49 protein-coding genes, 1 rRNA gene and 1 pseudogene are annotated in these 50,736 nt (G+C 70.9%); 35 read left to right on the top strand and 16 right to left on the bottom strand.

Annotated elements, in window-relative coordinates; genetic code table 11:
- Positions 1 to 112, top strand: a 5S ribosomal RNA gene (rrf, locus tag ACTWPW_RS44720); the annotation flags it as partial.
- Between the two features lie 145 nt (positions 113 to 257).
- Here the strand turns inward: rrf and ACTWPW_RS44715 are convergent.
- Together ACTWPW_RS44715 and ACTWPW_RS44710 are read right to left on the bottom strand one after the other, a co-directional pair.
- A complete protein-coding gene (locus tag ACTWPW_RS44715) occupies positions 258 to 470 on the bottom strand; it encodes a hypothetical protein (protein ID WP_443172291.1) in 213 nt (70 codons plus the stop codon).
- Between the two features lie 445 nt (positions 471 to 915).
- Complete coding sequence (locus ACTWPW_RS44710) at positions 916 to 2,544, bottom strand: hypothetical protein (protein WP_443172290.1); 1,629 nt, start codon at positions 2,542 to 2,544, stop codon at positions 916 to 918.
- Between ACTWPW_RS44710 and ACTWPW_RS44705 the strand changes: the two genes are divergently transcribed.
- A complete protein-coding gene (locus ACTWPW_RS44705; RefSeq protein ID WP_443172289.1) occupies positions 2,449 to 3,654 on the top strand; it encodes a hypothetical protein in 1,206 nt (401 codons plus the stop codon). The genes ACTWPW_RS44710 and ACTWPW_RS44705 overlap by 96 nt on opposite strands.
- A gap of 238 nt (positions 3,655 to 3,892) precedes the next feature.
- Here the strand turns inward: ACTWPW_RS44705 and ACTWPW_RS44700 are convergent, their stop codons facing one another.
- Positions 3,893 to 4,819, bottom strand: coding sequence for an MBL fold metallo-hydrolase (locus ACTWPW_RS44700; RefSeq protein ID WP_375114165.1), 927 nt, complete (start codon positions 4,817 to 4,819; stop codon positions 3,893 to 3,895).
- A gap of 110 nt (positions 4,820 to 4,929) precedes the next feature.
- Between ACTWPW_RS44700 and ACTWPW_RS44695 the strand changes: the two genes are divergently transcribed.
- Positions 4,930 to 5,340, top strand: coding sequence for a single-stranded DNA-binding protein (locus tag ACTWPW_RS44695; protein ID WP_443172288.1), 411 nt, complete (start codon positions 4,930 to 4,932; stop codon positions 5,338 to 5,340).
- A 285-nt stretch (positions 5,341 to 5,625) separates the two neighbouring features.
- Here ACTWPW_RS44695 and ACTWPW_RS44690 read toward each other — a convergent pair whose 3' ends face one another.
- On the bottom strand, positions 5,626 to 7,383 hold the full coding sequence (locus ACTWPW_RS44690; protein ID WP_443172287.1) for a DUF1015 family protein: 1,758 nt from the start codon (positions 7,381 to 7,383) through the stop codon (positions 5,626 to 5,628).
- A 120-nt stretch (positions 7,384 to 7,503) separates the two neighbouring features.
- Between ACTWPW_RS44690 and ACTWPW_RS44685 the strand changes: the two genes are divergently transcribed.
- A complete protein-coding gene (locus tag ACTWPW_RS44685; RefSeq protein WP_375114163.1) occupies positions 7,504 to 7,926 on the top strand; it encodes a tetratricopeptide repeat protein in 423 nt (140 codons plus the stop codon).
- 47 nt (positions 7,927 to 7,973) lie between these two features.
- On the opposite strand, the gene ACTWPW_RS44680 is transcribed toward ACTWPW_RS44685, so the two are convergent.
- Positions 7,974 to 8,414, bottom strand: coding sequence for a TipAS antibiotic-recognition domain-containing protein (locus ACTWPW_RS44680; RefSeq protein ID WP_375114162.1), 441 nt, complete (start codon positions 8,412 to 8,414; stop codon positions 7,974 to 7,976).
- A gap of 89 nt (positions 8,415 to 8,503) precedes the next feature.
- Here ACTWPW_RS44680 and ACTWPW_RS44675 point away from each other — a divergent pair, with 89 nt between their 5' ends.
- On the top strand, positions 8,504 to 9,478 hold the full coding sequence (locus tag ACTWPW_RS44675) for an HAD-IIA family hydrolase (protein ID WP_375114161.1): 975 nt from the start codon (positions 8,504 to 8,506) through the stop codon (positions 9,476 to 9,478).
- 235 nt (positions 9,479 to 9,713) lie between these two features.
- Here ACTWPW_RS44675 and ACTWPW_RS44670 read toward each other — a convergent pair whose 3' ends face one another.
- The 3 genes from ACTWPW_RS44670 to ACTWPW_RS44660 form a co-directional block, all read right to left on the bottom strand.
- Positions 9,714 to 10,487 carry an ABC transporter permease gene (locus ACTWPW_RS44670; protein ID WP_443172286.1) on the bottom strand — a complete coding sequence of 258 codons (774 nt, stop codon included), beginning with the start codon at positions 10,485 to 10,487 and terminating at the stop codon, positions 9,714 to 9,716.
- Entirely contained in the window at positions 10,487 to 11,239 is a 753-nt protein-coding gene (locus tag ACTWPW_RS44665; protein ID WP_443172285.1) for an ABC transporter ATP-binding protein, read from the bottom strand. Before ACTWPW_RS44665 ends, ACTWPW_RS44670 begins: the two co-directional genes overlap by 1 nt.
- Positions 11,240 to 11,358: 119 nt before the next feature.
- Positions 11,359 to 11,715 carry an SCP2 sterol-binding domain-containing protein gene (locus tag ACTWPW_RS44660; RefSeq protein WP_364120410.1) on the bottom strand — a complete coding sequence of 119 codons (357 nt, stop codon included), beginning with the start codon at positions 11,713 to 11,715 and terminating at the stop codon, positions 11,359 to 11,361.
- Positions 11,716 to 11,833: 118 nt separating this feature from the next.
- Here ACTWPW_RS44660 and ACTWPW_RS44655 point away from each other — a divergent pair, with 118 nt between their 5' ends.
- From ACTWPW_RS44655 to pssA, 12 genes are all read left to right on the top strand, one after another.
- Positions 11,834 to 12,118, top strand: coding sequence for a hypothetical protein (locus ACTWPW_RS44655; protein ID WP_375114158.1), 285 nt, complete (start codon positions 11,834 to 11,836; stop codon positions 12,116 to 12,118).
- Positions 12,115 to 12,927, top strand: a complete 813-nt coding sequence (locus tag ACTWPW_RS44650) for a TlyA family RNA methyltransferase (protein WP_375114157.1) — start codon at positions 12,115 to 12,117, stop codon at positions 12,925 to 12,927. Before ACTWPW_RS44655 ends, ACTWPW_RS44650 begins: the two co-directional genes overlap by 4 nt.
- Positions 12,924 to 13,823, top strand: a complete 900-nt coding sequence (locus ACTWPW_RS44645) for an NAD kinase (protein ID WP_364120402.1) — start codon at positions 12,924 to 12,926, stop codon at positions 13,821 to 13,823. Before ACTWPW_RS44650 ends, ACTWPW_RS44645 begins: the two co-directional genes overlap by 4 nt.
- A 155-nt stretch (positions 13,824 to 13,978) precedes the next feature.
- Complete coding sequence (recN, locus tag ACTWPW_RS44640; RefSeq protein WP_375114156.1) at positions 13,979 to 15,688, top strand: DNA repair protein RecN; 1,710 nt, start codon at positions 13,979 to 13,981, stop codon at positions 15,686 to 15,688.
- A 73-nt stretch (positions 15,689 to 15,761) separates the two neighbouring features.
- On the top strand, positions 15,762 to 16,958 hold the full coding sequence (steA, locus tag ACTWPW_RS44635) for a putative cytokinetic ring protein SteA (protein WP_443172284.1): 1,197 nt from the start codon (positions 15,762 to 15,764) through the stop codon (positions 16,956 to 16,958).
- Positions 16,955 to 17,932: a copper transporter gene (locus tag ACTWPW_RS44630; protein WP_375114154.1), complete on the top strand. Its 978-nt coding sequence runs from the start codon at positions 16,955 to 16,957 to the stop codon at positions 17,930 to 17,932. The genes steA and ACTWPW_RS44630 overlap by 4 nt, the downstream gene beginning before the upstream one ends.
- Position 17,933: 1 nt before the next feature.
- On the top strand, positions 17,934 to 18,797 hold the full coding sequence (locus ACTWPW_RS44625) for a hypothetical protein (RefSeq protein WP_375114153.1): 864 nt from the start codon (positions 17,934 to 17,936) through the stop codon (positions 18,795 to 18,797).
- Positions 18,798 to 18,873: 76 nt separating this feature from the next.
- A complete protein-coding gene (gene murJ, locus ACTWPW_RS44620; RefSeq protein WP_443172283.1) occupies positions 18,874 to 20,478 on the top strand; it encodes a murein biosynthesis integral membrane protein MurJ in 1,605 nt (534 codons plus the stop codon).
- A 42-nt stretch (positions 20,479 to 20,520) separates the two neighbouring features.
- Complete coding sequence (locus ACTWPW_RS44615; protein WP_443172282.1) at positions 20,521 to 21,573, top strand: glycosyltransferase family 4 protein; 1,053 nt, start codon at positions 20,521 to 20,523, stop codon at positions 21,571 to 21,573.
- A 193-nt stretch (positions 21,574 to 21,766) separates the two neighbouring features.
- A complete protein-coding gene (locus tag ACTWPW_RS44610) occupies positions 21,767 to 22,750 on the top strand; it encodes a TerC family protein (protein WP_364120383.1) in 984 nt (327 codons plus the stop codon).
- A gap of 138 nt (positions 22,751 to 22,888) precedes the next feature.
- On the top strand, positions 22,889 to 23,500 hold the full coding sequence (locus ACTWPW_RS44605; protein WP_364120380.1) for a phosphatidylserine decarboxylase: 612 nt from the start codon (positions 22,889 to 22,891) through the stop codon (positions 23,498 to 23,500).
- Positions 23,487 to 24,311 carry a CDP-diacylglycerol--serine O-phosphatidyltransferase gene (gene pssA / locus ACTWPW_RS44600; protein ID WP_364120377.1) on the top strand — a complete coding sequence of 275 codons (825 nt, stop codon included), beginning with the start codon at positions 23,487 to 23,489 and terminating at the stop codon, positions 24,309 to 24,311. The genes ACTWPW_RS44605 and pssA overlap by 14 nt, the downstream gene beginning before the upstream one ends.
- 139 nt (positions 24,312 to 24,450) lie before the next feature.
- Here the strand turns inward: pssA and ACTWPW_RS44595 are convergent, their stop codons facing one another.
- Together ACTWPW_RS44595 and ACTWPW_RS44590 are read right to left on the bottom strand one after the other, a co-directional pair.
- On the bottom strand, positions 24,451 to 25,110 hold the full coding sequence (locus ACTWPW_RS44595) for an MBL fold metallo-hydrolase (protein WP_443172281.1): 660 nt from the start codon (positions 25,108 to 25,110) through the stop codon (positions 24,451 to 24,453).
- Positions 25,107 to 26,057 carry a maleylpyruvate isomerase N-terminal domain-containing protein gene (locus ACTWPW_RS44590; protein WP_443172280.1) on the bottom strand — a complete coding sequence of 317 codons (951 nt, stop codon included), beginning with the start codon at positions 26,055 to 26,057 and terminating at the stop codon, positions 25,107 to 25,109. The genes ACTWPW_RS44595 and ACTWPW_RS44590 overlap by 4 nt, the downstream gene beginning before the upstream one ends.
- Before the next feature lie 216 nt (positions 26,058 to 26,273).
- On the opposite strand from ACTWPW_RS44590, the gene uvrA reads away from it, so the two are divergent.
- The 8 genes from uvrA to whiA all read left to right on the top strand — a co-directional run bounded on the left by uvrA (position 26,274) and on the right by whiA (position 35,979).
- Complete coding sequence (gene uvrA, locus ACTWPW_RS44585; RefSeq protein WP_375114147.1) at positions 26,274 to 29,114, top strand: excinuclease ABC subunit UvrA; 2,841 nt, start codon at positions 26,274 to 26,276, stop codon at positions 29,112 to 29,114.
- Positions 29,115 to 29,357: 243 nt separating this feature from the next.
- Positions 29,358 to 29,762, top strand: a complete 405-nt coding sequence (locus ACTWPW_RS44580) for a Rieske (2Fe-2S) protein (RefSeq protein ID WP_375114146.1) — start codon at positions 29,358 to 29,360, stop codon at positions 29,760 to 29,762.
- 103 nt (positions 29,763 to 29,865) lie between these two features.
- Complete coding sequence (locus ACTWPW_RS44575; RefSeq protein ID WP_364120362.1) at positions 29,866 to 30,327, top strand: Rieske (2Fe-2S) protein; 462 nt, start codon at positions 29,866 to 29,868, stop codon at positions 30,325 to 30,327.
- A 46-nt stretch (positions 30,328 to 30,373) separates the two neighbouring features.
- Positions 30,374 to 30,835 carry a Rieske (2Fe-2S) protein gene (locus ACTWPW_RS44570; RefSeq protein WP_364120359.1) on the top strand — a complete coding sequence of 154 codons (462 nt, stop codon included), beginning with the start codon at positions 30,374 to 30,376 and terminating at the stop codon, positions 30,833 to 30,835.
- A gap of 108 nt (positions 30,836 to 30,943) precedes the next feature.
- Positions 30,944 to 32,848: an excinuclease ABC subunit UvrC gene (gene uvrC, locus ACTWPW_RS44565; RefSeq protein WP_443172292.1), complete on the top strand. Its 1,905-nt coding sequence runs from the start codon at positions 30,944 to 30,946 to the stop codon at positions 32,846 to 32,848.
- Between the two features lie 208 nt (positions 32,849 to 33,056).
- On the top strand, positions 33,057 to 33,923 hold the full coding sequence (rapZ, locus tag ACTWPW_RS44560; RefSeq protein WP_375114145.1) for an RNase adapter RapZ: 867 nt from the start codon (positions 33,057 to 33,059) through the stop codon (positions 33,921 to 33,923).
- 89 nt (positions 33,924 to 34,012) lie between these two features.
- Positions 34,013 to 34,927: a gluconeogenesis factor YvcK family protein gene (locus tag ACTWPW_RS44555; protein ID WP_375114176.1), complete on the top strand. Its 915-nt coding sequence runs from the start codon at positions 34,013 to 34,015 to the stop codon at positions 34,925 to 34,927.
- A 71-nt stretch (positions 34,928 to 34,998) separates the two neighbouring features.
- Positions 34,999 to 35,979 carry a DNA-binding protein WhiA gene (gene whiA / locus ACTWPW_RS44550; RefSeq protein WP_185103354.1) on the top strand — a complete coding sequence of 327 codons (981 nt, stop codon included), beginning with the start codon at positions 34,999 to 35,001 and terminating at the stop codon, positions 35,977 to 35,979.
- 347 nt (positions 35,980 to 36,326) lie between these two features.
- Here the strand turns inward: whiA and ACTWPW_RS44545 are convergent, their stop codons facing one another.
- Positions 36,327 to 36,968 carry a hypothetical protein gene (locus tag ACTWPW_RS44545; protein ID WP_443172279.1) on the bottom strand — a complete coding sequence of 214 codons (642 nt, stop codon included), beginning with the start codon at positions 36,966 to 36,968 and terminating at the stop codon, positions 36,327 to 36,329.
- 184 nt (positions 36,969 to 37,152) lie between these two features.
- On the opposite strand from ACTWPW_RS44545, the gene gap reads away from it, so the two are divergent.
- The 5 genes from gap to ACTWPW_RS44520 all read left to right on the top strand — a co-directional run bounded on the left by gap (position 37,153) and on the right by ACTWPW_RS44520 (position 40,911).
- Entirely contained in the window at positions 37,153 to 38,157 is a 1,005-nt protein-coding gene (gene gap / locus ACTWPW_RS44540; RefSeq protein ID WP_375114143.1) for a type I glyceraldehyde-3-phosphate dehydrogenase, read from the top strand.
- A 35-nt stretch (positions 38,158 to 38,192) separates the two neighbouring features.
- Positions 38,193 to 39,380: a phosphoglycerate kinase gene (locus tag ACTWPW_RS44535; RefSeq protein WP_443172278.1), complete on the top strand. Its 1,188-nt coding sequence runs from the start codon at positions 38,193 to 38,195 to the stop codon at positions 39,378 to 39,380.
- A 1-nt stretch (position 39,381) separates the two neighbouring features.
- A complete protein-coding gene (tpiA, locus tag ACTWPW_RS44530) occupies positions 39,382 to 40,161 on the top strand; it encodes a triose-phosphate isomerase (protein ID WP_443172277.1) in 780 nt (259 codons plus the stop codon).
- 99 nt (positions 40,162 to 40,260) lie between these two features.
- A complete protein-coding gene (gene secG / locus ACTWPW_RS44525; protein ID WP_090942947.1) occupies positions 40,261 to 40,491 on the top strand; it encodes a preprotein translocase subunit SecG in 231 nt (76 codons plus the stop codon).
- A gap of 75 nt (positions 40,492 to 40,566) precedes the next feature.
- Entirely contained in the window at positions 40,567 to 40,911 is a 345-nt protein-coding gene (locus ACTWPW_RS44520) for an RNA polymerase-binding protein RbpA (protein ID WP_090942943.1), read from the top strand.
- Positions 40,912 to 40,965: 54 nt separating this feature from the next.
- Here the strand turns inward: ACTWPW_RS44520 and ACTWPW_RS44515 are convergent, their stop codons facing one another.
- On the bottom strand, positions 40,966 to 42,567 hold the full coding sequence (locus tag ACTWPW_RS44515) for an amidohydrolase (protein WP_443172276.1): 1,602 nt from the start codon (positions 42,565 to 42,567) through the stop codon (positions 40,966 to 40,968).
- A gap of 43 nt (positions 42,568 to 42,610) precedes the next feature.
- On the bottom strand, positions 42,611 to 43,987 hold the full coding sequence (locus ACTWPW_RS44510) for an NAD(P)/FAD-dependent oxidoreductase (protein WP_443172275.1): 1,377 nt from the start codon (positions 43,985 to 43,987) through the stop codon (positions 42,611 to 42,613).
- Between the two features lie 108 nt (positions 43,988 to 44,095).
- Here ACTWPW_RS44510 and ACTWPW_RS44505 point away from each other — a divergent pair, with 108 nt between their 5' ends.
- Positions 44,096 to 45,118, top strand: coding sequence for a GNAT family N-acetyltransferase (locus ACTWPW_RS44505; RefSeq protein ID WP_443172274.1), 1,023 nt, complete (start codon positions 44,096 to 44,098; stop codon positions 45,116 to 45,118).
- 190 nt (positions 45,119 to 45,308) lie between these two features.
- Here the strand turns inward: ACTWPW_RS44505 and ACTWPW_RS44500 are convergent.
- A pseudogene (locus ACTWPW_RS44500) lies at positions 45,309 to 45,725 on the bottom strand (Clp protease N-terminal domain-containing protein); the annotation flags it as partial.
- A 73-nt stretch (positions 45,726 to 45,798) separates the two neighbouring features.
- Here ACTWPW_RS44500 and ACTWPW_RS44495 point away from each other — a divergent pair.
- The 3 genes from ACTWPW_RS44495 to ACTWPW_RS44485 are packed head-to-tail and all read left to right on the top strand — an operon-like array spanning position 45,799 to position 48,053.
- Positions 45,799 to 46,563, top strand: coding sequence for a hypothetical protein (locus ACTWPW_RS44495; RefSeq protein ID WP_443172273.1), 765 nt, complete (start codon positions 45,799 to 45,801; stop codon positions 46,561 to 46,563).
- A gap of 36 nt (positions 46,564 to 46,599) precedes the next feature.
- Positions 46,600 to 47,469, top strand: coding sequence for an oxidoreductase (locus ACTWPW_RS44490; protein WP_443172272.1), 870 nt, complete (start codon positions 46,600 to 46,602; stop codon positions 47,467 to 47,469).
- 11 nt (positions 47,470 to 47,480) lie between these two features.
- A complete protein-coding gene (locus tag ACTWPW_RS44485) occupies positions 47,481 to 48,053 on the top strand; it encodes a TetR/AcrR family transcriptional regulator (RefSeq protein ID WP_375114135.1) in 573 nt (190 codons plus the stop codon).
- Here ACTWPW_RS44485 and ACTWPW_RS44480 read toward each other — a convergent pair.
- Positions 48,034 to 48,792 (bottom strand): class I SAM-dependent methyltransferase, encoded by a 759-nt coding sequence (locus ACTWPW_RS44480; protein WP_443172271.1) that lies wholly within the window; start codon positions 48,790 to 48,792, stop codon positions 48,034 to 48,036. The two genes, ACTWPW_RS44485 and ACTWPW_RS44480, sit on opposite strands and share 20 nt — an antisense overlap.
- A 99-nt stretch (positions 48,793 to 48,891) precedes the next feature.
- Here ACTWPW_RS44480 and add point away from each other — a divergent pair, with 99 nt between their 5' ends.
- Entirely contained in the window at positions 48,892 to 49,911 is a 1,020-nt protein-coding gene (gene add, locus ACTWPW_RS44475) for an adenosine deaminase (RefSeq protein WP_443172270.1), read from the top strand.
- Between the two features lie 43 nt (positions 49,912 to 49,954).
- On the opposite strand, the gene pgl is transcribed toward add, so the two are convergent.
- The gene (gene pgl / locus ACTWPW_RS44470) at positions 49,955 to 50,728 is read right to left on the bottom strand and encodes a 6-phosphogluconolactonase (RefSeq protein ID WP_375114132.1); all 774 of its coding nucleotides are present in this window, start codon (positions 50,726 to 50,728) and stop codon (positions 49,955 to 49,957) included.
- Between the last annotated feature and the right edge of the window lie 8 nt (positions 50,729 to 50,736).

The raw sequence follows: 50,736 nt of genomic DNA, 5'->3' as shown, positions 1-50,736 counted from the left end.
CGGTTATGGCGGGAAGGAAACACCCGGTTACATTCCGAACCCGGAAGTTAAGCTTCTCAGCGCCGATGGTACTGCACTCGGGAGGGTGTGGGAGAGTAGGTCACCGCCGGACAATCTTTATAGAAAGGGCCCTCGACCAAGCCGGTCGAGGGCCCTTTTTGCATTTCCGGGGTTCGGCGAGCGGGCCGAGCGGTTGATGCGGCCGACGCCATCTTTGTGCGCGGCGTGACGAATCGAGCATCGCTTGCACGCCGGGGTCACAGTTGCTGGTCGGCCGCCATCGGCACGCCGGATATCGGTCCCAGTTGGCCGGCCGAAAGCCATTTCCAGGAGTTCGACGCCGGCCTCTTCGGGGGCGGTCCGTCGTACCGTACGGAGAGCGGAACGGGTTTTGTCGATTTCTGGAGCAGTGCAGCCTTGGCGCTTGCTGTGCCGGCGGCGACATAGACCTTGCTGGTGTTCGCGTTCACATGGCTTCGCTGTTCTTTAATGGGTCGAGCATCCAAAAGGGACTACCCTTTCCGGCTGTTAGGTCCAGCAGGAGTGACGTGGCCGATTTGGGCGGACGGCCGAGCTGGTGGCCCCTCAGCAAATCAGGAGTTTGGTGGCGGGGCTCGGCGCTTTTCAGGGAAGCTACGTGACAAATCGAGCGGTCCTGGCGACTGGCGTTTTTATGGTCGGATCAATATCCGGGTTGCGTCAGGCTCGTGGACGTTCCGCGGCTTGCTAGGCTGGAGGTACCGGGCCACCCCCACGGGTGGCCTTCGTCGCGTAAGGCCCGAGGGGGCGGCGACCAGCCACGGTGGACCGTTGTTGTGAGTCCGCTGGGTGAGCCAACGAAATGGACCAGAAGTGAACAGAGATAACGGATCCGACGACGGACAGCGCGGGCGCGACGACCACGGGGACAGGCGCTCAGGCGATAGCGGCAGGAGCGGCGGTTACGGCTCTCGCGGGCGAGACTCCGGCGGCGGCCGTCCGTTCCGGTCCGATGACAGGCCGCGCTCCTTCAACCGCGAGGACCGCGGGCCGCGGCGGGACGACTCTCGAGACGACCGCGGGGGGCGGCGTGAGGGTGAGGAACGTCGCCCGTACCGCGATCGGGATGACCGCGGCCCCCGCCGTGAGGGTGGCTACGGTGAGCGGCGTGAAGGTGGCCCCTCCGGCCCCCGCCGTGAGGGTGGCTACGGTGAGCGCCGTGAAGGTGGGGCCGCCGGTCCCCGTCGCGAGGGTGGCTATGGTGCGCGGCGTGAAGGTGGCGCCTCTGGCCCCCGCCGTGAGGGTGGCTATGGTGCGCGGCGTGAAGGTGGCCCCTCCGGCCCCCGTCGCGAGGGCGGCTACCGCGACGACCGTGGCCCTCGGCGCGAGGGTGACGATCGCGGACCCCGCGGTGACGACCGCCGTACTTATCGCGACCGGGATGACCGTGGTCCGCGCCGTGAGGGCGGCTACGGCGAGCGGCGCGAAGGTGGCCCCTCCGGCCCCCGTCGCGAGGGCGGTTTCCGCGACGATCGCGGTCCGCGCCGTGAGGGTGGTTTCCGCGAAGATCGTGGTCCGAGGCGTGAAGGCGGCGCTCGTGACGATCGTGGTCCCCGCCGTGAGGGTGGGTTCCGGGATGACCGGGGCCCGCGTCGTGAGGGTGGGTTCCGCGACGACCGTGGACCTCGTCGCGAAGGCGGCTACGGTCCCCGCCGTGAGGGCGGTTACGAGGACCGGGGTCCGCGCCGTGAGGGCGGGTTCCGTGATGACCGTGGGCCGCGCCGCGAGGGTGATGACCGTCGGCCGTTCCGTGACCGGGATGATCGTGGTCCGCGCCGCGAAGGCGGTGGGTACGGCGATCGTCGTGAGGGTGGTTACGGTCCTCGCCGTGACAGCGGTGCCCGCGATGACCGGGGCCCGCGCCGTGAGGGTGGTGCCCGTGACGATCGTGGGCCGCGCCGTGAGGGTGGATTCCGTGACGATCGTGGTCCGCGTCGCGAAGGTGGCGGGTACGGCGATCGTCGTGAGGGTGGTTACGCTCCCCGCCGCGAGGGCGGCTTCCGTGATGACCGGGGCCCGCGCCGTGAGGGCGGGTTCCGTTATGACCGTGGGCCGCGCCGCGAGGGTGATGACCGTCGGCCGTTGCGTGACCGGGATGATCGTGGTCCTCGCCGTGAGGGTGGTGCCCGTGATGATCGTGGGCCGCGCCGTGAGGGCGGGTTCCGTGACGATCGTGGTCCGCGTCGCGAAGGCGGCGGGTACGGCGATCGTCGTGAGGGTGGCTACGCCCCTCGCCGCGAGGGCGGTTACGGCGACAGGCGGGAAGGCGGCGGCCGCGAGGGCCGCGACTCTCGCCCCTTCTCCCGGGACAACCGCGAGGAGCGTCCCGGCGCGGGCGCCCGTGCCAGGTACGGCAGGAGTGACCGCGAGGCCGATGCCGAGGCCCCGCAGCGCGAGAGGCTGCCCGAGGTGGCGCCCGACATCACCGTGGACGAGCTCGACAAGGAAGTCCTGGAGGAGCTGCGGTCCCTCCCCGGCGACCTCGCCGACCTGGTCGGCCGGCACATGGTGGCGGCCGAACGGGCGCTCGAGGAGGACGACCCCGACCGGGCGCACGAGCACACCAAGGTGGCGCGCAGGTTCGCGGCCCGCATCGGGGTCGTGCGCGAGGCCGCGGGCATCGTGGCATACCGCGCCGGCCACTTCTCGGAGGCGCTGAGCGACCTGCGGGCGGCCAAGAGGATGACGGGTTCGGAGGCGTACCTGGCGGTCATGGCCGACTGCGAGCGCGGTCTCGGCCGTCCGGAGCGCGCCATTGACCTCGTACGTTCGCCCGAAGCCGAACGCCTCGACCGGGCCGGGCGGATCGAGCTGACCATCGTCGAGTCCGGCGCCCGCCGCGACCTGGGCCAGCACGACGCCGCCGTGATCACCCTGCAGCGCCTGCCCGAGCTGCGCGACCCGCAGGCCAAGCCGTGGTCGGCGCGGCTGGCGTTCGCGTACGCGGACGCACTGGCCGATGCCGGACACCAGGAGGCGGCCACCGACTGGTTCGGCAGGGCGATGGCGTTCGACGAGGACGGGGAGACGGACGCGGCCGAGCGGTACGCGGAGCTGACCGGGGCAGTCATCGAGGACGTCGAGGAAGATTTCGACGACGAGGACGACTTCGACGACGCCGGCGTGACCGAGACCGGGGACGCGGCCGGGACGGGCGAGGAGGTGGACGACGCCGAGGCTTTTGCCGAAGCGGGTGACCTCCTGGAAGCCGCGCCTGCCGACGATGTGCCGGACGACGAGCTGGCCAGTGTCGATGAGGCAGCGGAGGAGACGCCTGAGCAGGGCGCTGCTGCGGACGTGGTGGCTGAGGAGCCGGACCAGGCCAGTGCCGGTGAGGTGCTGGTCGAAGCGGTCGAGGTCACCGACGTACCGGACGAGGACGAGTCCACGCCCGAGGTCCTGGACGCGGAGCCGGAGAATGCTGTCTCCGCCGACGACGACTCGGAGTCCTCCGAGGCCGAGGGCGATGCCTCCCAGGACGAGGCGGCTCGCGAGACGACGGAGCAGGCTGCTGGGACGCGCGGCATCACCCCGGCGTTCATCGAGCCGAACTTCGGTGACGTACTCGACGAGTCCGCCGAATCGCGCACGGACAAGCCCAAGACCGACGACTGACCCACTTTCGCTGCCCGCCGTACCCATCCTCGCAGGATGTGGTGCGGCGGGCAGCGGCGTGTCGGCCGGGTCTGCGCGAGCCGAAACCTGAACCCCCCGATGGGGCACAGCGCCCGAGCTGAGCCCCACCGGAACCCCTGGGGGGCACGGATGCTCGGCCTGGCTCCCTCCCGTGCGGACCGGGCCGCCGCCTCCACCTCGAATGCCTGCCACCGGGAGCTGGACGCCCGTCAGCCCCTCACGGCGAGACGCGGTTCAGCCAGTGGAGGATCCCCGCCACGTTCGACGGAGCGCCACTCAGCAGCTCGAACTGCTCAGCCGTCGCCTCATCGGACGTCATCGCGCTGTAGCGCTCCTTGGTACGGTCTCTGACCATGGCTACGGCGTGATCCAGATCCATGCCCTCGGACCGGGCCTGCCGCGTGAGGTCAACCCAGACCCGGAGCTCCTCCGCAGACCGCTCGAGCGTCTCCTGAACGGCTTCAACCGGCCCATAGTGGCTGAACAGCAACCGTTGCGGCCCAAGCGCCTCGAACAGCGCGATCGAGTCGAGCGCGGTCTTCAGGTCGAAGTCCGGCGGAGGGGTCGCCGGCCGCAGGTCTCCCGTCTCGGGAAGGTAGACGCCGGCCGCGTCCCCGACGTACAGGTCGCCGGTGGCGGAGTCGACCAGGCCCACGTGGTGCTTCGCGTGGCCGGGGGAGTAATGGCTGTTGAGCGTACGCCCGTTGCCCAGGTCGATGGCGCCGGTGTCGCCGAGGGCTACGATGCGCTCGGCTTCCGTGGGGGACAGCTCGCCGAAAAGCGTGTCGAGCCGGTCGCCCCACACCATCCTCGCGCTGGCCATGAGCCGGGACGGCTCGGCGAGGTGGCGGGCGCCCTTCTCGTGTACGACGACCTGCGCGGACGGGAAGAACCTGGCGATGTCTCCCACACCGCCGGCATGGTCGAGGTGGATGTGGGTCACCACGACCGTGGCCAGGTCTTCGGGGCCGACGCCGAGGGAGGCGATCGCGTCCCGTACCACGGGGGCCGAGGTCGAGGTGCCCGTCTCCACCAGGCATGGCCGGTCGCCCAGGATCAGGTAACCAGCGGTGATGCCCGCATATCCGGCCATCTTGGTGTCGATCTCATAGACGTCGCCGCCCAGTGCGGTGATGTTGTCCACAGGCACTCCCGATCGTCCAGCCGTTATCCCCAGAACGGCGTTCCAGCCGATCCGGCCTCCCCCTCATCGTAGAGAGTGATCTCCACCAGAGCACCGATAGGAGGACGACCGTGGACCGAAACGAAGTCTTGCTGGTGGGGAGACTGTCAGCGCCGGTCGAGGAGCACCCGTTGCCGAGCGGTGACACCGTGACGAAGTGGCGCATCATCGTCCGCCGCCGCCGTCACAGACGTGGCGCGGCCCTGACGGACAGCATCCCGTGCGTCACGTTCAACCCGGATACGGCCGCCGTGGTCCGCGGCCTCAAGCCCCGGGACTACATCGAGGTTACGGGGGCATTCCGCTGCCGCGTCTTCGGCCCGTCGGCCGCCAAGATCTGGCGGTACGAGGTGGAGGTGAGCGACGCGAAACCCTACGAGGCCGAGATCCCGCAACCCGATGATCCGGAGGGTGATGCCGACGGGATGAAACTCGCTGCCCTGATCCCTCGGCAGGTGCACTACCTGGCGCCGACCGGCTGACCGGAGCCGTGCGGCGGGGGCCGCGGCGCCGCACGGCCGCGCACCGACGCGAGGTGCCACCGGAGGGCGTCGGTGCGGGAAAGCATGCCGAGGGGCTCGGGGGGCCTTCGGCATGCCCGGCGGCGAACCACGCGCGTCCCTCGGCGTGGAGTGTCGGCTGGGTGCTGCGTGTGTGAGGCAGAGGGCGCGCTGGGGGTGCGTGGTAAAGGCGCGGTGAGCGCGTGCTGGGTGCGTACAAGAGGGTTGTGGGTGCGCGGCTGCTGGGCCGGTAGTGGGACGGGTGCCTCAGTCGATCGCGAACGTGCGCAGGACCAGGCCGGTCCTTGGTTTCGGGCCGAAGGAGGTGGATTTGCGGGGGACTCGTTCGCCGCCGGCGGCGACGGCCAGCACGTCGTCGATGGCGAGCGGCTTGAGGATCACAGCGGTCCCGCCCGTACGGATGGCCAGCTGTACGGCGGCGTCCGTGTCGTGGTGGACGATGCGTACGTGCTCCTCGTCGTCGCGCAGGCCCCACACGAACGGCAGGACGAACTGGGCGAGGATGGAGGTGTTGAGGGAGTTCCAGCGCTCCGAATGGTCGGGCGGCATGGCGCGGGCCAGCTGCACCGGGTCCGGATCAGTCAGCAGGTGGACGCCGCTTTCGCCGACGAGGAGGAACGAGGGCTCTGCGGCTCGCTCGAGCGCGGCCAGGCCCTGGGCCAGGTCGTTGTGGTCGTGCACCTGCCATGAGCCCTTGGCCTTCGCGGCGGCTTCGGTCGGCGGGAGGCCCGGGATCACGCGGTGGATGGCCTTGAGGTCGGGTGGATACGCGCTGGTGTCCACCAGCAAGGCCAGGCCGAAGTCCCAGGGGCCCACGGACGGTTCGCCGCCGGGCGGCTGCTGGGACGGTGCTTGGGGGTGGTGGGCGGCGCGTACCTGGCGCTGGAGGACGCGGTACGTCGCGTACCGGTGGTGGCCGTCGGCGATCAGGGCCTGGCGGTCGTGGAGGTCGGCGTTGATCGCGGTGATCTCCGCGTCGTCCGTGATCGCCCACAGCCGGTGGGTCAGGCCGTCTTCGGTACGGGCCGAGACGAGGGGCCGCCGGTTCGAGGCCACCTCGTCCACCAGGCGGGTGGTTGTGCCGTTCCCGCCCTCGTACAGGAGGAAGATGGGCTCCAGGTTGGCCTGGGTGGTGCTCATGAGCGCGAGCCGGTCCGCGATGGGGCCCGGGAGGACGTTCTCGTGGGGAAGGACGATGTGCTGCGCCGGGTCCGTCAGGCCCACGTCCCCGATGAGGCCGCGCTGGAGGATGCCCGGGCCGCGCTGCTCGTACACGTAGAGCCCCGGCACGTCGTCGGGCACCAGCACGCCTGAGGCCAGCCAGGCTCTCAGCGTGTCCCTGGCCTCGGTGTAGCGAGTGTGGAGCGGTGCTTCTCCGGTCGGGGAGGCAGAGTCGGGGCGGAATTGGGCCGACGTGCTGGATTCTGGGGCGCTTGGGGCAGTTGGTGCCCTGCCGGGTTCTGGGTCGGCCGGAGCGAGGCCGGGGGCGGGAGCGGGGGCGGGAGCGGGTTCTGGGCTGGCCGATTCGTCTTGAGGGCCGGTGGGGTGGGGTTGGTCGCCCGTTGGTGCGCCGGTGACAGCGGAGGCGGAGTTGAGGTGGTTGTCGGTTGGTCCGGTGGTGGTAATGGAGGGGCTGTCGGGTTGGTCGTCGGTGGGTGGATGGTCGGCGGTAGCGGTGGGGGGTGGGGTGGAGGTGTGGTTCGCGGGTTCCCCGGGGGTGGAGGGGTGGTGGTCCGCGGGGTCGACTGGGGGTTTGGCATCGGGGTCGGGAGTGGAGTTCCGGGTGGCTGGTGTGGCGCTGGAGGAATCGCTGCGGGGAGAGCAGGGAAGGATGAGGCGTACGACGTTGTTCGGGTGAGAGTCCAGAAGGACCTTCACGTCGGCGTCGGAGATCAGGTCGTACGGTGGGGAGGTCACCTTGGCGGGATCTTCGACAGCGAAACGCACGCCACGGAAGGGCCGTAGCACGAGGCCATCCGGCACCGGCAGTTCAGGAGTCCCCATACCGGGCATGCTGCCATAAATGCTTGCGCCTTCCCGACGTCGCCCCATGGTTGTAGTCGTGCCCGTTCCCAGCAGGGCGGGGCAGGGTCCCCCCGTACAGCGATGAAGGAGTCCTCACGCATGGCTCAAGAGGGAAACATTCATGATGAGAGCTCGGGCGCTCCCGGCGGTGGTGTTTACGACTGGTACCAGCGGGGGGTCAAGTTGCTGAAAGAGGGGAGCCCCGCGGCCGCGGCGGCGTTGCTGGAGCGGGCCGCGGCGGCCGAGCCCGAATCGCGCAGCATTTTGGAGGCGCTGGCCCGGGCGCAGTTCAACTCCCGGCAGTACGCCGAGGCGGCGGCCAGTTTCCGGCAGATCGTGGATGCCAATCCGGCTGAGGACTACGCCTATTTCGGGCTCGGGTTGTCGTTGTGGCGGACGGGGGATGTGGAGGCGGCTCAGGAGCCGCTGGCCATCGCGGTGGCCATGCGGCCCGATGAGCGGCACTACGTGTCGGCCTTGAAAAGCGTACGTGCGACCTTGCGTGCTCGACGGGGAATGTGAGCCGGCCCGCACGCACGACCTCGCCAGCCCATTGTGGAGATCTTCGGTCAGGCGTCGTGGCGGTGGGCGTTGGCGGTGATGGCGGCCTGAAAATACGCCGCCAGGCCCGGAGCCGTTCGGTCGATGGAGGCGGTGAAACGGGGGTCCGCGACGTACATGTCCCCGAGACCGCGGTGGATCTCGTAGGTGCAGTCGTAGCACCAGCGGGTGATGTGGGCGCGGTGCTCCTCCGCCAGGTCCATGGCCAGGTCGCCGTCCGCCGGGGCACCCGAGCGCATCGCCTCCGCCATGCGGGTGGCGATCTCGCCCGCCTCCGCCATGAACCGCTTCCAGTCCTCCTTCGTGTACGACGACGAGCGGCGCATCGCGTCCGTCCAGGCATCCGTGCCGCCCCAGCGCCGCTCGGCCTCCGCCGCGTGATCGTCCGGGTCGAAGCCGCCGAACAGCTCGGCGCGGTCGTCGGCGGTGAGGTTGAGTTTCGCGGGCATGGTCATCCTTACGTCATCCTTCCTGCGGGCGGGTACGAAGGCGACGCTAAAGTCTCACGCAGCGTGAGAGTCAAACGGGAAGAGGCGCTGTGCTGATCGACGGCTATGACACCCTGCTGCTCGACCTCGACGGCGTGGTCTACCTGGGCAGGCAGGCGGTGCCGGGAGCTCCGGCGGCGCTGGAGGAGGCCCAGCGGCGCGGGGTGCGGCTGGCGTACGTGACCAACAACGCCTCCCGCACACCCGCCGCCATCGCCGGCCACCTGCGCGAGCTCGGCGCGCCCGCCACGGCCGCCGACGTGGTGACCTCCGCCCAGGCCGCCGCCCGGCTGATCGCCGAGAGGGTGGCGCCGGGCGCGAGCGTGCTCGTGGTGGGCGGGTCCGGCCTGCGGCTGGCGGTACGGGACCAGGGGCTCCGGCCCGTCTCTACCGCCGCCGAGTCGCCTGTCGCCGTGGTGCAGGGGATCGCGCCCGGTCTGTCGTACGGGCTGCTGTCCGAAGGGGCGCTGGCGGTGCGGCAGGGGGCGTTGTTCGTGGCGTCCAACGGGGACAGCACGATGCCGACCGGGCGGGGCGAACTGCCCGGTAACGGGGCGATGGTACGGGTGATCGCCACCGCTACCGGGGTCGAGCCGGTCTACGCGGGCAAGCCCGATCCGCCGTTGCACCGGGAGTCGATGATCCGTACGGGGGCGCGGCGGCCGCTGGTCGTGGGCGATCGGCTCGACACCGACATCGAGGGCGCCTCCAACGCCGGGGTCGAGAGCCTGCTGGTGCTGACCGGGGTGGCCACGGCGGCCGACGTGCTGACGGCGGAGCCGCGGCATCGGCCCACGTACGTCGGTGAGGACCTGCGGGCGTTGCTCCAGCCGTATCCCGAGGTGCGGGACGGGGCCTGCGGGGGGTGGCGGGCCCGGTGGCAGGAGGGGGCGCTGCACCTCGACGGCGACGGCAGCCGGATCGATGGGCTGAGGGCCGCCTGTGACGCCGCGTGGGCGGCGGCCGGCACGGGACGGGCGGAGGAGGACGCGGTGAAGCCGGTCCTCGATCGGCTCGGGGGTTAGGAAGCCGGGCCTCGATCGGCTCGAGGTGAGGGAGGTAGGGCAGTCGGCTGCACCTGGTGCGTGGATTGGGTGGTCGGTCGGTTCAGGTGGGCGGGTCTCGGAGGTTGTTGGTTCAACGTGGGTGGGCGTCGGGGCGCTTGGTCCAGGGTGGGCGGGTCTCGGGGTGCTTGGTCCAGGATGGGTGGGTGTCGGGGGTTGATCGGTCAGGGAGTGCGGGTGGTGCGGGGCTGGTGGGTCACGTGACGCGGTGGGCGGTCTGGCGGGTGAACTGCCAGGCGCCCACCGCCAGGAGCAGGACCGACGCCAGCACCAGCACTCCCAGCGACACCGGTAGAGCCCCGCCCCACCCCTGCAGCACCAGCAGCCGCATCGCCTCGATCGCGTACGTCAGCGGGTTGGCCCGCGCCACCGCCTCCATCCACCCGGGCATCGCCGACAGCGGCACGAACGCGTTGCTCATGAACAGCAGCGGCAGCGAGGCGAAGCCCGTGATGGCGAAGAACGTCCCGTGTGAGGGCACCGCGCACGCCAGAGCCATCGCCGCGGCCGTGAGAGCCAGCGTCAGCAGCGCCGTGGCCACGAGGATGGCGGGCACTCCGAGCAGGCCCGAGGCGGGTCGTACGCCGAGAGCGAGCGCCACGAGGAGGATCACGAGCACCTGGGCCGAGTTCATCCCCACCTGGAACACGAACCGCGACACGATCAGCGAGCTGCGCCTGATCGGCATGCTGAGCAGCTTGTCCAGATAGCCCGTCTCCTTGTCGAACAGCAGCGGCATCGCCGCCGAGATCCCGTTGCCCACCACTGTGAAGGCGATGATGCCGGGCACCGCGAACGCGATGTAGTCGCCCGTCCCCACCAGCCGCGGATCCACCGCCCCGCCCATGGCCCCGGCGAAGAACACCAGCCACACGGCCGGCTGCAGCACGCTGAACAGCAGGTTCAGGCGTTCCCTCAGCATCATGAGCAGCCAGCGCCGGGACAGGGCCAGCACCTCCTGGGACCACATCAGTGCAGCTCCTCTCGCAGCGCGTGACCGGTGTGCCGGAGGAACACCTCGTCGAGGGAGGCCGCCCCTAGCGCGGACTTCAGCTCGGCGGGCGTGCCGGTGACCACCTGCCGCCCGCGGTCGATGATCGTCAGCCGGTCGCAGAGGCGGTCCGCCTCGTCCATGTAGTTGGTCGCCAGCAGCACAGTCATGCCCTCGTCGCAGAGGGAGCGGATGTGGTTCCACATGTGGTGGCGCGACTGCACGTCGAGGCCGAGCGTCGGCTCGTCGAGGATCAGCAGCTCGGGCCGGTGCAGCAGCCCGCACGCCAGGTCGAGGCGCTTCTGCATGCCGCCGGAGTACTCCTGCACGAGCCGGTCGGCGCTCTCCGACAGCCCCACCAGCTCCAGCACCTCGTCGGCCCTGGTCTTCACCCGCCGCCTTGGTACGTGGTAGAGGGCCGCCTCGATCTCGGCCTTCTCCCGGCCGGTCAGCATGTAGTAGCCCATGGAGGAGACCTGCTGCATCACGTAGCCGATCCGCCGGCGCACCTCTTCCGCCGCCCGCACCACGTCGTACCCGCAGACGCGCGCCGTCCCCGCGCTCGGGGGCAGCAGCGTGGAGAGCATCCTGATCGTGGTGGTCTTGCCCGCGCCGTTCGGTCCCAGCAGGCCGAAGATCTGCCCTGGCGCGATGGCCAGGGTGAGGCCGTCGACGGCGGGGTGGTCGCCGAAGGTACGGCTCAGGCGTTCCGTGTCGATGATCAGACCCAATTTTGTTCGCCCATCGCCTAATAGTTAACGAAACCATTAAATAACTGGGCGACGGGACGGGTCAACGCCCCCGGGCCGGTCCCGTCAGATCACCTGGACCGGCTTCTCGGACGGGGGCGTCAGATGAGCCTGCGCAGGCGCAGCAGGTCGCCGAAGCTAGCGTCGATCTTCACCCGCCCTCCGAGCAGCGCCCGCGCCAGGTCCAGCTCCCCGTCGACCAGCGCGATCAGGTCGTCGCTCACGATCGTGAGCTTGACGTCGGCGGGCTTGCCGTCCGCCGGCGGCTCCTCCGCGAACGGGTCGAGCCCCCCGTGGTGCAGCCGGCCGTAGAAGATCACGTCGAGGTCGGATACCCGGCAGCTGACCGTGCGCTCGACCACGTGCTTGGCGCGGTCCTCCTCGTCGATCTCGTCGAACTGGGCGACGAGCTTGGCCAGTGCCGCCCGGCACTCCTCGACGCTTGCCATGATGCGCATCCTTTCTTTCCTTTTGCGGACGGTAGCGTTCCACATCAGTAGCACCCCCGTATGAGCTTCAACGCGTGACACGCCTGCCAAGGTCCCGGGTGCTCGCGGGAGGCGTTACGGTCGAATCATGAGTGAGCTGCCGGAGGAGACCGGCGACGAACGGGTCGACGCCATCGTGGCCGGCCTCGCCGGGCTGGGCGAGCTGCCCGTGAGCGCGCACGTCGCGGTCTTCGACGAGGCGTTCTCCGGGCTCGAGAGCACGCTCGCCGCCGTGGACGAGGCCCCCGCGGGGGAGCAGGGCGGCGGTCAAGGCGTTGGGCACGGCGGTGTGCAGGGCGTCGGCGGGCAGGGCCCCGGCTGGCAGGGTGGCGGCTGGCAGGGTGGCGGCGAGCAGGCCGCAGGACACCGGTGAGCCGCAGGATCCGGCTCGACAGCGAGCTGGTCCGCCGGGGCATGGCCAGGTCGCGCGAGCAGGCCGCCCAGCTCATCGAGGCCGGCCGGGTCAGCGTCGCCGGTCAGCGCGCCCGCAAGCCCGCCACCCAGGTCGACACGGCCTCCGCCATCGTCGTGGCCACCTCCGAGGACGGACCCGACTACGTCTCGCGCGGGGCGCACAAGCTGCTCGGCGCGCTCGACACCTTCGTCAACCTGTCGGTGGAGGGCCGCCGCTGCCTCGACGCGGGCGCCTCCACCGGTGGGTTCACCGATGTGCTGCTGCGCCGCGGCGCCGCCCATGTGCTGGCGGTCGACGTGGGCTACGGGCAGCTGGCCTGGTCGCTGCGCAACGATGAGCGGGTGACCGTCATGGAGCGCGTCAACGTACGCGACCTCACCCCCGACATGGTCGGCGAGCCGCCCACGCTGGTCGTGGGCGATCTGTCGTTCATCTCGCTGCGGCTCGTGCTGCCCGCCCTGGCCGAGGTCGCCGCGCCGCGGGCCGATTTCGTGATGCTGGTGAAACCGCAGTTCGAGGTGGGCAAGGAGCTGGTCGGGGCGGGTGGCGTCGTACGCGACCCCGAGCTGCGGGCGCGCTCGGTGCGCGACGCCGCGGCCAAGGCGGGAGAGCTGGGGCTGAGCGTGCGCGGCGTGACCGCCAGCCCGCTGCCCGGACCGTCGGGAAATGTGGAATATCTGCTCTGGATGGGCAAGGGTGAGGGCGAGCCGCAGGTCGCCGACCTCGAAGCCGAGATCCAGCGGGCCGTCGCGGAGGGGCCGCAATGAATCGCACCGTGCTGGTCGCCGTGCACACCGGGCGCGGCGCCGCCGTCGAGAGCGCCCGGCTGGTCATCAACCGGCTGGTCGACGCCGGCATCACCGTCAGGGTCCTGGACACGGAGGCCGGCGACATCGGCTGCCCCCGCGTCGAGGCGGTGCCCGGCGACCCGAGCGCCGCCAAGGACGCCGAAGTCATGATCGTGCTCGGTGGCGACGGCTCGCTGCTGCGCGCCGCCGAGCTGGCCAGGCCCGCCGGCACGCCGCTGCTCGGCGTCAACCTCGGGCATGTCGGATTCCTGGCCGAGGCCGAGGTGGCCGACCTGGCCGCGGCGGTCGACAGCGTCGTGGCCGGCCGCTACGACGTCGAGGAGCGGATGACCGTCGATGTTCTCGCCCGGCAGAACGGCCGGGTGCTGGCCGACACCTGGGCGCTCAACGAGGCCACTGTGGAGAAGCAGGAGCGCATGCTGGAGGTGGTCGCCGAGATCGACGGGCGGCCGCTGTCCCGGTGGGGGTGCGACGGCGTGATCTGCGCCACCCCGACGGGTTCGACCGCGTACGCGTTCTCCGCCGGTGGCCCGGTGGTCTGGCCCGAGGTCGAGGCGCTGCTCATGGTGCCCATCAGCGCGCACGCGCTGTTCGCCAAGCCGCTGGTGGTCTCGCCGCGCTCCACGCTGGCCGTGGAGATCCTGCCCGACACGCCTGGCGGCGTACTGTGGTGCGACGGGCGCCGCAGGTTCGAGCTGCCGTCGGGGACGCGGGTCGAGGTGCGCAGGGGCGCCGAGCCCGTACGCCTGGCGCGGCTGCACGGCGTGGAGAGCACGGGCGCGCCCTTCACCGACCGGCTGGTCGCCAAGTTCGAGCTTCCTGTCCAGGGGTGGCGCGGAAGGGTGCGACCCTGAGTGAATGGAGGGGAGAGCGCGTAGGATCACGTGGGCACGGTGGACCGCATCGAGCGGGCCGGCGCGGGCGGCAGGCTGCTGCTCCCGCGGCGGGTCGCCTCCGGCGGTCCAGCGCGGGCAGCGGCGTCAGACACGGCAGTGAACGGGAGTGGGCAGTGCGACCAAGGGTCGAGGAGGTCCGCATCCAGGGGCTCGGCGTCATCGACGAGGCCGTGCTCGACCTTTCGCCTGGCTTCAACGTGGTCACCGGCGAGACGGGCGCGGGCAAGACGATGGTCGTCACCGGGCTCGGGCTGCTGTTCGGCGGCCGGGCCGATCCTTCGCGCATCCGGCCGGGAGCCGACCGGGCGACCGTGGAGGGCACGCTGGTCATCGAGCCGGGCGGGCGCGTCTCGCAGCAGGTCGAGGACATCGGCGGCGAGGTCGAGGACGGCGAGCTGATCATCTCTCGCACGGTCTCCGCCGAGGGCAGGTCCAGGGCGTGGCTGGGCGGGCGCACGGTGCCCGTGGGCACCCTGACCTACCTCGCCGACGACCTGGTGGCGGTGCACGGGCAGATGGACCAGCAGCGGCTGCTGCAGCCCGCCAGGCAGCGGGCCGCGCTCGACCGCTACGCCGGTAACGAGCTGGTCAAGCCGCTGCGGGCCTACACGCAGGCGTACAAGCGGCACAAGCAGGTGGGTGCGCTGCTCGACGAGCTCACCACCAGGGCCAGGGAGCGGGCGCAGGAGGCCGACAGGCTGCGCTTCGGGCTGGAGGAGATCGAGAAGGTCGACCCCAAGCCGGGCGAGGACGCCGACCTGCGCGGTGAAGAGGAGCGGCTCTCGCACGCCGACGCGCTGCGCAGCGCCGCGACGACCGCGCACACGGCGCTGCTCGGCGACCCGATGGAGGCCGCGGGCAGCCCGCACGACGTGATCTCCCTGCTGGGGGAGGCGCGCGCGGCCGTGGAGGCCGTACGCGACTTCGACGCCCAGCTCGCCGGGGTGGCCGACCGGCTGGCCGAGGCCGGATACCTGATCTCCGATGTGGCCACCGACCTGGCTTCGTACGCGGAGTCGATCGAGGCCGACCCGGCGCGGCTGGCCGCCGTGCAGGAGCGACGGTCGCTGCTGTCCGGCCTGATCCGGAAATATGCCGAGGACAGCGCCGGCGTTCTGGCCTGGGCGCAACAGTCCGCCGCCCGCCTCGCCGAGCTCGAAGGCGACGACGAGCGGATCGACGAGCTGACCCGCGAGCATGAGGAGCTGACCGCCCGGCTCACCGAGCTGGCCGCCGAGCTCACCAAGGTGCGCGAGGCCGCCGCCGAGCGGTTCGGCCAGGCGGTGACCGAGGAGCTGACGGCGCTGGCCATGCCGCACGCCAGGGTCGTGGTCCAGCTCACCCAGAGCGCGGAGTTCGGGCCGGAGGGCCGCGACGAGGTGGAGCTGCGGATGGCGGCCCATCCCGCGGCGCCGCCGCTGCCGCTCAACAAGGGCGCCTCCGGCGGCGAGCTGAGCCGGGTGATGCTCGCGATCGAGGTGGTCTTCGCCGGTGCGGATCCGGTGCCGACGTTCGTCTTCGACGAGGTCGACGCGGGGGTCGGCGGCAAGGCCGCGGTCGAGATCGGGCGCAGGCTGGCCAGGCTGGCCCGCACCGCGCAGGTGATTGTGGTAACTCACCTGCCGCAGGTGGCGGCGTTCGCCGACCAGCATCTCGTGGTGGAGAAGGCGAGCGATGGCAGCGTCGTGCGCAGCGGTGTGGTCACGCTCAACCACGAAGGCAGGGTACGCGAGCTCTCCCGCATGCTGGCCGGGCTGGAGGACTCTGAGCTCGGCCGGGCGCACGCGGAGGAGTTGCTGGGGCTCGCGGCCGCAGACAGGTGATCCTGGGTGACATAGCGGACACGCCGCGTCATGCGTGGCCCCCGCGCTGTTTCGCTCTGGCAGGATGGTCTTGATGAAGGTTCCGGGAAGCAGGATGCCGGGCCTCCGCGGTAGGAAGGTCGGTGACCTTCCCGGTGTAACGGCAGTGGCGAGAATCGACCGGCGTACCAAGAGGCTGACAAAACGCCTCCAGCCCGGAGAAATAGCGATTATCGACCACGTTGACGTTGACCGGGTCAGCGCGGAGGCGCTCGTCGCATGCGGTGCTTCGGCCGTGGTCAACGTCGCCGCGGGCATCAGCGGCCGCTACCCCAACCTGGGGCCACAGATTTTGCTGGAAGCCGGCGTGCCGTTCGTGGACAACGCCAACCAGGAGCTGTTCGAGCGGGTCAAGGACGGCGACGTCGTACGCGTCTGCGACGGGGTCGTCTACCTCGACGACGACGTGATCGGCAAGGGTGAGGAGCAGACGGCCGAGGCCGTCGAGTCCGCCATGGCGGAGGCGCGTGCCGGCCTCGCCGTGCAGATCGAGGCTTTCGCCGTCAACACGATGGAGTACGTTCGCGGTGAGGGCAAGCTTCTCATCGACGGAGTCGGCGTGCCTGAGATCCGCACCCCCATGGAGGGCAGACATGTCCTCATCGTGGTGCGCGGTTATCACTACAAGGAAGACATCGCCACCCTGCGCCCGTACATCCGCGAATACCGGCCCGTCCTCGTCGGCGTCGACGGCGGGGCCGACGCGCTGCTGGAGGCGGGTTACCTGCCCGACGTGATCGTCGGCGACTTCGACTCGGTCTCCACCAAGGCCCTCACCTGCGGCGCCGAGCTCGTCGTCCACGCCTACCGCGACGGCAGGGCCCCCGGCCTGGAGCGCGTCCACCAGCTCGGCCGGGAAGCGGTGATCTTCCCCGCCACCGGCACCAGCGAGGACATCGCGATGATCCTCGCCGACGACAAGGGCGCCGAGCTGATCGTCGCGGTCGGCACCCACGGCACGCTGGAGGAGTTCCTCGACAAGGGGCGCTCCGGCATGGCCAGCACCTTCCTCACCCGGCTGATCATCGGCAGCAAGCTCATCGACGCCAAGGGCGTCAGCAGGCTCTACCGCAGCCGCATCACCACCTCGCAACTGCTCCTTCTCGTGATCACCGCGCTGATCACGATGGGGATCGCGCTCGTACTGTCGCCACTCGGCCAGACCTGGCTGAACGGCCTGCAAGACGCATGGAACGCGTTCATCTTCTGGCTGGTCGGACTCTTCTCGTGATCGATTTTCGCTACCACCTCGTCTCCATCGTCGCGATCTTCCTGGCCCTCGCGGTCGGGATCGTGCTGGGCACCACGCTGCTGCAGGAACCGGCGATCAAGTCCACCCAGGAGGTCGCCGCGGGGCTCACCGCGTCCAACGACGAGCTGCGGGCGCAGATCGACACCCTGCGCGGGCGCGAGGCCGGCAACGACACCTTCATCGCCTCCGTGACGGCCGACCTGGTGGCCGGCGAGCTGTCGGGCCAGCGGGTGCTGCTGGTCGAGGCGCCGGGCTCCAACACCGCCCAGCGCGAGGCCGCCGAGCAGGTGCTCGACCAGGCAGGAGCCGAGATCTCCGGGCAGGTCACGCTGACCGAGAAGTTCTTCGACCCCAAGGGCCGGGGCGTGCTCGACGGCCTGGTCGACCAGCTCAAGCCGGTCAACATGGTCTTCCCCGCCACCGCCACGAGCTGGGACCGCGCCGCGGCGCTGCTCGCCGCCACGTTCGTCACGACCGACCAGACCCAGAGCGGCACCCCCAACCCGGCCACGGCCGACGTCATCAGCACGTTCGAGACCGGCGGGCTGCTCAGCACGGAGGGCGAGCCGGGCAAGCGGGCCACGCTCGTGGTGATGTTCGCGCCGGAGAAGCCGTACGAAGGGGAGAACGCCGAGGCCCAGGCGGGCGCGATCGTCTCCGTCGCCGACGGCCTCGACGTCGGGGGCAAGGGCACGGTGCTGGCCGGGCTCGCCGCCGCCGGTGCCCTGCCCGGCGACGCGATCAGCACCGTACGCGACGAGGGCGAGGTCTCCAAGCGCGTGTCCACCGTGGACACGGCCGATATGCCCGTGGGCCGCGTCGCGATCGTCTACTCTCTCCGGGAGCAGCTGTCCGGTCGCGCCGGCCAGTACGGCATGGGCAAGGGGGCCTCGGCCCCCGTTCCCCCGGTGACGTCCGCGACTCCGTCCCCCACCACCCAGTCAGGGAGCTGACATGCCTGCCAGCCGGGCCCGTGGCCTGCTCTACGCCCTCGCCGGCGCCGCGATCGGCGCGGTGGCCGCCCGAGCCGCCTACGCCGGGTTCACCCGCAACCGGCCCGCCGAGCTGAGCGGCCGCTGGACCAGGAAGAACCACCGCGGCGAGCCCATCACCCTGCTCGAAGGCCCGGCCTTCGTGGCCGGCTCCGGCGCCGCCGCCGCGCTCGTGCCCGGCCTGACCCCCCGCGTACGCGCGGCCGCGCTGCTCGCGGGCGCCGGCAGCGGCGCGCTCGGCGCCTACGACGACCTCTACGGCACCACCTCCTCCAAGGGCTTCAAGGGGCACCTGAGCGCCCTCGCCCGCGGCGAGGTCACCAGCGGCGCCGTCAAGATCCTCGGCATCGGCGCCACCGGGCTGGGCGCCGCCGCCCTCGTCTCCCAGGGCCCGGTGGACACCCTGGTCAACGGCGCCGCCATCGCCGGCACCGCGAACCTCGCCAACCTCTTCGACCTGCGTCCCGGCCGCGCCATCAAGGTGGGCCTGCTGACCGGCGGGCCGCTGCTGGCCGCCTCGCTCCTGCGCGGCTCGCCCGCCGCGGCCGCGCTCGCCGCCGTCCCGCTGGGGGCCGCCGCGGCGCTGCTGCCCGATGACCTCGGCGAGCGCGCCATGCTCGGCGACGCCGGCGCCAACGCCCTGGGCGCGCTGCTCGGGCTCGCCGCCGTGACCACGCTCGGCAGGCCCGGCCGCTACACCCTGCTGGGCACCGTCGTGGCCCTGACGGCGGCCGCGGAGAAGGTCAGCTTCACCAAGGTCATCGCCGGGAACCCGGTGCTCAACCGCCTCGACATGCTCGGCCGCCGCCCGGTCGACCCCGTGTGATCCCCCGGCGCGACTGTCGGTCCGGCCTGCCAGGATGTCTGCGTAAGCGTTGATCCGCTGGGGCAGGGGAGGCCGGGTGGGTGTGGTGACGGCGCGGGGCGTCGCGGGCGGTGCGCTGCTCATCGGGGCGATCACCGTGCTGGCGCGCGTGGCCGGGTTCGCCAAGCAGTACGCCTTCGCCCAGACCGTCGGCACCAACTGCCTGGCCACGGCCTACATGACGGCCAACCAGATCCCCAACATCGTCTTCGAGGTGGTCGTCGGCGGCGCGCTGGCGGGGATGGTCGTCCCCGTGCTCGCCGGGGCGGCCGACCGGGATTCGCGGGACCGGGCCGGGTGGATCGGCTCGGCGCTGCTGACGTGGGTGGTCGTCGTGCTCGTCCCGCTGGGCGTGCTCACGGCGCTGCTCGCCGGGCCGGTCGTGGGGCTGTTCTTCGGCACCGCCCTCGACGGGTGCGACGTGGGCGCGGTGACCGCGGTCGCCACCCGGATGCTGGTCGTCTTCGCCCCGCAGATCCCGCTCTACGGGGTGGCCGTGGTGCTCTACGGCGTGCTGCAGTCGCACAAGCGGTTCGCCGGGCCCGCGGTCGCGCCGCTGGTGTCCAGCATCGTGGTCATCGTGGCCTACCTGCTGTTCGTGCCGTTCAGCGGTGGCGTGAGCGATCCCGCCGGCGTTCCCGGGCCCGCCGAGCTGGCGCTGTCGGTGGGGACGAGCCTCGGTGTGCTGTCGCTGGTGCTGGCCGTGGTCGGGCCGGTGTCGCGGCTGGGGCTGCGGTGGCGGCCCACCTTACGGTTCCCCGCCGGTGTGGCCGCGCAGGTGCGCAGGCTCGCGCTGGCCGGCATCGCGGCGCTGCTCGCCCAGCAGGCGGCCATGGTCGTGGTCCTGGTGCTGTCGAACAAGGCCATCGGCAACGCGGCCATCGCGGTGTACAACTACGCGTGGGCGATCTACCTGGTGCCCTACGCGGTGCTGGCCGTGCCCATCGCCACCAGCGCGTTTCCCCGGCTGGCCGCGCAGGCGGGCGACCCGGGGGCCTTCGCGGCGCTCGCGGCGCGCACCACCCGGGCGGTGGTGCTGGTGTCGGGGCTGGCGGCCGGGGTGCTGGCGGCCGCGTCCGGGCCCGGGGCGGTCGTGTTCCTCGCCGGCAAGAGCGAGGTGCCGGCCGCGGAGCTGGCGGCGGCGATCGCGCTGTTCGCGCCCGGCCTGGTGGGATACGGGCTCATCGCTCACCTGAGCCGGGTGCTGTACGCGGCGGGCCGGGGGCGGGCCGCGGCCACCGGGACCGTGGTGGGGTGGGGCGTCGTGATGGTCGCCCAGACCGTCTTCGTGCTGGTGCTGCCGGACGAGTGGGAGATCGGCGGGATGGCGCTCGGGATGAGCGTGGGCATGAGCGTGGGCGGGGCCGTGCTGCTCGGGTCCGTGGTGCGGGCACGGGGGAGCGCGGCCGTGGCTGGGCTGCTCAGGGCGTCGGGGGCGGCGGTCGCCGGTGGGGTGCTGGGGTACCTCGCGGGGGCGGGCGTGGTGCGGTGGCTCGGGGCGGGCGGCATCTGGCCGAACGCGGGGGCAGCCGTGCTGGCCGCGGTCGTGGCGCTGGTCGTGGGTGCGGCGGTGGTGGCGGTGGTGGACCGGGCGGACGCCGGGGCGGTGGCCGGGCTGCTTCGCCGGGGCGGCTCGGGGTGAGGCGTTCGGTCGGGTTGTGCGGCATGGAGGAGGGAGCGGGTCTTGCGGGTGGCTTTTGTGTTGAGCACCACGTCCGGTGGCACCGGGCGGCACGTGCTCATGCTGGTGGAGGGGCTCGTACGGCGGGGGCACCAGGTGCTGGTGGCCGGGCCACGGAGCGTGGAGGAGCAGTTCTCGTTCGGCGGTGCGGGGGCGAGGTTCGCGGAGGTGCGCGTATCCGACCGGCCGCACCCGGTCAACGACCTCCGCGCGGTCCTGGCGATCAGACGGCTGACCCGGGGCGCCGACGTGGTGCACGCCCACGGGCTGCGGGCCGGGGCGCTGGCCGGGCTGGGGCGGCGCGGGCCGGTGGTGACCCTGCACAACGCGCTGACCGCGGGCGGGTTCGTGGGGTACGTCTACGGGGCGCTCGAACGGATCGTGGCGCGCCGGGCCGGGCACGTGCTGGTCGTCTCGCCCGACCTCGGCGAGCGGATGACCCGGCTCGGCGCCCGCGACGTACGGGACGCCCTGGTGGCGGCGCCCGTGCCTCCGCCCGCGAAGCGGACACCGCCGGAGGTCAGGGCCGAACTGGGTGCCGGCGAGCGGCCCATCCTGCTCACCGTCGCCCGGTTGGCCCAGCAGAAGGGGCTGGAGACGCTGCTCGACGTCGCGGCCGGGTCGTGGCGGGGCGAGCCGCTGTTCGTGGTGGCGGGGGAGGGTCCGCTGCGCGGGGAGCTGCAGCGCAGGATCGACGCCGAAGGGCTTCCCGTCAGGCTGCTGGGCAACCGCGACGACGTGCCCGATCTGCTCGGCGCCGCCGTCGCCCTCGTGATGCCGAGCCGGTGGGAGGGGCAGCCGCTCACGCTCAGGGAGGCGCTCATGACCGGAACCCCGGCCGTAGCCTCGGAGGTCGGGGGGATTCCGGGAATCCTGGGAGAGGCGGGAATCCTGGTGCCGTACGGGGATGTCGAGGGGTTCCGCAAGGCCGTGAATGAGCTGCTGTCAGTGCCCGGAGCTGCGGAAAGACTGGCTACGGCGGCCGCTCGGCGGGGGCGGGAGATGCCCCGTGGCGACGACGCCGTGGAGAGCGTGCTGGCGGTGTACAGGGGGTGAGGGCCGGAGGATGATTAGGTGCGGTCGATGCGTTCTCATATACTGCCTGGGTTAGGGAGGGGAGTATCCCTTCGCGACAGCCTCGTCATCACGGTGCAGCCCCGCTCCACGGGGCCCCCGGGGCTGCCGGTCCGCAGATGTCTGCGGGCGGGAGAGACCTCCGGCAATGAAGCGTGCATGCCGGAGGGTCTGAGTGAGCGAACCTTTGTGGGCCTGGATCGCCGTTATCGGCGGTCTTCTTGTTGTCCTCGCCATTGACTTGTGGATCGTCGACCGCGGAGAAGCCCGAGAGTTCTCCATGCGGCAGGCGGGATACTGGGTCTCGTTCTACGTCGCGCTGGCCGTGGCCTTCGGATTGCTGCTGTGGGTGACGACCGGCGCCGACAGGGCCGGGGAGTTCTTCGCCGGCTACATCACCGAATACAGCCTCAGCGTCGACAACCTGTTCATCTTCTTCATCATCATGAGCCGGTTCGCCGTCCCCAAGGCCTACCAGCACAAGGTTCTGCTCGTCGGCATCCTGCTCGCGCTCGTGATGCGCGGTATCTTCATCGCCCTGGGCGCCGCGGCGCTCGAGCGGTTCAGCTGGCTGTTCTACGTCTTCGGCGCATTCCTCGTCTACACCGCGATCAACATCGTCCGCCAGCACCTCAAGGGCGACGAAGAGGAATTCAACGAGAACGTCGTGCTGAGGTGGGTGCGCCGGGCGTTCCCGACCACCGAGACCTACGTCGGGTCCAAGGTCACCGTCAAGATCGACGGCAAGCGCATGGTGACCCCGATGCTCATCGTGATGGTCGCCATCGGCAGCACCGACCTGCTCTTCGCGCTCGACTCGATTCCGGCCATCTTCGGGCTCACCAAAGACCCCTTCATCGTCTTCACGGCCAACGCGTTTGCCCTGATGGGGCTGCGTCAGCTGTACTTCCTGCTGGGTGGCCTGCTGCAGCGGCTCGTCTACATCAGCTACGGTTTGGCGTTCATCCTGGGGTTCATCGGGGTTAAGCTCGTATTGGAGGCGTTGCACTCCAGCCATGTCTCCTGGGCGCCCGAAATTCCCATCTGGGTGTCGCTCTCGGTCATCGGCGCCACCATGGTCATCACCACTGTGGCGAGCCTGATCAAAGCCCGCATCGACGCGCGCAAGGGCGAGGAAACGCATCCGGAGCAGGTCTAGCGAAAAGGGCTTCGAGGCGCTTTGCTTGTGTAGTTGTGCCGTGCCACAGTTACTCGTTCGGTAACATCACGGCAAAGCGCCCAGTCCAGAAACCACCAAAGGTTGTACGTGTCCGACGATTCTGCTAAGCCGAGCCGTATGAGGCTCGCGCGCGGGGTCTCCCCGTGGCTCCTCCCGACGGCGGCCGCGGCGGCCGCCTCCGCGCTGCTGACGCGCCGAGACCGGCGATGGGCGCTGGCGGCGGTGCCGCTGAGCGCGCTCACCGGGGGCATGCTCTGGTTCTTCCGCGACCCGCACCGCACGCCGGGGGAGGGACGCATCCTGTCGCCCGCCGACGGCGTGGTGCAGAGCATCGATCCCTGGCCGGACGGCCGCACCAGGGTCGCGATCTTCATGAGCCCACTGAACGTGCACGTCAACCGTGCCCCTCTTGCGGGGAATGTCGCCTCCGTGCAGCATGTGGCAGGTGGGTTCCTGCCGGCGTTCAACAAGGACAGCGACCAGAACGAGCGCGTGGTGTGGCATTTCGAGACCACGCTCGGCGACATCGAGATGGTGCAGATCGCGGGTGCGGTGGCGCGCAGGATCGTGCCGTACCTGAGCGCCGGCGCGAAGGTCACGCAGGCCGAGCGGATCGGGCTCATCAGGTTCGGTTCCCGGGTCGACATCTACCTTCCCGAAGGAATCTCCCCCGCGGTGTCCGTGGGTGAGAAGACGGTTGCGGGGGTGACCAGAATTGACCGCGGCTGACGCCGGTAGCTGGCAGGCGGAAGAGGAAGAGCCTCGCGGGCCCGTCGGCAAGGCGTTCCGCCTGTCCGCCGCGGACTCGCTGTCCCTGGGCAACGCCGTCTGCGGTTTCCTCGCGGTGTGCGTGCTGGCGTACTCCGCCATCCAGCAGCTCCAGGTGGACGGCGGGCGCTTCACGCCCGCGCCCAGCTACTTCGCCACCGCCATCGTGCTGCTGCTCATCGGCGCGACCTGCGACCTGTTCGACGGGCTCGTGGCGCGCCGCTTCCGGGCCTCCGCGATGGGCGCCGAGCTGGACAACCTGGCCGACGTCATCAGCTTCGGGTTCGCGCCCGCGTTCATGGTGGTGATCTGGGGCGGGTTCACCAATCAGGTGCCCTTCGCCGCCGTGGTCACCGCGGCGGCGGCCGTGCTGGTCGCCGGTGTCGTACGCCTGGCCAGGTTCGCCTGCGTCAAGACCAAGAGCGGCGACTTCATGGGGCTGCCCATCCCGATGGGCGCGATGACCGTGATCTCGATCGTGCTGCTGTTCCAGCCGAGCATCTGGTCGCTGCTGGCCGTGTTCGGCGTGGCCTGGCTGATGGTCAGCCGCATCGAATATCCCAAGCCGAAGGGGCAGCTCGCCGCGGTGGTCCTGGGCTGGATCATGGTGAACGTGGCGTTCCTGACCTTCTGGGTCGCCTGGCCCGAGGGCGGCGACCTGCCGATCAAGATCGGCGCGACCATGCAGATCGCGCTCGTCGCCGCGATCCCGCTGCGGGTGCTGTTCTACAAGCGCGAGCAGCGTAAGGAGGCTCAGCGCATCGGTCACTGATGCGCTGAGTGGTGCGATTTTTCGTCTTACTTCGGTTTTGCTTGGGGCTTGGAGCGTCGTGCCCGCTTGCCGTAAGGGGCGGGCTCGTCGGCCTGGTGCCGTCGTGCCCGCCCCTTACGGCTTTGCGCGCGGGATCGCCTTACCAGCCCCTGGCCTTCCACGCCGGCAGGGCCGGGCGCTCCACGCCCAGCGTGGTGTCCTTGCCGTGGCCCGGGTAGACCCAGGTCTCGTCGGGCAGGCGGTCGAAGACCCGCTCCACCACGTCGGTGTAGAGCTGGGTGAAGCGCTCGGAGTCCTTCCACGTGTTGCCGACGCCGCCGGGGAACAGGGAGTCGCCGGTGAACAGGTGGTGGTCGGCCGCCGGGCCGCCGTCGTACAGCAGGGCGATCGAGCCGGGCGTGTGGCCGCGCAGGTGGATGACCTCAAGGGTGATCGCACCGAAGGTGATCGTGTCGCCGTGTTCGACCGTGCGGTCCACGGCCACCGGGAGAGCGGGGGCGTCGAGGGGGTGGGCGATCACCTGGGCGCCCGTCACCTTGGTCATCTGCTCCAGCGCCTGCCAGTGGTCGCCGTGCTGGTGGGTGGTGACGATGGCGCCGACCGGCTGGTCGCCCATCAGAGCGAGCAGGCGGTCGGAGTCGGCGGCGGCGTCGATCAGCAGCCCCTCGCCGGTCTCGGTGCAGCGCAGCAGGTAGGCGTTGTTGTCGTACGGGCCGACGGCGAGCTTGCAGATCGTCAGCGCGGGCAGCTCGCGCACGTCGGCGGGGCCGCCGACCTGGACGTCACCTGTATAGGTCATGGGTAGTCCTCTGAGGGCGTCGTGGGCAGATCAGCGGGGGCCGGCATCGTCAGCCACGGTGGCGGCTCTGGAAGACTCGCGCCCCCGGGGCCGGGTATGAACGACTGCCCCACGGGCAACAGACTAACGCCCTCGCCGCCGGACCTGCCGGTGAGCCAGGCAAGCATGTCGCGCATCGTTCCCTGGACGGCGGGGCCGGTGCCGAGGTCGCGCCAACGGGCGAGGATTTCGGTCACGCTTTCGGCCTGGCTTTCGGCCGCCGGCGCTGATGCGTTCGTCGTGGGGCGATCGGTCGCGGCCGGGCGATGAATGGTCGCGCCCGGGGAGTGCTCGGCTGGGTGCGCGGCGGGCTTGGCCGCGCGGTGTCCGGTGGCGTGGGTGGGGCGTTCGGCGAGGAAGATGATCTCGCTCACCGTGCTGTGGTCGCGTGGCCAGGTGGCCAGGCAGTCGTGCAGCTCCCTGCGTACGAACGAGTCCGGCCAGTCCTCCGGGCCGTACCCGGCGGCCAGGTCCACGTGGTGGAAGCCGATCTCGCGCAGGCGGCGTACCAGGATGTACCAGGCGGGGTGGGGCGGCGGGCGCATGGGCTCCACCTGCGCCGACCAGGCCCTGGCGGGGAGATCGCGGATGGCGGCGGCCAGGCGGGCGGAGCGCTCCTCGAGGTCGGCCAGGTGGCGGGCGGCCGGTCGGGCGGCGGTGGCCTCGATCTCGGCGGTCCGGGCCTCGAGGGAGGGGTACTGAGGGGTGCGGACGCCGGTCCTCGCCCAGGTCAGGAGGTTGAGATGGGAGTCGGCGTTCCTGGCGACGTGGCTGAGGACGTGACCCCTGGTCCAGCCGGGCAGGAGCGAGGGGGCGGCGATGTCGGCGTCGGACAGGGACGCGGCCGTGGCCAGCAACTGGTTGGTGGCCGAGGCCAGCTCGGCCTGCAGGGCGGGTAGGACGGTCATGTCTTGATATTTCATCATTTAGGGTGTCGGCACTGGGGAGGGCATAAAACAGCAGGTCAGGAGGTTGAATGTTGAAGGGCTCCTGCCTGGTCGGGAGATGGCCGTAACCTGTGAGGGACGGATTTTCGGAGGCCGGGGATCGGGCCACCGAAATTGTCGGAGCCCCCGTCTACCATCCCCCGTGGACCTATCCGCCTTTCGACTTCCGGGATCGCCGTGGCAGACCGCCTGATCGTGCGTGGTGCACGAGAACACAACCTCAAGGACGTCTCGCTGGACCTCCCGCGAGACTCGCTGATCGTCTTCACCGGCCTGTCCGGCTCGGGTAAGTCGAGCCTCGCCTTCGACACGATCTTCGCTGAGGGGCAGCGGCGCTATGTCGAGTCCCTGTCGGCCTATGCCCGCCAGTTCCTCGGCCAGATGGACAAGCCGGACGTCGACTTCATCGAGGGCCTGTCGCCGGCCGTCTCCATCGACCAGAAGGCCACCAGCAAGAACCCGCGCTCGACCGTCGGCACGATCACCGAGGTCTACGACTACCTGAGGCTGCTGTGGGCCCGCATCGGGAAGCCGCACTGCCCGGTGTGCGCGCGCCCGATCGCCAGGCAGATGCCGCAGCAGATCGTCGACCGGGTGATGGACCTGGAGGAGGGCACCCGGTTCCAGGTGCTCGCGCCGGTCATCAGGGGCCGCAAGGGCGAATACGCCGAGCTGTTCCGCGAGCTGCAGACCAAGGGCTTCGCCAGGGCCAGGGTCGACGGCACCGTCGTACGCCTGGAGGAGCCGCCGACGCTGAAGAAGTACGAGAAGCACGACATCGAGGTCATCGTCGACCGCCTGTCGGTCAAGGAGTCGGCGCGGCGCAGGCTCACCGACTCGGTCGAGACGGCGCTGCAGCTGTCCGGCGGCACGATCACGCTCGAGTTCGTCGATCTTCCCGAGGACGACCCCAACCGCGAGCGCTTCTACTCCGAGCACCTCTACTGCCCCTACGACGACCTGTCGTTCGAGGAGCTGGAGCCGCGCTCGTTCTCCTTCAACTCCCCGTTCGGCGCCTGCCCCGAGTGCACCGGCCTGGGCACCAAGATGGAGGTCGACCCCGACCTGGTGGTGCCCGACCCCGAGCGCACGCTCGGCGAGGGCGCGATCCACCCCTGGTCCGGCGGTCACACCAGCGAATACTTCGCCAGGCTGATCGAGGCGCTCGGCCACACGGTCGGCTTCACGCTCGACACGCAGTGGGAGAGGCTGCCGAAGAAGGCGCAGAAGTCGCTGCTGTACGGCCACGACGAGCAGGTGCACGTCCGCTACAGCAACCGCTACGGCCGGCAGCGCTCCTACTACACGACCTACGACGGCGTCATCCCGTGGGTGCAGCGCAGGCACGCCGAGGCCGAGAGCGACTCGGCGCGCGAGCGGTTCGAGGGCTACATGCGCGAGATCCCGTGTCCCGCCTGCAAGGGGGCCAGGCTCAAGCCGGTCACCCTGGCGGTCACGGTGGCCGGGAAGTCGATCGCCGAGGTCGCGGCCATGTCGATCGGCGAGTGCGCCAAGTTCCTGGCCGCGCTCAAGCTGTCCGACCGCGACATGCACATCGCCGAGCGGGTGGTCAAGGAGATCAACGCCCGCATGGGCTTCCTGCTCGACGTCGGCCTCGACTACCTCACCATGGACCGCGCCGCCGCCACCCTGGCGGGCGGCGAGGCGCAGCGCATCAGGCTCGCCACGCAGATCGGCTCCGGCCTGGTCGGCGTCCTGTACGTCCTCGACGAGCCGTCCATCGGCCTGCACCAGCGCGACAACATGCGCCTGCTCGACACCCTGATCAGGCTGCGCGACATGGGCAACACGCTGATCGTGGTCGAGCACGACGAGGACACGATCGCGGCGGCCGACTGGGTGGTCGACATCGGTCCGGGCGCGGGCGAGCACGGCGGCCAGGTCGTCGTCTCCGGCACCGTGCAGGACCTCCTCAGCAGCGAGGAGTCGATGACCGGGGCCTACCTGTCCGGGCGCAGGAGCATCCCGATCCCCGCGAAGCGCCGCAAGCGCGACCGGAAGCGGCAGATCACCGTCAAGGGGGCGCGCGAGCACAACCTCAAGGGCGTCGACATCGACTTCCCGCTGGGCGTGTTCACGGCCGTCACCGGGGTGTCCGGGTCCGGGAAGTCGACGCTGGTCAACGACATCCTCTACAGCGCGCTGGCCAAGGAGCTCAACGGGGCGCGCACGGTGCCGGGGCGGCACTCCCGGATCAACGGCATGGACCAGGTGGACAAGGTCGTCCACGTGGACCAGTCGCCGATCGGGCGTACGCCGCGCTCCAACCCGGCCACCTACACCGGCGTGTTCGACCACGTACGCAAGCTGTTCGCCCAGACGACCGAGGCGAAGGTGCGCGGCTACCAGCCCGGGCGCTTCAGCTTCAACGTCAAGGGCGGGCGCTGCGAGGCGTGCGCGGGCGACGGCACCATCAAGATCGAGATGAACTTCCTGCCCGACGTCTACGTCCCCTGCGAGGTCTGCCACGGCGCCCGCTACAACCGGGAGACGCTGGAGGTCCACTACAAGGGCAAGACGATCGCCGAGGTGCTGGACATGCCGATCGAAGAGGCGCTCGGCTTCTTCGACGCGATCCCCGCGATCAAGCGTCACCTGCAGACGCTCAACGACGTGGGGCTGGGCTACGTACGCCTCGGGCAGCCGGCCACGACGCTGTCCGGCGGCGAGGCGCAGCGGGTCAAGCTCGCCTCCGAGCTGCAGCGGCGGCAGACCGGGCGGACGATCTACGTGCTCGACGAGCCGACCACCGGTCTGCACTTCGAGGACATCCGGCGGCTGCTCGGGGTGCTCGGGCGGCTGGTGGACGGCGGTAACACGGTGATCGTCATCGAGCACAACCTCGACGTCATCAAGACCGCTGACTGGATCATCGACATGGGGCCCGAGGGCGGGTCGCGTGGTGGCACGCTGGTGGCCAGCGGCACTCCTGAGGAGGTCGCGCTGGTGGACGAGAGCCACACGGGGCGGTTCCTGCGCAAGATCCTCGCCCTCTGACGCCCCGCCTGTCCGACCCCGTCGGCCCGGCGGCGTGTACGGCCGCCGGGCGGGCGGGGGGGGTCGGTGGAAAGGGGCATGATCGCGGCCTGGCCGCCGCCGCTGGGCGCGCGCCTGCCACCCGATGACCGGACCGAGGGGGTCCGTCAATAAGGTTGAGTTCGGGTAACAGCCACACCTCCGGGGGGCAAAGGCGACACGGGGGTCGGGCATCGACAACAGGTACGGATCGGGGGCGGAGCCATGTCCGAGAACGGGTTGGGACGGCGGGAGATGCTCGGCGCGGCAGGCGTCGCGGCGTGCGGGCTGGCGCTGGCCGCGTGCGGCACGGGGGGTGCCGAGGCCAAGCCGAGCCTCAAGGGCAAGGTCCTGGTGAAGACGGCCGACGTGCCGGTGGGCGGGGGCAAGCTGCTCGAGGACCTGAAGGTCGTGGTGACGCAGCCGACGGAGGGCGTCTACAAGGCGTTCAGCGCGCTGTGCACGCACAAGGGCTGCCAGGTCAGCACACCCAAGGACAACGTGATCAGGTGCGCCTGCCACGGCAGCGAGTTCGCCACCGACAGCGGGAAGGCCACCAAGGGCCCGGCCACCGCGCCGCTGGCCTCCTTCCAGATCAAGGTCGAGGGCGACGGCATCGTGGTCGTCTGAACAGGTAATAGTGCGTAGTTACCGGGATTGGCATCGGGCACGCTGAACCGGCGCCAGGGCGCTGGCCGTACCTGAAGTGAAAGCCAATCTGGGAGGACGCACCATGACGGAAACGACGCGGCGGACGGTGGTGTTCGGTGCCGGGAGCGCTGGGCTGGCGGCCGTACTGACGGCTTGCGCGAGCTACGGCGCGCCGACGACGGAAGCGAACGAGGAGCCGTCGGCCCCCGAGGAGGAGGCGTCGTCCGCGGCCCCGAAGAAGAAGAGCGAGTCGAAGGCCAAGGCGCTGGCCGACACCAGTGACATCCCCGAGGGCGGCGGGAAGGTCTTCAAGAACCAGAAGATCGTGGTGACGCAGCCGACGGCGGGGGAGTTCAAGGCGTTCACGGCGGTTTGCACCCATGCCGGCTGTACGGTCGCCACCGTGTCGAACCAGACCATCAACTGCCCCTGCCACGGGAGCAAGTTCAACATCGCGGACGGCTCCGTGGCGGACGGTCCGGCGAGCGACCCGCTGGAGGAGAAGCAGATCAAGGTCGACGGGGACAAGATCAGGCTAGCTTGACCCAGGTCTCATGAATTTCTCACCTGAGTGCGTTTGGGTGAGGCGCATGGGACAAGACCTTCAGAGCCGCAGGGCGGTGTTCGCAAGCGTCGGAGCGGGTGGCCTGGCGCTGGCGATCACCGCGTGCAGCGGCGGCACCGACACTGCGCAGACGGCGGACACCGCCACCGAATCGAGCGCGCCCCAGGCGAGCACGCCGGAGTCCAGCGCGCCGCAGGCAGGCGGCGCGCTGGCCAAGACCGCCGACATCCCCGTGGGCGGCGGCACGGTCTTCAAGGATCAGAAGATCGTGGTGACGCAGCCGACGGAGGGCGAGTTCAAGGCCTTCAGCGCGATCTGCACGCACAAGGGCTGCCCGGTCGGCAGCGTCGAGGGCGGCACGATCGTGTGCCCGTGCCACAACAGCAAGTTCGCCATCGCGGACGGCGCGGTCGCGGGCGGCCCGGCGGAGAAGCCGCTGCCGGCTCAGGCGATCAAGGTCGAGGGCGACCAGATCATGCTGGCATAGCAGGCCGGATCGGGACGTGCCCGCCGTACCTTCGCGAAGAGTACGGCGGGCCACCTTGTCGGTGAGGGCTACTAGGCTGGCAACGTGGCGAGATCAGCGGGCAGCACCTTGAGTTTCCGGCCCAAACCGGGGTCGATCCCCGAGTCCCCCGGGGTCTACCGGTTCAGGGACGCGCACGGCCGGGTGATCTACGTCGGCAAGGCCAAGAGCCTGCGGCAGCGGCTCAACTCCTACTTCGCCGACTTCTCGGCCCTGCACCCGCGCACGCAGTCGATGCTGACCACGGCCGCCGACGTCGACTGGACGGTCGTCGGCACCGAGGTGGAGGCGCTGCAGCTCGAATACTCCTGGATCAAGGAGTTCGACCCCCGCTTCAACGTCAAATACCGCGACGACAAGTCCTACCCCTACCTCGCGGTGACCATGGGCGACGACTTCCCGCGCGTGCAGGTCATGCGCGGCGCCAAGCGCAAGGGCACCCGCTACTTCGGCCCCTACTCCCACGCCTGGGCCATCCGCGAGACCGTCGACCTGCTGCTGCGCGTCTTCCCGGTGCGCACGTGCAGCGCCGGGGTTTTCAAGCGGGCCGGGCAGATCGGCCGGCCCTGCCTGCTCGGCTACATCGACAAGTGCTCGGCGCCCTGCGTCGGCCGGGTGACCCCGGATGAGCACCGCGACCTGGCCGAAGACTTCTGCGACTTCATGGCCGGCAACACCGGCCGCTTCATCAAGCGGCTGGAGAAGGACATGCGCGAGGCCGCCGCCGAGCAGGAATACGAGCGGGCGGCCCGGCTGCGCGACGACATCCAGGCGCTGCAGCGGGCGCTGGAGAAGCAGGCGGTCGTGCTCGGCGAGGGCACCGACGCCGACGTCATCGCGCTGGCCGAAGATCCGCTCGAAGCCGCCGTACAGGTCTTCTACGTGCGCGGCGGCCGCATCCGCGGCCAGCGCGGCTGGGTGGTCGACAAGGTCGAGGAGACCACGCCGGGCGAGCTCGTCGAGCAGTTCCTGCTGCAGATGTACGCCGAGGCCGGCCCCGAGTCGATGCCCCGCGAGGTGCTCGTGCCCGCGCTGCCGCCCGACAACGAGGCGGTCGCCGAGCTGCTGACCGAGCAGCGCCGCGCCCGCGTCGAGGTGCGCGTGCCGCAGCGGGGCGACAAGAAGTCGCTGATGGAGACCGTCGAGCGCAACGCCAAGGAGTCGCTCGCGCAGCACAAGGTCCGCCGCGCCGGCGACCTGACCACCCGCAGCAAGGCGCTGCAGGAGATCGCCGACGCGCTCGACCTCGACCAGGTGCCGCTGCGCATCGAGTGTTACGACGTCTCCCACCTGCAGGGCGAGAACGTCGTGGCGTCGATGGTGGTGTTCGAGGACGGCCTGGCCCGCAAGAGCGAATATCGGCGCTTCGCCGTCAAGACCAAGGAGGGCGACGTCGCCTCGATCCACGAGGTGATCATGCGCCGGTTCCGCCGCTACCTGGAGGAACGCTCCGCCACCGGCGAGCTGGCGCCCGACGACGACAGCGGCCACGGGCCCATCGACCCCGAGACGGGCAAGCCGCGCAAGTTCGCCTACCCGCCCAACCTCGTCGTGGTCGACGGCGCCGGCCCGCAGGCGGCCGCCGCGCAGCGGGCCCTCGACGAGCTCGGCATCGACGACGTGTTCGTGTGCGGCCTGGCCAAGCGGCTGGAGGAGGTGTGGCTGCCCGTCGACGACCAGCCGGTGATCATGCCACGTTCAAGCGAGGGTCTCTACCTGCTGCAACGTGTGCGAGACGAAGCACACAGGTTCGCCATCACCTACCATCGTTCCAAGAGGTCCAAGACGGTGAAGGAGAGCGCGCTCGACAGCGTGCCCGGCCTCGGGCCGGCGCGCAGGCAGGCGCTGCTCAAGCACTTCGGCTCCGTGAAAAAGCTACGCGAGGCCACTGCCGCCGAAATCTGCGAGGTTCCCGGCATCGGCCCGTCCATCGCCGAGGTCATCGTGTCGACGCTGAAAGGAGAGTCACCTTGATCTCGCCAGGATGCCAGGGTGTTCGCACCGCACGTCCATACGGCCCCGCCCGCCACGGCGGCCGGGCCACCTGGGAACGGCCGGACGGAGGCAGGCCATGAACGCCGCCGCACGTGGAGGCGCGAACGCCGCACCCGGCGCCGCGAGCCCCGCACGTGACGAGGCGAGCCCCGCGCGTGGTGAGGCGGGCGCCGGGCGGGATGACGCGATGAGCACCGAGCCGGCGTTCGTCATCGTCACCGGCATGTCCGGGGCCGGGCGCAGCACCGCCGCCAAGGCGCTGGAGGACCTGGGCTGGTTCGTCATCGACAACCTGCCGCCCGGGCTGCTGTTCGCGATGGCCGAGGAGGCGGGCAAGGTCAAGCTGGCCGCCGACAAGGTGGCGGCCGTCGTCGACGTGCGCAGCCTGGCCTTCACCACCGATCTCAACGCGGCCATCGAGGAGCTCGAAGGGCGCGGCGTACGCGTGCGGGTGGTGTTCCTGGAGGCCAGCGACGAGGAGCTGGTGCGCAGGTTCGAGAACGTCCGCAGGCCCCACCCCCTCCAGGGCGAGGGGCGGCTGGTCGACGGGATCACGCGCGAGCGCGGGATCCTGCGGGAGGTGCGCGCGAACGCCGACCTGGTGATCGACACCTCCACGCACAACGTGCACGACCTGCGCAACAAGATCGTCGCCTACTTCGGCGGGGAGGACCGGCCCGGGCTGCGGCTCAACGTCGTGTCGTTCGGGTTCAAGTACGGGCTGCCCGTCGACGCCGACCTCGTGGTCGACTGCCGGTTCCTGCCCAACCCGCACTGGGTGCCCGAGCTGCGGCCGATGAACGGGCTCGACGCGCCCGTCAGCGACTACGTCCTCGGGCAGCCGGGGGCCAAGGAGTTCCTCGACGCGTACGAGGAGGTCCTGCAGGTGGTCGCCGCCGGCTACGCGCGCGAGGGCAAGAGCTATGCGACGCTTGCGGTGGGTTGCACGGGTGGCAAGCACCGCAGCGTGGCCATGGCCGAGCAGGTCGCCGCCCGCCTGCGCGACCGCGGGATGGAGGTCCAGGTGAGCCACCGGGATGTGGGGCGGGAGTGACCGATGAAGACCGCGAAGCTGCTTTGCCGCATGCGGTAGAGGGTCCTTCGGATGATGGGCCGGGCTATGTCCGGCTCGGGCCGCCGGTCGTGGCGCTGGGCGGAGGACACGGGCTTTACGCGTCCCTGTCCGCATTACGGATGGTCACCGACCGGTTGACCGCCGTGGTGACCGTCGCCGACGACGGCGGGTCCAGCGGGCGGCTGCGCCGCGAGCTCGGCGTGCTGCCGCCCGGCGACCTGCGCATGGCGCTGGCCGCGCTGTGCGGCGACGACGAGTGGGGCAGCACCTGGAGCGAGGTGGTGCAGCACCGCTTCCGCAGCGAGGGCGAGCTGCACGGGCACGCCGTCGGCAACCTGCTGATCGTGGCGCTGTGGGAGCTGCTCGGCGACCCCGTGGCCGGGCTCGACTGGGTCGGGCGGCTGCTGGGCGCGCACGGCCGCGTGCTGCCGATGGCCTCCGTGCCGCTCGACATCGTGGCCGAGGTGGAGCTCGACGGCGTCATCTCGACCGTACGCGGGCAGGTGGCGTGCGCCCTGACCCCCGGCCGGGTGCAGGCGATCTCCCTCGTGCCCGAGGACCCGCCGGCGCGGCCGGAGGCGGTCACGGCGGTGCTGGAGGCCGACTGGGTGGTGTTCGGGCCCGGGTCGTGGTTCACCAGCGTGCTGCCGCATCTCAAGGTGCCCGAGCTGGCCAGGGCGCTGCACAGCACCAGGTCCAAACGGCTCGTCACGCTCAACCTGGCCCCCCAGGCGGGCGAGACCGACGACTTCTCCCCCCAGCAACATCTGGAGGTGCTCCGGCAGCACGCCCCCGACCTGTCGATCGACGTGGTGCTCGCCGACACCGGGATCGTGGACGACCCCGACGCCCTGGAGAAGGCCGCCGCCGCGCTCGGCGCGCGCCTTGTCATGGCCGACGTGGCCGCCGCCGACGGCTCCCCGAGGCATGACCCACGACGTCTTGCCTCCGTCCTGGACGAGATTTTCCTCTCGAAGCGTTGATCCTGGTCGGCGTGGCGCGAAGGTGCGAGAGACTCAAGGGAGCCGGTCTGAATGGGGGAGAGGACTAACGCATGGCGATGACAGGTGTGGTGAAAGACGAACTGAGCCGCCTGCCGGTGCTCAAGCCGTGCTGCCGAAAGGCGGAGGTTTCGACGCTGCTGCGGTTCGCCAGCGGCCTGCACCTGGTGGGCGGGCGGATCGTGATCGAGGCCGAACTCGACACCAACGCGACCGCACGGCGGCTGATCAAGGACATCGGCGAGGTGTTCGGGCACAAGGCGGAGGTGCTCGTGCTCGCGCCCGCCGGGCTGCGCAAGGGCTCGCGGTACGTGGTGCGCGTCTACCGCGACGGTGAGGCGCTGGCCCGCCAGACGGGTCTCATCGACAACCACGGCCGCCCGGTGCGCGGCCTGCCCCGCCAGGTGGTGGCGGGGGCCGCCTGCGACGCGGAGGCCGCCTGGCGCGGCGCCTTCCTGGCGCACGGCTCGCTGACCGAGCCCGGACGGTCGATGTCGCTGGAGGTCACCTGCCCGGGGCCCGAGGCCGCGCTGGCGCTGGTGGGCTCGGCGCGGCGGCTGAAGATCCACGCCAAGGCGCGCGAGGTGCGCGGCGTGGACCGGGTCGTGGTGCGCGACGGCGACGCGATCAGCGCGCTGCTCACCCGCCTCGGGGCGCACGACAGCGTGCTCGCCTGGGAGGAGCGGCGGATGCGCCGCGAGGTCCGGGCCACCGCGAACCGGCTGGCCAACTTCGACGACGCCAACCTGCGGCGCTCCGCGCGGGCCGCGGTGGCGGCGGGGGCGCGGGTGCAGCGGGCGCTGGAGATCCTCGGTGAGGAGGCGCCCGAGCATCTGGTCGTCGCCGGGCGGCTGCGGGTGGAGCACAAGCAGGCTTCGCTGGAGGAGCTGGGGCAGATCGCCGATCCGCCGCTGACCAAGGACGCGATCGCGGGGCGGATCCGGCGGTTGCTGGCGATGGCGGACAAGCGGGCGTCCGATCTGGGCATCCCCAACACTGAGGCCAATCTCACAGTGGACATGCTCGCCCCGTGAGGGGGTGCGGCGCGTCCTGGGTCGTCCGGCGACACGTGCCGGACGGCGCGGGCTTACGGGTGGCGCGGGGCGCGTTAGCCGGGGTGGCTGGGCGGTGTGGCCGGTCGGCCGGGCACGGCGGACGGCGCGTCTCGGCCGGAGTGGTCGGGCGGCCCGGCACGGTCAGACGGCGCATGGCGGCCGCGTGGCCGGGCGGTGTGGCCGGTCGGCCGGGCGCGGGCTGATGCTTGTGGCGGCTGGGCGGACTGGGGTGGTGCCCGCCGTGCCGTAAGCGGCTGGGCGGGCTGGGGTGGTGCCCGCCGTGCCGTAAGCGCCTGTCCTTCGGGTGAGAAGGGGCTGGCCGCTGGTCAGTCGCCGGTGGACTTGCGGGGGGTGAACAGGTCGGCGGCGGGCTTCGGGGAGGGTTGCTGGGCGGGCTCGAACGGGGCCCGGTACTCCGGCTCCTGCGTCTCCTCCGCCTCCGGGGCGGCCGCCTGGGCGCCCTGGGCGCGGCGTACGCGTACGACTCGGAGGTTGACCAGGGCGAAGGCGGCCACGGCCGCCACGGCGATGCACAGCCAGGCCGCCCACGACTCCGCCAGCGGCGCCCGGTAGAGGGACAGCGCGTCCGGCAGGCCCGCGTTGAAGTTGGGCAGGTTGATGTCGTCCATGCCACCGGGTGCCCGCCCGCCGGGTGAGCGCAGGGCGGTGCCGATCAGCACGGACGAGCCGGTGACCTGCCCGGCCAGCACGGCGCCGCCCGCGTACAGCGCCGCGACCGGGAGCAGGACGAGGCTGTGCGGGCGTACGGCGCCGATCGCGAGGGCGACCAGTACGGCGATCAGCAGCGACAGGGCCAGCGAGATGGGCAGCCCGCCCCCGAACTCCATCACGGCGTCCGGCATGCTGCCCTGGAACAGGACGGCCGCCCCCAGACCCGCCGCGCACACGAGCGCCGCGAGCAGACCTACGACGAGCCCGGATAGTAGGCCGGACCGCTTATGTGACATCTCAGCCCCCAGAGAATGCACGAATTTACTCCGACGAGTCGGGCACTTTACTCGAACCTCGCAAAACGTGTCGCCAGAACCGCGATTCACATGCTGGTACCTGCAGTGGTCTAAACCAATTTGGGTCCGATAAGGTTCGTGGTTGAGGTTTCAGCCCGCCATCTGTTCGAGGAGATCGGTTCCCGTGAGCATCCGCGTAGGCGTCAACGGCTTCGGCCGCATCGGTCGCAACTTCTGGCGCGCTGTCGCCGCCAGCGGCAAGGACATCGAGATCGTCGCGGTCAACGACCTGACCGACAACGCGACGCTTGCCCACCTGCTGAAGTACGACAGCATTCTGGGCCGCCTGCCGTACGAGGTGAAGGCCACGAGCGATGAGATCACCGTCGACGGCAAGGCGATCAAGGTCTTCGCCGAGCGCGACCCGGGCAAGCTGCCCTGGGGCGACCTCGGTGTTGACGTGGTCGTCGAGTCGACGGGCCTGTTCACCGACGCCACCAAGGCGAAGGTGCACGCCGACAACGGCGCGAAGAAGGTCATCATCTCCGCCCCGGCGAAGAACGAGGACGTCACCGTCGTCATGGGCGTCAATGACGGCGACTACGACCCGGCCAGGCACACGATCATCTCCAACGCCTCCTGCACCACCAACTGCCTGGCGCCGATGGCCAAGGTCCTGCACGACACCTTCACCATCGAGAAGGGTCTGATGACCACCATCCACGCCTACACGCAGGACCAGAACCTGCAGGACGGCCCGCACAAGGACCTGCGCCGCGCCCGCGCCGCCGCCCTCAACGTGGTGCCCACCTCCACCGGCGCCGCCAAGGCCATCGGCCTGGTGCTGCCCGAGCTGAAGGGCAAGCTCGACGGCTTCGCCATGCGCGTGCCGATCCCCACCGGCTCGGCCACCGACCTCACCGTCGACGTCAGCCGCGACGTCACCGTCGAGGAGGTCAACGCCGCGGTCAAGGCCGCCGCCGAGGGCCCGCTCAAGGGCATCATCAGCTACACCGAGGACGAGATCGTCTCCTCCGACATCGTGACCGACCCGGCCTCGTGCATCTTCGACGCCGGCCTCACCAAGGTCATCGGCAACCAGGTGAAGGTCGTCGGCTGGTACGACAACGAGTGGGGCTACTCCAACCGCCTCGCCGACCTGATCGAGCTGGTCGGCCGCGGTCTCTGACGCGACGCGGCAGGAGCGGAACAAGGAGCATGAGCATGCGCACGCTCGACGATCTCGACGTGAAGGGGCGGCGCGTGCTCGTGCGCGCCGACCTCAACGTCCCCCTCGACGGGGAGACGATCACCGACGACGGCCGCATCCGGGCGTCGGTTCCGACGATCAAGGCCCTGGTCGGCAGGGGCGCGAAGGTCGTCGTCTGCGCCCACCTGGGCAGGCCGAAGGGCCAGGCCGACCCGAAATACTCGCTCAGGCCCGTGGCGGCGCGCCTTGGCGAGCTGCTCGGCCAGGACGTGGCCTTCGCCACCGACGTGGTCGGCGACAGCGCGACGAGCACGGTTGAATCGCTCCAGGAGGGCCAGGTGGCCCTGCTGGAGAACCTGCGCTACGAGCCGGGCGAGGAGTCCAAGGACGACGCCGAGCGCGGCGCGTTCGCGCGGCGGCTGGCCGGGCTGGCCGAGCTGTACGTCGGCGACGGCTTCGGCGCGGTGCACCGCAAGCACGCCAGCGTCTACGACGTGCCCGAGCTGCTGCCGCACGCGGCGGGCGGGCTGGTCGAGGCCGAGGTCGAGGTGCTGAGGAAGCTGACCGAGGACACCGAGCGCCCCTACGTGGTGGTGCTGGGCGGCGCCAAGGTCTCCGACAAGCTCGGCGTCATCGCCAACCTGCTGACCAAGGTCGACCGGCTGCTGATCGGCGGCGGCATGGCCTACACCTTCCTCAAGGCCCAGGGCCACGAGGTGGGCAAGTCGCTGCTCCAGGAAGACCAGCTCGACCAGGTGCGCGGCTTCCTCGAGCAGGCCGTCGAGCGCGGGGTGGAGCTCGTGCTGCCCGTGGACGTGCTGGCGGCGGTCACGTTCGCCGCCGACGCGAAGCACGACGTGGTCGAGGCCACGGCCATCCCGGCCGACCGGGAGGGGCTCGACATCGGGCCCGCGACCCGCGAGCTGTTCGCCGCCAAGCTGGCCGACGCCAGGACCGTCTTCTGGAACGGGCCGATGGGCGTGTTCGAGTTCGACGCGTTCTCCGGCGGCACCAGGGCGGTGGCCGAGGCGCTGATCTCGTCCGACGCCTTCACCGTGGTCGGCGGCGGCGACTCGGCGGCGGCCGTGCGTAAGCTGGGCCTGCCGGAGGACGGTTTCTCTCACATTTCCACCGGTGGTGGGGCCAGCCTCGAATACCTCGAGGGCAAGACCCTTCCCGGACTCGCGGCCCTGGAGGACTGAGTTGCAGCGGAAGCCGCTCATCGCCGGCAACTGGAAGATGAACCTCAACCACTTCGAGGCCATCGCGCTGGTCCAGAAGCTGGCCTTCGCACTCAACGACAAGGACTTCGACAAGGTCGAGGTGGCCGTCCTGCCGCCGTTCACCGACCTGCGCAGCGTCCAGACCCTGGTCGACGGAGACAAGCTCAGGATCGTGTACGGCGCCCAGGACCTGTCCCAGCACGACGGCGGCGCCTACACCGGTGAGGTGTCGGGCGCCATGCTGGCCAAGCTCGGCTGCACCTACGTGACGATCGGCCACTCGGAGCGCCGCCAATACCACGGCGAGGACGACGACCTGATCAACGCCAAGGTGCAGACCGCCTACCGGCACTCGCTGACCCCCATCCTGTGCGTGGGAGAGGGCCTGCTGGTGCGTCAAGAGAACGGTCACATCGCGCACTGTCTCGGCCAACTCGACGGGGCGCTGCGCAAAATCACCGCCGAGCAGGCAAAATCGATAGTGGTGGCCTACGAACCGGTGTGGGCGATCGGCACCGGCGAGGTGGCCACCCCCGAGGACGCCCAGGAAGTCTGCGGAGTGTTGCGAGTCAGACTCGCTGAGCTCTACGACGCCGAAGTGGCCTCGGGGATCCGTATCCTTTACGGAGGCTCGGTCAAGTCAGGCAATATCGCAGGGATCATGGCTCAGCCCGATGTCGACGGCGCGCTCGTGGGCGGTGCCAGCATCGACGCCGGGGAGTTCGCGAAGATCTGCCGATTCTCCGATATGCCAGGCTAACTGAGTCGTTCTGGGGGTGCGACTTGACATCAGGTCGTACCCTCAAGAGGCAAGTTTGAATCGTCACGCGTAACAGAGCACTGAAGGAACAGGCATACCGTGGAAATCGGAATCTCCATCGCCCTCATCCTGGCGAGCGGCCTCATGATCCTGCTCGTCCTGCTCCACAAGGGCAAGGGTGGCGGCCTGTCTGACATGTTCGGCGGCGGTTTCTCGTCGAACTTCGGTGGTTCCTCGGTGGTGGAGCGCAACCTCGACCGGCTGACCGTCATCACGGGCACCGTCTGGTTCGTCTGCATCATCGCTCTCGGCCTGCTCATGAGGCCCTGAGCAACAGAAGTTAACGCGTGACAGTGATTCTCCCCCCGTGTCTGTACGCGGGGCGATCGAGCGAGGAGTTCATCCGTGGGTAGTGGCAACGCGATCCGTGGCAGCCGAGTCGGCGCCGGCCCGATGGGGGAGGCCGAGCGCGGCGAGGCGGCTCCGAGAGTGCGGGTCTCGTTCTGGTGCGCCAACATGCACGAGACGCGCCCCAGTTTCGCCAGCGACGCGGCGGTCCCCGAGCTGTGGGACTGCCCACGTTGTGGCCTCCCAGCCGGACAGGACGAGGAGGCCCCGCCTGCCCCGCCCAAGAATGAGCCGTACAAGACGCACCTGGCCTACGTGAAGGAGCGCCGGAGCGACAAGGACGGCAAGGCGATCCTCGAGGAGGCACTGGAGCGCCTGCGCAACAACAAGTCCCCCTGGTAGTGGTCATGACGAAGGGGCCCGGGAAGCAGCTTCCCGGGCCCCTTCGGCGTGCTGCTAGCGGCTCTCGTGGACGGCCACGCCGTCCACGAACGTCATCCGCACCCGCGTCGTCCAGATCTCGCCCGGCGGGAGCTCGAACGGGTCGCGGTCCAGCACCACCAGGTCGGCCGGGCGGCCCGGCTCGATGACGCCGGCCGGCGAGCGGTTGATCCAGGCCGAGCCGGCGGTGTACGCGGTCATGGCCGTGGTCAGGTCGAGGCGCTGGCCGGGCAGGAACGGGGTCTGCGCCGTCGGATAGTCCGCGTGCACGGAGCTGCCCGGCTCGGTGCGGTTGACCGCCACGTGCATGCCCTGCAGCGGGTCGGCGTTGGAGACCGGCCAGTCGCTGCCCGCGCAGAACCGGGTGCCGTGCGCCAGCAGGTCGGCGAACGGGTATTGCCACGACGAGCGCGGCTCGCCCAGGTACGGCAGCGTCAGCTCGTCCATCTGCGCGTGGTGCGTGGCCCACAGCGGCTGCAGGTTGGCCGTGACGCCCAGCGCGGCGAAGCGCGGCACGTCGGAGGGCTCGATGATCTGCAGGTGGGCGATGTGGTGCCGGTTGGCCGGACCGGTGCCCTCGAAGCTGTCCAGGGCCTCGCGCACGGCCCGCTCGCCGATGGCGTGGAAGTGCACCTGGAAGCCGTGCCGGTCCAGCTCGGCGACGTATTCCCGGAGCTTGTCCGGATCCACGTACGACAGCCCCGTGCCCCCGCACAGGCAGTACGGCTCCAGCGTCGCGGCCGTGAAGTTCTCCGTGATGCCGTCCTGCATGATCTTGACCGAGCCGGCGCGGAAGCGGTCGAGCCCCTCGGCGGCGGCCCGGCGCGCCAGCAGGTCCTCCACCTGGTCCAGCCCCCGCGTCCGGTCCCACCACAGTGCCCCCACCACGCGCGCCCGGAGCCGTCCTGAGCGGGCCGCCGCCAGGTAGGTGGGCAACTGGTCGTCCGAGCCCGCGTATGAGCCCACGATGGCGTCCTGCCAGCCGGTGATGCCCAGCGAGAACAGGTGCCGCTCCGCCTCCGCCAGCGCGTCCTCCAGGTCCTGGGCGGCCGGGCGGGGGGTGAGCAGGCCGACGAGGTCCATCGCGCCCTCGTGCAGGACACCGGTCGGCTCTCCGGCGGCGTCGCGCTCGATGCGGCCGTCGGCGGGGTCGGGGGTGTCGCGGGTGATGCCGGCCCGTTCGAGCGCGCGGCCGTTGACCCAGGCGGCGTGGTGGTCGCGCTGGATCAGGTAGGCGGGGCGGTCGAGGAAGTCGATCTGGTCACGGTGAGGAAGGCCGCCAGGAAATGCCGACATGTCCCAGCCGCCGCCATCAATCCACTCTTTATCAGGATTGTTCGCCGCGTAGTCTGCGATCTTTTCTACGTACGCCTCAAGCCCGAAAACCTCTGACAAATCGCACTTTGCTCGTTCCAGGCCCGCCTGCACGGGATGGATGTGCGCGTCCGTGAAACCCGGCACCAGCAGACCGCCGTCCAGATCGACCGTCTCGTGGGCCTGCCGCGACAGGTCCCCCTCCGGTCCCACGGCGGCGATCACGCCGTCACGCACCAGCACGGCCTCGGCCAGAACGCCCTTCGGGGTGAAGGCGCGGCCCCCTCGGAAGAGGATGTTCATGGGGGGTCTCCCTTTCTCGATCCCTCTATCTTCCCGCTCCTGCTCAGTGACCGGTGATGAGGTCGGCGAAGCGGGCCAGGACCGAGGTGCGCGGCATCGTGCGCTCGCGGTGGTCGGCCATCCGGTAGAGCCGGTACATCGCGTGCACGCCCACCCAGCGCAGCGGCTCCGGCTCCCAGGAGCGCACCCGGCGGCCCACCCACGGCAGCGCCGTCAGCTCCGTCTCCTCGCCGAGGATCAGGTCGCGCAGCGTGCGGCCGGCCAGGTTCGTGGTGGTCACGCCGTGGCCGGTGTAGCCGCCCGCCCAGCCCAGGCCCGTGGCACGGTCCACGTGGACGGTCGAGCACCAGTCGCGCGGCACGCCCAGCACGCCCGACCAGGCGTGCGCGATCGAGGAGGAGCGGGCGGCGGGGAAGAAGTCGGTCAGCAGCCGCCACAGGGCCTCGACGGTCCACTCGTGGGTGTGGCCGCGCGCGTCGACCCTGGAGCCGTACAGGTACGGGCGGCCGCGCCCGCCGAAGGCGATGCGGTCGTCGGCGGTGCGCTGGGCGTACATGTAGTAGTGGGCCATGTCGCCGAGCAGCTCGGCGCCCTGCCAGCCGACCTCGTCCCAGAAGGAGGCGGGGAGGGGCTCGGTGACGATCATTGAGCTGTTCATCGGGAGCCACTGGCGGCGCAGGCCGCGCAGGCGGGCGGTGAAGCCCTCGGTCGCGCGGATCACATGGCCCGCCGACACCGTGCCGTACGGGGTGACCGCCCGGTGCGGGGCGATCTCGGTGACCGGGGTGCGCTCGTAGATGGGCACGCCGAGGTCGCGTACCGCCCTGGCCAGGCCCTGGGCCAGCTTGGCGGGCTGGATGCGCGCGCAGTGGGGGCTCCAGGAGGCCGTGAGGGCCCCGGAGACGCGTACGTGCTCCGAGGGGTCCACCAGGCGCAAATCGGGCTCCAGGATGCCCCAGGAGCGGGCGGAGGCCACCGTCTCGCGCAGCCGGGCCGCCTGGGCGGGGGTGCGGGCCACGTTCAGGACGCCGCCCTTGACCAGGTCGCAGTCGATGGACTCCTTCTCGCAGGCCGCGATGACCTCGTCGATCGAGGCGTACATCTCGCGCTGCAGCCGCCGGGCGCCCTCCCCGTACCGCTCGTGCGAGCCGGCCAGGTCGCCGGTCAGCCAGCCGCCGTTGCGCCCGGACGCGCCGAACCCGGCGAACTCCTGCTCCAGCACCACCACTCTCAGGGACGGGCGGGCCCGCTTGAGGTAGTACGCGGTCCACAGGCCCGTGTAGCCGGCGCCGACGATGGCCACGTCGGCCTGGAGGTCGCCGCCGAGCCGGTGGCCGGGGGAGGGTACGCCGGAGGACCGGTACCAGAAGGAGACGTCGCCGTTCACGAACCCGGACGACAAAGGGGCACGCACGCTCATGGCGACATATCCTCCTATATCGGGATAAGTCGGCGCATCTCGCGACGAAATACGCAATGAAACACATCGTTAGCGACCGTGTAACAGCCGCCCGGCATGCTCGTGTGCATGGGATTCTTGCGCATCCGCACCACGGTGGACGAGCGACCCGGCCGGCTGGCCTCGCTGGCCGCGGCCCTGGCGGCCAGGGGCGGCAACATCCTCGGCCTGAGCGTACAGTCCGACACCGACGGCACCGTCGACGAGTTCGTCGCCGACATCCCGGCCAGTCCCGAGACCGTGCGCGAGGCTCTGGAGGCGGCCGGTGGCCGCCGGGTCCAGGTGGTGCCCGCCACCGCCCACGAGCTGACCGACGAGCCCACCAGGGCGCTGCTGCTGGCCTCCAGGCTGCGCTCGATGCCGTGGCGGCTGCCCGAGCTGCTGGCCGAGCTGCTGCGCGCGGACGACGCCCGGTGGATCTATGGTGAAGCGGTGAGTGATCTTCCCGACCCGACCCAGCTCGTCGTGCCGGTCGCGCCCAGGCGCGCGGTCCGGCTGCGCCGCGCCGAGCTGCCGTTCACGCTGACCGAGGCGGCCAGGGCGGCCTCCTTCGCCAGGCTCGCCCAGCCCGCCACCGAGCAGGCCGGCGGCGAGCGCGGGGTCAAGCTCGCCGACGGGGTCGAGGTCACCGTGCGCCCGCTCACCTCCATCTACCGCGAGGCCGTGCGCGACCTGCACGACCGGTGCTCGCCGGAGTCGCGCAGGTTCCGCTACTTCACCTCGATGCCCGCGCTGCCGCCCCGCATGTTCGACCGGCTCTGCGACCGCAGCAGGGGATACTCGCTGGTCGCCGGGCACGACGGGCAGGTCGTGGCGATGGCCAACCTCATGTTCACCCCGGATCCCGGCATCGCGGAGATGGCATTCCTGGTCGAGGACCGCTGGCAGGGGCGCGGTCTGGGCACGGCGATGGCGCGGATGCTGGTGCGGGCGGCCCGCGATCTCGGCTACGCCGAGGTCAGGGCCACCATGCTGTCCGACAACGCGAAGATGCGCAGGCTGCTGATCTCCCTGGGCGCCACGCTCAGCTACACCGAGGACCCCGGTGTCGTGGAGGCGCGGCTGCCGGTCGGCACGATGGCCCCGGCCTAGGATCCCAGGCTCAGCCCAGGCCGGCCTCGTCGTCGCCTGTCTTGCCGGCATCCGGGTCCCGCCGGATGCCCAGGTGGCGTTCGATGCGCTCCAGGCTCTCCTGGATCTGCGTGAGCCGCTCGCCCAGCATGGAGCCGCCGGCGAAGAACATCTCGGCGGGGCGTTCCTTGGGGCCGCGGCCCACGCGGTCCAGCACGCGCTGGCGTACGTCCGCCAGCTCCGCCCCGGCGTCCGCGAGCCCCTGGGCGGCCAGCCCCTCGCCCTCCCTGATCAGCCCGAGCAGGATGTGCTCGGTGCCGATGTAGTTGTGGCGCAGCTGCAGCGCCTCGCGCAGCGACAGCTCCAGGACCTTCTTGGCCCGCGGCGTGAACGGGATGTGCTCCCCGGGCGCCTTGCCGCCGCGGCCGACCTCGCGCTCGACGAACGCGCGTACGTGGCCGAGCTCCACGCCGCAACTGTCGAGCACCAGCGCGGCCAGTCCCTCGCCCTCGTGGATGAGGCCGAGCAATAGGTGCTCCGTGCCGATGTAGTTGTGGTTCATCATCCGCGCCTCCTCCTGGGCGAGGACGACGACCCTGCGCGCACGGTCGGTGAAGCGTTCGAACACCGGGGGCCTCCGTTCGGCTGGGGCTGCCTCCACTATGCGCTACAAAGCCGGTGATGTGGGGTATTTGTCCTGTGTGGATCTTGACGAGGTGGCGGACCGGCTGTACGCGTTGCCGCCGTCCGAGTTCACCGCCGCGCGTACGGCGGAGGCCCGCGCGGCCAAGGACGCGGGCGAGGCGGGGCTCTCGCGTGACATCGCGAAACTTCGCAGGCCGACGGTGTCCGCCTGGGCGGTGAACCGGCTCTCCCGCGAGCATCCCGACGAGCTGGCCGAGCTGCTGGAGGTGGGGGAGCGGCTGCGCGCGGCCTGGGCGGAGCAGGACGCCGACGAGCTGGCCGCGCTGACCCAGCGCCGGGCCGAGGTGACCGGGAAGGTCGGCAGGCTCGCCAGGCAGGCGGCCGGCCTGTCGCCCGCGGCGGGGACCGAGGTGGACCAGACCCTGGACGCCGCCCTCGTGGACGCCGACGCGGCCGCGGAGGTGCGCCGCGGGCGCCTGGCCAAGCCCCTGCACTACAGCGGTTTCGCGCCCGCCCCCATCCCGCGCGAGCGGCCGGCCGCGCGGAAGCGGAAGACGCCGGAGGACGAGGCCGCCGAGGCCAGGCAGCGCGAGGAGGCCGAGGCGAGGAAGGCCGAGGAGCGCGCGGAGGCCGAGGCGGCGCACCGGGAGTGGCGCCAGGCGCTGGACGCGGCCGAGAAGGAGCACGACGAGCGCGCGGAGAAGGTGAAGCGGCTGGAGGGGAAGCTGGCCAAGGCGCGCAAGAGGCTCGAGGACAGCCGGCAGCGGCTGGAGGTGACGCGGCGGGAGGAACGGCACGCGCGGCAGCGTCTGGAGCGGTAGGGTGTACGAAACGGTTTCGTACACTTAGGAGTTGCGATGACGACCTGGACCCCCGCCTCCATGCCCGACCAGACCGGCAAGACCGCCATCGTGACCGGCGCCAACAGCGGCATCGGCCTGCCCACCGCGCTGGAGCTGGCCCGGCACGGCGCGCACGTCGTCGTGGCGGCGCGCGACCCGGAGAAGGGCGGCGAGGCGGTCGCGCGGATCCTGCGGGAGGTGCCGGGCGCCCAGGTGGAGTACGGGCGGCTCGATCTGGCCGACCTGGACTCGGTCAGGCGGTTCGCCGAGGGCGTGGACAAGGTGGACCTGCTGATCAACAACGCCGGCATCGGCATGGTCCCGAGGCGGGAGACCAAGGACGGCTTCGAGCTGCAGTTCGGCACCAACCACCTGGGGCACTTCGCGCTCACGGGCCTGCTGCTGCCGCTGCTGGTCGCCAGGCCCGGCGCCCGGGTCGTGACCGTGTCCAGCGACGCCCACTCGGTCGGCCGGATCGACTTCGACAACCTGGACCTGGAGCGCGGCTACGGCCGCATGTCCGCCTACGGGCGCTCCAAGCTCGCCAACCTGCTGTTCACGCTGGAGCTGCAGCGGCGGGCCACGAAGGCGGGGATCGACCTGAAGAGCATGGCGACCCACCCCGGCATGACGGCCACGCGGATCGTCAAGCTGGGGCCGTTCCAGCCGCTCCTGGGCGTGTTCCTGCAGTCGGCCGAGGCCGGCGCCGTGCCCTCGCTCTACGCCGCCACCTCGCCCGACGTGCGGGGCGGCGAGTATTTCGGGCCCAAGGCCAAGCTGCTGGAGCCGTCGCAGGCGGCCCGGTCGGAAACGACCGCCGCACGGCTGTGGGACGTGTCCAGCGAGCTGACGGGCGTACGATTCGAGAAGCTCGCCAATCTCTGAAGGACGTGCACGTGGCTCCACTCGACCCTGAGCGTGACAGGGCCATTCTCGACGCCACGATGGAGCTGCTGTCCGAGGTCGGCTACGACCGCATGACGGTCGACCAGATCGCCAAGCGGGCCAGGGCCAGCAAGGCCACCATCTACCGGCGCTGGGCGGGCAAGCCCGAGCTGGTGGTCGACGTCATCTGCCGGCGCTTCGACACGGACGCGCCGCCCGGCGAGGACACCGGCTCCCTGCGCGGCGACCTGGCCTCGATCTTCCGTGGCCTGTGCGAGGCGGTGGAGCGCAAGCACACGCTCGTCATCGGGCTGTCCTCGACGCTGGTGTCCAACCAGGAGCTGGCCCGCACGCTGCGCGCCCACATGCCGGCGAAGAACCTCGGCGACGTGCGGGCGCTGCTGGAGCGCGCCGTCAAGCGCGGCGAGCTGGCCGGGCCGGTCGATCCCGGGCGGCTGTTCGGGCTGGCCGAGGCGCTGGTGTGGCACCGCATGATCTTCGCGGGGCCGCCGTTCGAGGCGGCGTTCGTCGAGGAGTCGGTGGACGGCGTGCTCATGCCGGTGGTCAGGGACTGGGCGGGCTAGTCGCCCGGGCCAGGTAGGCACAGACGGGAAAACCCTCTCCCGCGTACGGCTCCGCGAGCCGGAGATAGTGGCCCCTGATGCGCTCGACCGTCTCCGGCGGCTGGCCGGCGATCATCGCGAACCGGGGCCCGCCCGCCTGCACGATGTCCGTCCACCAGGTCGCGAGATCCACCCGGTGGCGCCACCTGACGGTCTCCACTGCCGCCCCGGCGAAGCCGGCGCCCACCAGCAGGGCGGTGAAGCGCCGCGGGGTGTCGTGGGCGGTGAAGGGGCGGGCCGGGGGGTCGTAGGGGACGCGGGCGGCGGCGATGGCCTCGGTGAAGACGTTCGTGGCGGTCATCTCGTCGGACTTCCACCAGGTCAGGGCGAGCGCCCCGCCCGGGCGCAGCACGCGGTGCAGCTCCCTGAGCGCCGCGGCGGCGTCGGGCACATGATTGATGACGAAATTTCCGGCTATCGCGTCGAACTGCCCGTCCTCGAACGGGAGGTCGGGCAGCGCGGCCAGCCGGACGGTCGCGTACGGGTGGCGCCGGGAGGCCAGCTCCAGCATGCCGGGATCGGCGTCCACGGCGGTGACCTCGGCGCCCACCGCGAGCGCCGCCGCCGTCACCACTCCGGTGCCGCAGCCCACGTCGAGCAGGCGGGGGGCGCGGACCTGGCAGGCCGAGGCGAGAAGGGGACCGACGGTGTGGGAGCTGAGGTGGGCGAAGCCGCGATCGTACGCTTCGGCGTTGGTCACGCGGCCCAGCCTAGCCCAGCCGCCGAACCTCACATTCTGATGTGAGATTTCCCCCTAAAGGCTGTTTTTTCGGGAAATGTCGCCCCTAATGTCATCCGCATGACCATCGACGCCTTCATCGACGCCCTCCCCAAGGTCGAGCTCCACGTGCACCTGGTGGGCTCGGCCTCGGTACCCACCGTGCTGGAACTGTCGCGCCGCCACCCCGGCACCGAGGTGCCCACCACGGAGGAGGAGCTGCGCCGCTTCTACACCTTCACCGACTTCCCGCACTTCGCCCGGGTGTACCGGGCCGTCAACGCGCTGGTCCGCGAGCCGGAGGACGTGGCGACCCTCGTGCTCGGGCTGGCCCGCGACCTCGCCCCGCAGGGAGCCCGCTACGTGGAGCTGCAGGTCACGCCGTACGCCCACCACATCGTCGGCATGCCCATGCGCGAGGTCACCGAGGCCCTGGACCTGGCCGCCCGCCGCTCGCTGGCCGACCACGGCGTCGAGATGGCCTACATCTTCGACATCCCCGGCGAGTACGGCGAGGAGGCCGCGAAGATCACCCTGGAGCACGCCCTCCAGGAACCTCCCGCCGCGCTGGTAGGTTTCGGCATCGGCGGGATCGAGCAAGAGCGCCCGAAATATCGTGACGCCTACCGTTCGGCGTTCTCGGCCGCCCGGGCGGCGGGCCTGCACAGCGTCCCGCACGGCGGGGAGATGTCCGGCCCGGAGACGATCTGGGAGGTCATCGACGGCTACGGCGCCGAGCGCATCGGCCACGGCATCAACTGCCTGTCCGACCCCCGCCTGGTGGCCCACCTGCGCGAGACCCAGCTCCCGCTGGACGTGTGCCCGACCTCCAACCTGTGCACCGGCCAGATCTCCCGCATCGAGGACCACCCGCTGCCCCGGATGCTGGAGGAGGGCCTGTACGTCACGCTGAACAGCGACGACCCGCCGATGTTCGCCACGACGCTGGCCGAGGAGTACCGGGTGGCGGCCGGGGTGTTCGGCTTCGGGAAGGAGGAGCTGGCGCTGCTCGCGCGCAACGGGGTGCGGGCGTCCTACCTGGCAGAGGAGCGCAAGCGGGCGCTGGAGGCGGAGATCGACGCGCTGGTCGCCGCCTCGTAGCCGCCGGGCCCGCGCAGGCGCCCGGAGACCACGCTGGCAGACCTCAGGGGGACGCGATCCGGCCCAGGCCCGGCGGGATCTTGCTCGCCGCCGCCCGGTCCAGCAGGAACAACGTCCGCCCCCGGCCCCGCGCCCCCGCCGCCGGCACCTGTACGGGACCCGAGTCCGACAGGGCCAGCCGGACCGCGCCCGACTTCTCCTCACCGGCCGCCACCACCCACACCTCGCGCGAGGCGTGGATGGCCGGCAGCGTCAGCGAGATGCGCGTCGGCGGCGGCTTGGGCGAGCCGTGCACCGCCACCACCGGGCGCGTGTCGTAGAGCGCGGGCATCCCCGGGAAGAGCGAGGCCACGTGGGAGTCGGGGCCCATGCCGAGCAGCATCACGTCGAAGTTCGGCACCGGCCCGTGGTCCTCCGGCCGGGCGGCCTTGCGCAGCTCGGTGGCGTAGGCGTCGGCCGACTCCTCGGCCGACATGCCCGAGTCGGGGCCGCGCATGACGTGCACCCGCTCCGGGTCCACGTCCACGTGGTCCAGCAGGGCCTCACGGGCGCCGGTCTCGTTGCGTTCCTTGTCGCCGGTGGGGACGAAGCGCTCGTCGCCCCACCAGACGTCCAGGCGCCGCCAGTCCACGGCGTCCCGGGCGGGCGTGGCGGCGATGGCCGCCAGGGTGGCGATGCCGACCGTGCCGCCCGTCAGCACGATCGAGGCCGAACCCTTGGCCGACTGCACGTCGACCAGCCGGGTGATGATCCGCGCCGCCACGGCCTTGGCCAGGACGTCGGCGTTGCGGTGCACGACGATGCTGGGAACGCTCACTGTCATCC

The sequence above is a fragment of the Nonomuraea sp. KM90 genome (genome assembly GCF_052246675.1).
Classification (GTDB): Bacteria; Actinomycetota; Actinomycetes; order Streptosporangiales; family Streptosporangiaceae; genus Nonomuraea.
Note: the sequence above shows the minus strand (reverse complement) of the source record. Positions and strands in the feature narration are given on the sequence as shown.

What these genes read in the sequence shown, in the direction of transcription:
- ACTWPW_RS44690 (WP_443172287.1), bottom strand. Translation starts at nt 7,383, where the DNA reads ATGGGGACTCCTGAACTGCCGGTGCCGGATGGCCTCGTGCTACGGCCC.
- ACTWPW_RS44685 (WP_375114163.1), top strand. Translation starts at nt 7,504, where the DNA reads ATGGCTCAAGAGGGAAACATTCATGATGAGAGCTCGGGCGCTCCCGGC.
- ACTWPW_RS44680 (WP_375114162.1), bottom strand. Translation starts at nt 8,414, where the DNA reads ATGCCCGCGAAACTCAACCTCACCGCCGACGACCGCGCCGAGCTGTTC.
- ACTWPW_RS44670 (WP_443172286.1), bottom strand. Translation starts at nt 10,487, where the DNA reads ATGTGGTCCCAGGAGGTGCTGGCCCTGTCCCGGCGCTGGCTGCTCATG.
- ACTWPW_RS44660 (WP_364120410.1), bottom strand. Translation starts at nt 11,715, where the DNA reads ATGCGCATCATGGCAAGCGTCGAGGAGTGCCGGGCGGCACTGGCCAAG.
- ACTWPW_RS44655 (WP_375114158.1), top strand. Translation starts at nt 11,834, where the DNA reads ATGAGTGAGCTGCCGGAGGAGACCGGCGACGAACGGGTCGACGCCATC.
- ACTWPW_RS44645 (WP_364120402.1), top strand. Translation starts at nt 12,924, where the DNA reads ATGAATCGCACCGTGCTGGTCGCCGTGCACACCGGGCGCGGCGCCGCC.
- steA (WP_443172284.1), top strand. Translation starts at nt 15,762, where the DNA reads ATGAAGGTTCCGGGAAGCAGGATGCCGGGCCTCCGCGGTAGGAAGGTC.
- ACTWPW_RS44625 (WP_375114153.1), top strand. Translation starts at nt 17,934, where the DNA reads ATGCCTGCCAGCCGGGCCCGTGGCCTGCTCTACGCCCTCGCCGGCGCC.
- ACTWPW_RS44605 (WP_364120380.1), top strand. Translation starts at nt 22,889, where the DNA reads ATGAGGCTCGCGCGCGGGGTCTCCCCGTGGCTCCTCCCGACGGCGGCC.
- ACTWPW_RS44595 (WP_443172281.1), bottom strand. Translation starts at nt 25,110, where the DNA reads ATGACCTATACAGGTGACGTCCAGGTCGGCGGCCCCGCCGACGTGCGC.
- ACTWPW_RS44590 (WP_443172280.1), bottom strand. Translation starts at nt 26,057, where the DNA reads ATGACCGTCCTACCCGCCCTGCAGGCCGAGCTGGCCTCGGCCACCAAC.
- ACTWPW_RS44580 (WP_375114146.1), top strand. Translation starts at nt 29,358, where the DNA reads ATGTCCGAGAACGGGTTGGGACGGCGGGAGATGCTCGGCGCGGCAGGC.
- ACTWPW_RS44575 (WP_364120362.1), top strand. Translation starts at nt 29,866, where the DNA reads ATGACGGAAACGACGCGGCGGACGGTGGTGTTCGGTGCCGGGAGCGCT.
- ACTWPW_RS44570 (WP_364120359.1), top strand. Translation starts at nt 30,374, where the DNA reads ATGGGACAAGACCTTCAGAGCCGCAGGGCGGTGTTCGCAAGCGTCGGA.
- rapZ (WP_375114145.1), top strand. Translation starts at nt 33,057, where the DNA reads ATGAGCACCGAGCCGGCGTTCGTCATCGTCACCGGCATGTCCGGGGCC.
- whiA (WP_185103354.1), top strand. Translation starts at nt 34,999, where the DNA reads ATGGCGATGACAGGTGTGGTGAAAGACGAACTGAGCCGCCTGCCGGTG.
- ACTWPW_RS44545 (WP_443172279.1), bottom strand. Translation starts at nt 36,968, where the DNA reads ATGTCACATAAGCGGTCCGGCCTACTATCCGGGCTCGTCGTAGGTCTG.
- ACTWPW_RS44535 (WP_443172278.1), top strand. Translation starts at nt 38,193, where the DNA reads ATGCGCACGCTCGACGATCTCGACGTGAAGGGGCGGCGCGTGCTCGTG.
- ACTWPW_RS44515 (WP_443172276.1), bottom strand. Translation starts at nt 42,567, where the DNA reads ATGAACATCCTCTTCCGAGGGGGCCGCGCCTTCACCCCGAAGGGCGTT.
- ACTWPW_RS44510 (WP_443172275.1), bottom strand. Translation starts at nt 43,987, where the DNA reads ATGAGCGTGCGTGCCCCTTTGTCGTCCGGGTTCGTGAACGGCGACGTC.
- ACTWPW_RS44505 (WP_443172274.1), top strand. Translation starts at nt 44,096, where the DNA reads ATGGGATTCTTGCGCATCCGCACCACGGTGGACGAGCGACCCGGCCGG.
- ACTWPW_RS44490 (WP_443172272.1), top strand. Translation starts at nt 46,600, where the DNA reads ATGACGACCTGGACCCCCGCCTCCATGCCCGACCAGACCGGCAAGACC.
- add (WP_443172270.1), top strand. Translation starts at nt 48,892, where the DNA reads ATGACCATCGACGCCTTCATCGACGCCCTCCCCAAGGTCGAGCTCCAC.